At 63.8% G+C, this 57671-nt stretch carries 43 protein-coding genes and 4 tRNA genes (1 of these 47 running past the window's edge); 25 read left to right on the top strand and 22 right to left on the bottom strand.

What is annotated here, in order from left to right:
- Nucleotides 1-244, top strand: the 3' end of a protein-coding gene (locus tag SX243_02440; protein ID MDY7091809.1) for a hypothetical protein. Its footprint begins 1574 nt before the window's first position; the window shows 244 of its 1818 coding nt (coding positions 1575-1818); its start codon lies off the left edge, out of view; its stop codon occupies nucleotides 242-244.
- A 184-nt stretch (nucleotides 245-428) separates the two neighbouring features.
- Here SX243_02440 and SX243_02435 read toward each other — a convergent pair whose 3' ends face one another.
- Nucleotides 429-1442, bottom strand: coding sequence for a hypothetical protein (locus SX243_02435; protein MDY7091808.1), 1014 nt, complete (start codon nucleotides 1440-1442; stop codon nucleotides 429-431).
- A gap of 2028 nt (nucleotides 1443-3470) precedes the next feature.
- On the opposite strand from SX243_02435, the gene mobC reads away from it, so the two are divergent.
- The 5 genes from mobC (at nucleotide 3471) to SX243_02410 (ending at nucleotide 8190) form a co-directional block, all read left to right on the top strand.
- On the top strand, nucleotides 3471-3863 hold the full coding sequence (mobC, locus tag SX243_02430; protein MDY7091807.1) for a plasmid mobilization relaxosome protein MobC: 393 nt from the start codon (nucleotides 3471-3473) through the stop codon (nucleotides 3861-3863).
- On the top strand, nucleotides 3853-4689 hold the full coding sequence (locus tag SX243_02425; protein MDY7091806.1) for a relaxase/mobilization nuclease domain-containing protein: 837 nt from the start codon (nucleotides 3853-3855) through the stop codon (nucleotides 4687-4689). The genes mobC and SX243_02425 overlap by 11 nt, the downstream gene beginning before the upstream one ends.
- 38 nt (nucleotides 4690-4727) lie before the next feature.
- Nucleotides 4728-5300 (top strand): hypothetical protein, encoded by a 573-nt coding sequence (locus SX243_02420; GenBank protein MDY7091805.1) that lies wholly within the window; start codon nucleotides 4728-4730, stop codon nucleotides 5298-5300.
- 502 nt (nucleotides 5301-5802) lie between these two features.
- Nucleotides 5803-6561, top strand: coding sequence for a hypothetical protein (locus SX243_02415; protein MDY7091804.1), 759 nt, complete (start codon nucleotides 5803-5805; stop codon nucleotides 6559-6561).
- A gap of 54 nt (nucleotides 6562-6615) precedes the next feature.
- Complete coding sequence (locus tag SX243_02410) at nucleotides 6616-8190, top strand: hypothetical protein (GenBank protein ID MDY7091803.1); 1575 nt, start codon at nucleotides 6616-6618, stop codon at nucleotides 8188-8190.
- Between the two features lie 31 nt (nucleotides 8191-8221).
- Here the strand turns inward: SX243_02410 and SX243_02405 are convergent, their stop codons facing one another.
- The 7 genes from SX243_02405 to SX243_02375 form a co-directional block, all read right to left on the bottom strand.
- On the bottom strand, nucleotides 8222-9532 hold the full coding sequence (locus SX243_02405; GenBank protein MDY7091802.1) for a type IV secretory system conjugative DNA transfer family protein: 1311 nt from the start codon (nucleotides 9530-9532) through the stop codon (nucleotides 8222-8224).
- Nucleotides 9533-9654: 122 nt separating this feature from the next.
- Entirely contained in the window at nucleotides 9655-10395 is a 741-nt protein-coding gene (locus tag SX243_02400) for a JAB domain-containing protein (protein ID MDY7091801.1), read from the bottom strand.
- A gap of 179 nt (nucleotides 10396-10574) precedes the next feature.
- A complete protein-coding gene (locus SX243_02395) occupies nucleotides 10575-10805 on the bottom strand; it encodes a UPF0175 family protein (GenBank protein MDY7091800.1) in 231 nt (76 codons plus the stop codon).
- Nucleotides 10806-10935: 130 nt separating this feature from the next.
- The gene (locus SX243_02390; GenBank protein MDY7091799.1) at nucleotides 10936-14814 is read right to left on the bottom strand and encodes an Ig-like domain-containing protein; all 3879 of its coding nucleotides are present in this window, start codon (nucleotides 14812-14814) and stop codon (nucleotides 10936-10938) included.
- A 74-nt stretch (nucleotides 14815-14888) separates the two neighbouring features.
- The gene (locus SX243_02385; GenBank protein ID MDY7091798.1) at nucleotides 14889-15761 is read right to left on the bottom strand and encodes a hypothetical protein; all 873 of its coding nucleotides are present in this window, start codon (nucleotides 15759-15761) and stop codon (nucleotides 14889-14891) included.
- Nucleotides 15762-15881: 120 nt separating this feature from the next.
- Nucleotides 15882-20177 (bottom strand): carboxypeptidase regulatory-like domain-containing protein, encoded by a 4296-nt coding sequence (locus tag SX243_02380; protein MDY7091797.1) that lies wholly within the window; start codon nucleotides 20175-20177, stop codon nucleotides 15882-15884.
- 509 nt (nucleotides 20178-20686) lie between these two features.
- Nucleotides 20687-20762: transfer RNA gene (locus SX243_02375), tRNA-Phe, on the bottom strand.
- Nucleotides 20763-20868: 106 nt separating this feature from the next.
- Here SX243_02375 and SX243_02370 point away from each other — a divergent pair.
- The 4 genes from SX243_02370 (at nucleotide 20869) to SX243_02355 (ending at nucleotide 24986) form a co-directional block, all read left to right on the top strand.
- Nucleotides 20869-21678, top strand: coding sequence for a hypothetical protein (locus SX243_02370; protein ID MDY7091796.1), 810 nt, complete (start codon nucleotides 20869-20871; stop codon nucleotides 21676-21678).
- A 145-nt stretch (nucleotides 21679-21823) separates the two neighbouring features.
- The gene (gene purH / locus SX243_02365) at nucleotides 21824-23404 is read left to right on the top strand and encodes a bifunctional phosphoribosylaminoimidazolecarboxamide formyltransferase/IMP cyclohydrolase (protein MDY7091795.1); all 1581 of its coding nucleotides are present in this window, start codon (nucleotides 21824-21826) and stop codon (nucleotides 23402-23404) included.
- A 98-nt stretch (nucleotides 23405-23502) separates the two neighbouring features.
- On the top strand, nucleotides 23503-24177 hold the full coding sequence (locus SX243_02360; GenBank protein ID MDY7091794.1) for an outer membrane lipoprotein carrier protein LolA: 675 nt from the start codon (nucleotides 23503-23505) through the stop codon (nucleotides 24175-24177).
- The gene (locus SX243_02355; GenBank protein ID MDY7091793.1) at nucleotides 24177-24986 is read left to right on the top strand and encodes a carboxypeptidase-like regulatory domain-containing protein; all 810 of its coding nucleotides are present in this window, start codon (nucleotides 24177-24179) and stop codon (nucleotides 24984-24986) included. The genes SX243_02360 and SX243_02355 overlap by 1 nt, the downstream gene beginning before the upstream one ends.
- Nucleotides 24987-25008: 22 nt before the next feature.
- Here SX243_02355 and SX243_02350 read toward each other — a convergent pair whose 3' ends face one another.
- The 4 genes from SX243_02350 to SX243_02335 form a co-directional block, all read right to left on the bottom strand.
- Nucleotides 25009-26079 (bottom strand): hypothetical protein, encoded by a 1071-nt coding sequence (locus SX243_02350; protein ID MDY7091792.1) that lies wholly within the window; start codon nucleotides 26077-26079, stop codon nucleotides 25009-25011.
- Complete coding sequence (gene corA / locus SX243_02345) at nucleotides 26076-27083, bottom strand: magnesium/cobalt transporter CorA (protein MDY7091791.1); 1008 nt, start codon at nucleotides 27081-27083, stop codon at nucleotides 26076-26078. Before corA ends, SX243_02350 begins: the two co-directional genes overlap by 4 nt.
- 204 nt (nucleotides 27084-27287) lie before the next feature.
- Complete coding sequence (locus SX243_02340; GenBank protein ID MDY7091790.1) at nucleotides 27288-28976, bottom strand: AarF/UbiB family protein; 1689 nt, start codon at nucleotides 28974-28976, stop codon at nucleotides 27288-27290.
- Between the two features lie 350 nt (nucleotides 28977-29326).
- Nucleotides 29327-30274, bottom strand: coding sequence for a transposase (locus SX243_02335; protein MDY7091789.1), 948 nt, complete (start codon nucleotides 30272-30274; stop codon nucleotides 29327-29329).
- Nucleotides 30275-30646: 372 nt separating this feature from the next.
- Between SX243_02335 and kdsB the strand changes: the two genes are divergently transcribed.
- The 7 genes from kdsB (at nucleotide 30647) to SX243_02300 (ending at nucleotide 38554) form a co-directional block, all read left to right on the top strand.
- The gene (kdsB, locus tag SX243_02330) at nucleotides 30647-31369 is read left to right on the top strand and encodes a 3-deoxy-manno-octulosonate cytidylyltransferase (GenBank protein MDY7091788.1); all 723 of its coding nucleotides are present in this window, start codon (nucleotides 30647-30649) and stop codon (nucleotides 31367-31369) included.
- Nucleotides 31370-31439: 70 nt separating this feature from the next.
- A complete protein-coding gene (locus tag SX243_02325; GenBank protein MDY7091787.1) occupies nucleotides 31440-33131 on the top strand; it encodes a CTP synthase in 1692 nt (563 codons plus the stop codon).
- Complete coding sequence (gene kdsA, locus SX243_02320; GenBank protein ID MDY7091786.1) at nucleotides 33128-34009, top strand: 3-deoxy-8-phosphooctulonate synthase; 882 nt, start codon at nucleotides 33128-33130, stop codon at nucleotides 34007-34009. Before SX243_02325 ends, kdsA begins: the two co-directional genes overlap by 4 nt.
- Nucleotides 34010-34043: 34 nt before the next feature.
- On the top strand, nucleotides 34044-35051 hold the full coding sequence (locus tag SX243_02315; protein MDY7091785.1) for a KpsF/GutQ family sugar-phosphate isomerase: 1008 nt from the start codon (nucleotides 34044-34046) through the stop codon (nucleotides 35049-35051).
- Between the two features lie 115 nt (nucleotides 35052-35166).
- A complete protein-coding gene (locus SX243_02310; GenBank protein ID MDY7091784.1) occupies nucleotides 35167-35790 on the top strand; it encodes a hypothetical protein in 624 nt (207 codons plus the stop codon).
- Nucleotides 35791-35862: 72 nt separating this feature from the next.
- Complete coding sequence (locus SX243_02305; protein MDY7091783.1) at nucleotides 35863-36432, top strand: HAD hydrolase family protein; 570 nt, start codon at nucleotides 35863-35865, stop codon at nucleotides 36430-36432.
- 100 nt (nucleotides 36433-36532) lie between these two features.
- A complete protein-coding gene (locus tag SX243_02300) occupies nucleotides 36533-38554 on the top strand; it encodes a sulfatase (GenBank protein MDY7091782.1) in 2022 nt (673 codons plus the stop codon).
- A gap of 108 nt (nucleotides 38555-38662) precedes the next feature.
- Here the strand turns inward: SX243_02300 and tatC are convergent, their stop codons facing one another.
- Nucleotides 38663-39406, bottom strand: coding sequence for a twin-arginine translocase subunit TatC (gene tatC, locus SX243_02295; GenBank protein ID MDY7091781.1), 744 nt, complete (start codon nucleotides 39404-39406; stop codon nucleotides 38663-38665).
- 212 nt (nucleotides 39407-39618) lie between these two features.
- Nucleotides 39619-40020, bottom strand: a complete 402-nt coding sequence (locus tag SX243_02290) for a twin-arginine translocase TatA/TatE family subunit (protein ID MDY7091780.1) — start codon at nucleotides 40018-40020, stop codon at nucleotides 39619-39621.
- Nucleotides 40021-40097: 77 nt separating this feature from the next.
- On the opposite strand from SX243_02290, the gene SX243_02285 reads away from it, so the two are divergent.
- Nucleotides 40098-41726, top strand: a complete 1629-nt coding sequence (locus tag SX243_02285; protein ID MDY7091779.1) for a S41 family peptidase — start codon at nucleotides 40098-40100, stop codon at nucleotides 41724-41726.
- A 375-nt stretch (nucleotides 41727-42101) separates the two neighbouring features.
- On the opposite strand, the gene SX243_02280 is transcribed toward SX243_02285, so the two are convergent.
- The 3 genes from SX243_02280 to SX243_02270 form a co-directional block, all read right to left on the bottom strand.
- Nucleotides 42102-43316 (bottom strand): Ig-like domain-containing protein, encoded by a 1215-nt coding sequence (locus tag SX243_02280; GenBank protein ID MDY7091778.1) that lies wholly within the window; start codon nucleotides 43314-43316, stop codon nucleotides 42102-42104.
- Nucleotides 43317-43550: 234 nt separating this feature from the next.
- Nucleotides 43551-44501, bottom strand: coding sequence for a histone deacetylase (locus tag SX243_02275; GenBank protein ID MDY7091777.1), 951 nt, complete (start codon nucleotides 44499-44501; stop codon nucleotides 43551-43553).
- A gap of 48 nt (nucleotides 44502-44549) precedes the next feature.
- Nucleotides 44550-45248, bottom strand: coding sequence for a sigma-70 family RNA polymerase sigma factor (locus SX243_02270; protein ID MDY7091776.1), 699 nt, complete (start codon nucleotides 45246-45248; stop codon nucleotides 44550-44552).
- A gap of 375 nt (nucleotides 45249-45623) precedes the next feature.
- Here SX243_02270 and SX243_02265 point away from each other — a divergent pair, with 375 nt between their 5' ends.
- Nucleotides 45624-47066 carry a sulfatase gene (locus SX243_02265; protein ID MDY7091775.1) on the top strand — a complete coding sequence of 481 codons (1443 nt, stop codon included), beginning with the start codon at nucleotides 45624-45626 and terminating at the stop codon, nucleotides 47064-47066.
- 136 nt (nucleotides 47067-47202) lie between these two features.
- Here SX243_02265 and rpmG read toward each other — a convergent pair whose 3' ends face one another.
- The gene (gene rpmG, locus SX243_02260; protein MDY7091774.1) at nucleotides 47203-47358 is read right to left on the bottom strand and encodes a 50S ribosomal protein L33; all 156 of its coding nucleotides are present in this window, start codon (nucleotides 47356-47358) and stop codon (nucleotides 47203-47205) included.
- Nucleotides 47359-47784: 426 nt separating this feature from the next.
- Here rpmG and SX243_02255 point away from each other — a divergent pair, with 426 nt between their 5' ends.
- Nucleotides 47785-48162, top strand: coding sequence for a hypothetical protein (locus SX243_02255; protein MDY7091773.1), 378 nt, complete (start codon nucleotides 47785-47787; stop codon nucleotides 48160-48162).
- Nucleotides 48163-48267: 105 nt separating this feature from the next.
- Here the strand turns inward: SX243_02255 and SX243_02250 are convergent, their stop codons facing one another.
- The 4 genes from SX243_02250 to SX243_02235 form a co-directional block, all read right to left on the bottom strand.
- The gene (locus SX243_02250) at nucleotides 48268-50277 is read right to left on the bottom strand and encodes a sigma 54-interacting transcriptional regulator (GenBank protein MDY7091772.1); all 2010 of its coding nucleotides are present in this window, start codon (nucleotides 50275-50277) and stop codon (nucleotides 48268-48270) included.
- Nucleotides 50255-52723 carry a serine/threonine-protein kinase gene (locus SX243_02245; protein ID MDY7091771.1) on the bottom strand — a complete coding sequence of 823 codons (2469 nt, stop codon included), beginning with the start codon at nucleotides 52721-52723 and terminating at the stop codon, nucleotides 50255-50257. The genes SX243_02250 and SX243_02245 overlap by 23 nt, the downstream gene beginning before the upstream one ends.
- A gap of 275 nt (nucleotides 52724-52998) precedes the next feature.
- Nucleotides 52999-53075: transfer RNA gene (locus SX243_02240), tRNA-Asp, on the bottom strand.
- Between the two features lie 179 nt (nucleotides 53076-53254).
- Nucleotides 53255-53331: transfer RNA gene (locus SX243_02235), tRNA-Val, on the bottom strand.
- Nucleotides 53332-53610: 279 nt separating this feature from the next.
- Between SX243_02235 and SX243_02230 the strand changes: the two genes are divergently transcribed.
- The 5 genes from SX243_02230 (at nucleotide 53611) to SX243_02210 (ending at nucleotide 57595) form a co-directional block, all read left to right on the top strand.
- Complete coding sequence (locus SX243_02230) at nucleotides 53611-54216, top strand: superoxide dismutase (protein ID MDY7091770.1); 606 nt, start codon at nucleotides 53611-53613, stop codon at nucleotides 54214-54216.
- Between the two features lie 525 nt (nucleotides 54217-54741).
- A complete protein-coding gene (locus tag SX243_02225) occupies nucleotides 54742-55092 on the top strand; it encodes a metalloregulator ArsR/SmtB family transcription factor (GenBank protein ID MDY7091769.1) in 351 nt (116 codons plus the stop codon).
- Between the two features lie 295 nt (nucleotides 55093-55387).
- A tRNA-Met gene (locus SX243_02220) sits at nucleotides 55388-55464 on the top strand.
- Nucleotides 55464-57011 carry a tRNA lysidine(34) synthetase TilS gene (gene tilS / locus SX243_02215; GenBank protein ID MDY7091768.1) on the top strand — a complete coding sequence of 516 codons (1548 nt, stop codon included), beginning with the start codon at nucleotides 55464-55466 and terminating at the stop codon, nucleotides 57009-57011. Before SX243_02220 ends, tilS begins: the two co-directional genes overlap by 1 nt.
- The gene (locus SX243_02210; GenBank protein ID MDY7091767.1) at nucleotides 57008-57595 is read left to right on the top strand and encodes a hypothetical protein; all 588 of its coding nucleotides are present in this window, start codon (nucleotides 57008-57010) and stop codon (nucleotides 57593-57595) included. Before tilS ends, SX243_02210 begins: the two co-directional genes overlap by 4 nt.
- Nucleotides 57596-57671: the final 76 nt, after the last annotated feature.

Here is a 57671-nt window from a genome sequence, read left to right as displayed (position 1 = left end):
CTTGGATTATCTAGCAATCTGCACTGACTGCTCTCAGCCAACCGACTCCGCAGTTCCCCTATCCGAACTCAGTGAGTTACACCGTATCGACGGCCACTACCTCACTCTCCGAAAGGGAGAGGAAGTCACCTTCCAAGTACCCAAGGACTTAGCCCTGCCCGAGGATGGAAAAAGCGGGCACACACTGCTCATATCAGGATACTATATTCCTTATAACCTCATGCCTGACATCAAACCTCAATAGCAGTGACTATACTGCGTCAAAGCGCGTCCAAACGTGCCGCAAAAGCCCACCGACGACCGCAGAGCTTTGGCATCCCTCAAGCGCCCCCATTAGCCAATGGTAGATGAAAATACAAGGATGGGATCTTCCAATTCCTCGCTTACAGTACCTACACAAAGCTCAGCCAAAAACAACACATAGGCTTCTAATCAGAGGAATCAGAGTCAAGTGCCACAATCCTAAGAATCATTACAGTTGGCCCCAGAACGCCATTCAATACAGCCTCGATCCAAGACCTACGGAGGTAAAGAAAAATCTTTACCTTCAAAGGAGGGTCCTCACCTCCTTCTAGACCAGACAGTCGAAGAATTAGCAGCCTCGCCATACCTACCAAGGCCAGTCCAACGAGCAACGTGAGGCTCAAGGGTGGGGTCGAAGTGAGCACTCCAGCCTCAGCTAGTACCGATAAGAGTACGCAGTCGAAGAGTGCAAAGCCAACCCCGACCCCATGGGAAAACAGGCCTACGGAGTCAAAGGGATCCCGTAGCGCGGTGCGGAAGGAGCTGATGAGTGCCGTGCCTGGTAAGCACACCGGCAAGAGTAGAAGGAGTGCTACCGAGACTCGAAGCGCAAACTTGCCAAGGGGTATAAAAACATACTTTGCCAAGAATTTTGAAATTGGGGCCAGAATGGTCTCTACTAGCCATCTAACTGGCGTCAGAAGCCAGATCACGACATCCCTAAGACCGTTCTCCCAAAGCCATATCAGTGGCGTCGCAAGCCACTGCAGCACTGGCCCAACTATGTGCTCAAGTATCCAGACTACAGGAACTAGAATCACTCCGAGAACGACGAACAGGAAGAGTAAAATTCTCAAGGCCAACCAGCCCAAGGCGCCTGCCACAGCAGTCGCGGGCACGGCCAGGAACCCCAGAGCCAAACCCTGGAGAAAAGACGACTTACACCCACTTTTACTCGGAGCAGACAACCACGTAGAGAATACAAGAGCCGCCAGTATCAGTAGAAAGCCCGTGTACCCTACCTCAGTAGCGGCGAGTAGGTCTGGCTCCCAAAGAAAATCTAGCTTTTGAAGCCGCAACGACGGAGGCACCCAATGCTGCAGCAGCGGCCCAAACTGATTCAGTATAAGAACAACACCAAGTAACCCACTAAATGCAATGAGGATCCCCAATTTTGCAAAGCTAAGACCTTGACTCATATTGGATCCCATATGAGCCATTAGAAGTAGGGCTACTAAGAGAGCGGCAATGTTGAGCCAGGTGCCTGAGAACGGCTCTCCATTCACAACCGCTTCTTCGGATCCAAGTTGCTGAGACGGGGGGTCAGAAGGAGAAGTATAAGCACCGTGCACCCAACCAGAAGCTTGACCTTCCACCGTCAGAACTTCTAGCCATTCTCCTTGCGCCCCGGTAACCTCTAGAACACGGCCTGGCTCCAGGGTCTCAATAACTCTGCACCCGTCTACACTTGGACATACGCGCAGGTTGAGACGGCTTGTAGGGACAACGAAATCTGTCTCACTCGCTTGAAGACCTGTCCCATGGATCGAAAAGAGCCCGAGCAGGAAAAGAACCTGAGCCAAGAGGCTTCGACCTGGCACAATCATCACTTCGGTCCTTAGATATGTCCATAATTCCGCTCGCTCGCCGCTACAACCGCAGCCTCGGCGTGCAAGACTCGCCTGAGTTACGGACCCGAGCACTTTCAAAGTGCTGCTAAGACCTTAGCAGTCCTGCGAACAGGACGTAGCAGGCGCAAAATAGGCACGTAGCTCGCTATTTAGACCAATTACGCTATAGTTTCATGGTCTGCGAGCAGGCGCAAGGACTTAATACCTCAGGTGAAGCTACATCTTGGGGGCGACCCGCCTAACAGAGCCATTGAGTTCCCAGCACCAAACAGTCAGGACATCTTCCGTTCGGGCCACCCCAATGATAATCGGCAATATATGGAGCGAACTGCAGTATTGGCCAAAAGGCCGCCTCGTGACGCGTCAATACTTTCAAGAGTCTCATTTCTTGGACGAGGCAAGCCTGAGAGCAGCAACACTGGAGATGAGCCTAGCAACCAGCCTCCTACCAAAGGGATTACTCTAGGAAGGATTTAGATGTTGACGGAACTCCAAGCCCTCTCAGACTGGGTCGGATGGCCTCCTGTCGTAGCACTGCTGCTGCTAGCCGGATCGGCTGTAATCTTTCTTCTAAAACATAGGATAGAAGCCCTTCGGAATCAGCTTGCAGGCTTGGCTAGCAAATCAACTTCAGTGGCAGATCTAGACACGGAAGCATTGATTCAGATCACATCTCCTCGACCAGGCGAAAAGGTACATCGCTCTTTCCGAGTCCACGGGACTTTTCAGCACCTCCCTAAAGACCTCCAGCTTTGGGTATGTACCGTAGAAGGAGACGGCAGTCAGCGAATCTACTGGCCACAGCAGCCCGCGGCGAGCATCAGTCGCCAGACGAAATCTTGGCGAGCTCAAGTGAACTGGCTCGAAGGCAAGCCCGGCGAGACTAAGGAAATCGCAATTTGTATTGTCGGCCCAAACGGGGAGACCTTGTTCGAATACTATGTTCGAGCCGGACTTCAGAGCGAATCGTGGCCTGGGATTTTGCATCTCCCGGGCGATATATCTGAATGCGCGACACAGCAGGTGATCATAGATAGCGAGAGGACGACCTGATCTCTCGGCAAAGAAGAGAGGTTCACCTATAGCGGGCTTTTAGATGACTCCGTAGAAACCAGGCAATAGGTAAGTTGGGGGCACAGCCGCGCGACCGGGCAAGCCAGGAACCGCACATGGTGCGCCCGGCTTCGCGGTGGCCCCTCCGCTTGCAAGGCTCGGGAGGGGGCAAGATTGCAATTCGGCTTCCGGACAGAGTCCGCTGCCAATTGCCCGGCCGCAGGGCGCCCTAATCTTGCGAGGGGGACGGCCCCCTCGACCCCCGGCGCGGTGCAGCCAGAAAGTCTGGATTTTTAACAAATCCTTAATACTTCGGGGCGTAGACTGATCTCTGCGGCTTCGTGCTCCCGGAGAGTCAGCGCCGGCAAGGCAACAGCAGTACTGGCGTGTCGCCCTTGAGCGCTCTGCGCGCAGGCGCGTGACCACGGACGGCCTTTCCTTCGAGGAAGAACCCCCCGAGTTCATGGTCTCGGCTGCCGAATCCACCGGTTTTGCGGTCATCAGGGGATACGGTGCTGGCATTGCCCTTTCACCCCCTTCCCCATGGCCTTGCACGGCACCTACACGCACCGCGTCACCTGCAACCTTTACCCCCACCAGCACGAGCTGCTGCTCACCACCGCCCGGAGCTTCGGCGCAAAGCTCGCGCCCTTCCTACGGGATGCGGCCATCGCCTACTGCCAGCGACGCACGATGCTGCCGGACTCTCTCCAGAAGCACCTGGGGCAGATGATCCAGGAGATTCGTCGCGTCGGCACCAACCTCAACCAGATGGCGGCGCATGCCAACTCCTTCCAGCGGGTCACCCACCAAGACCTGCGCAACGCTGGCAAGCTCGTGCTCACGCTGGAGCGCGTGGTCGGCGTGCTCCAGAAGACCCTCGAGGAACTTCCCAGCGATAGCCAGGCTCATGATCATCAAGTCGATGGCGCGTAAGAGCATCAGCTTCGGCCAGCTGCTGAGCTACATCGACCGGCCCCAAGAAGCCAGCACTCCACTCCTCCACAACTTCGGAGGACACGGTTCACCCGAAGCGATCCGGCGGGAGTTCCTGCACAACGCCCATCTCCTGCCACCGCGCAAGAACGGGAACGTGCTCTACCACGAGGTGCTGAGCTTTGCACCGGGGGATCGAGATCAGCTCGCCCCTGAGGATCTGACAGACCTGACCCGCCGGTACCTGGAGCTGCGGGCTCCGTACGCCCTGGCCTACGGTCGCGCTCACTTCGATGCGGACAACCCGCACGTTCACCTGGTGATCTCCGCCAACAACGTCGGCAGCTCGCAGCGCCTGCGGTTGTCGAGACGAGAGTTCCGCCAGGTACAACAGCAGCTGGAGCAGTACCAGAAGCAGCGCTATCCGCAGCTGAGCCACTCCCTGGCGCAAGGACCCCGTTCGCGAAGCAAGCAACACGAGACGCGGGCAGAACAAGAGCGTCGCCGGCGTGGAGAGCGAGCGCCCAGTCGCAAGCAAGTCCTATGTGAACTGATCCAGCAGGAGCTCAGCCGGTCATGGTCGGGCGCCGAGTGCTACCAGCGCCTCCTTCAGCAGGGCCTCCGCCTCTACCAGCGGGGCAAGACCATCGGCGTCGAGGATCTGCGCAGTGGTCGACGCTATCGGCTGACGACGCTGGGGCTCGCCGAGACCTTTGAGCGCGCGCGTCAGGCCTGGCGGCTTGCGCCGGAGCTTCCCAATTCCTCGCTCGACCGCTCCCGTGCGCCTCCAGCCAAAAAGCCCCAATCTCGCGACCGGGAGCGCTGATTCTCTCCCGTTCTTCTTACCCTCTCACCCTTCCTCACATGTCCCTCGCTTCTCTCGACTCCCACCATCCTCATCTCAGCGCAGCTGCCAACGAAGCTATCGACACAGCCTGCGCCCGCCAGCTCGAACTCATCGAATACCGCCTCCGTCACGATCCCCGCGCCACGCTCGAAGAGTGCCGCGAAGCCCTGGAAGACTGGGCGCTCGACGAGTGCCTGGTCATCGACCTCGACCTCGACGAGCAGCTCACCATTCTGGAGGAATACGGCGACGACTACGGCCTGGACCTCAACGGCCTCACTCTCGACAACCTCCGCACTCGCATCGAGTCCCTCAGCGCCCTGGTGATCAGCTACCTGGGCGAAGCACGTGCCCGGAGCGCCCTCCAAGTAGTTGAAGATCTCCTCGACGATCTCGATCTTCCTTTGAGCGCTCTTCTCCCCGACAACCCGTACTCCAGCTTCGCGCACCACGCCGAACGGGATGAGCCGCCGTGGCAGGTGTATGAGTATCGGCAGGTCGAAGGCGAGCTGGATGTGGATCTGTATGAGTTGACAGTGGCGGGAGTGAGGCTCTGGGTGCGCAAGGAGCTCCACTCTGAAGAGAAATGACGCCTGCTGCGGTACAGAGAGAAACTCTTGAGCCTCGGATCGGAAGCCCTTCAATACGAGCTCCAGACCCACCCGATGCTCAAGATCATCACTCTCTCAAAGCGCCACCCTTGCCACAGTCACCTTTCAGAATCTTTTGTGTTACGATCCCTTCACTAACTAGCGACATCACTGTGCCATCGGCTTCAGCACGAGTGGCGAATATCCACTTATTGGAATATCTAAGCGAGTAGCGCCCAATGCCCAAGCAAGAAGATCGAGCAGCTTCGAAAGCAGAGATTGACCAGCTCACCTTCTTAGCTGGCCTCGCGATGGCCGGACTCCTAGCCAGAGAAGTAGAACCCGGAACCTATTTAGATGGACCGGAGTGCGTAGCGCAACGGGCACTTGCTCAGGCAAAGTCCCTCGCCAAGCTCCTTAACGCCCAGGAAAGAAAATAACCTTGACAATCAGAGAGTCGCTTCCGTACTCTAAGCTCTTCGCTATTTTACCCAAATGAAATATGTCAACATCGGAACTCCCCGAGGCTGTCGCCCCGGGCCCACAGGAGCACAACGCCCTTCCCCTGCTCGCGCACCCTGCACACAATGCGCTAGAGGAACTTGATCGCCTCACCTACCTGCGGGATCAGCTTCAGTTGCTTCTAGAGCAAGTATCAGAACGTCGCCAAGAGGTTCGCAGACTCTTGGAATCCACTCCTGAGCCCGTCCAAGTATGGAGCGACAAACACATTGCTCTGTCTTTGTTCAAGACTGGACTTTTTGATCGTCAGGGCCTTGCTCAGATCTCATGCAAGCTCGAGTTTCACCCTCCTCTAAGCGCCGAAACTCTTTACTGGACAGGCTTCACTGAAGAGCAGCTACTCCACAGCAAGAACTTTGAACTTGTCGGCACCCTACTCGAGAAGCTTGTACCCCATCTCAGTGAAAGTAGAAGTGAAGATGAGCCGGCACTTTCGACCAGTATGCAAGCAGCACTACCAGCGCTCAGATCTATCTATAACGCCATCAAGGAGACGAATAATCTAAGAGAACGGTACTACAAAGGTGAAAAACTGGAGGTTCTCCGTGAACTAGATGCGTCAGAGAAACACCGACTTCTCCTGAATATTCTTGACTTAAAAAGCGAGAAGCTTTTCTGGGCTCGCGAAGAGCTACTCAAACTGCGAAGTAGCCTGAAAGCTCTCGGGGACTTGTCTCCAGAGGATGAGGAACTCTTAAACAGGCTTGTAGGCAAACTGATGTGCTCAAACTCAGAGTAACCTCGAAGACCGCAAAAAAGAACAGAACCCGTTAGGCAGGAGAGCTAAGGAACGATGATCTACGGTGACTTGATTAAGATCCAAGGGAACCAGCTCCTCATAGAGGATTACCTTCTTCGCCCACTCGGCATTGAGACTGGAGGCCAAGTCTACTGCCTGTATTACCCTCCTCGAAGAGACGAAAGCGGCGACATCTTAGAAGACTACAAAACCTTCCCTAACCGACACGACATAATAGTAAGCCCATTCCGCACAGAACTTTGGCCTTACTTAGTAAGGTTCAATGTCAACATGAGCCATCGCCCCGGATCTCTCCAGAGGATTACGGAGATTCTAACAAGCGAAGATGTCGGAATGAACATTCTAACTACGAACGTTGTCCGAAGCGGACATCGCTCTGCGCTCTGGAATATCATCCTAGACTGCCAGAAAGTGCGAGAAACAGCGGACGCTAGCCTCAAAACTGCCGAGAGCCGCTCAAGAGAAGCGGCAGACTACGCCAAAAATCGAATTCTTGTAGCTAACCATGAAGCAAGAAATAAGTTTTTATTTCCACCAGACAGAGACCATCCTGACCTTAAACGAGTCAGCTATCGGCACCTTCGAGACTACTACCGCTACAAGACCTACACTAGAGAAATCCAAGAGTTCGACGAGTGGGGGCACGCGAACAGCCCAGAAGAAAGGGAACGGAGAGCACGAGATAAATTTATCGAGGGTGAATGCGTAGCCCGTGGCATATCAATTACGAAGACATCTCTCTGGAGAGACATCGTACTGAATATCTGCGGCGCCCCTTGCTACAACGAAACGATCTATGCCCTTGCATCAATAGATATTCATAGCCATATTCTTCGAATTTCGATTTTACCCCCGGGGCAGCTCCACAGGTTCCGAGGCGTACAATTCTCCTATACGTTCGTCAACGAACCTGAAGGCGCTCACACCACTCGTGGATTGCTTCACGACATTACAAAATGCTTTGGAGAGATCGACATATGGAGAGTCGGCAACACAACGAAGATTCACTCTGACGAGCAAGAGCATGGATTCATGAACTTCTTCCTCGAGGCTCCTGAGGACTCCAGCCACGAAGAGTCCAGCAAACGTTTCAAAGAGCTCGCAGATTGTCTCGAGCGCGAGCGAAGTAATCCAAAGGTGAGCAAAGAGCAAACCAGAGTAGTCGGCCCTCTTCGAGTCCCCGAATGGGTTTCTAAGTTTCCACCACAGCTGTCATCTGACAGCAACCAACCAAGAGAGGAAATCGGCGCAATGAGGGGTAAATACGAAGGCGACACTTTCCACGCAAAGACGATAATCGTTTACAAAGGCGACAACATTCGAGGAGAAATCACCCTTGAGAAGGTGGAGTTCCTCTTGACTGATATCCAGGACCTAAAGACCTGGATTGGAAGATGGCATGACAGTAAGCCTAGCGAGCAGTCTAGGCAAGCGCTCACCGAGGCTAAGGGGCTCGAAGAGGAGGTCAAGAAGAAGGAGATGGACTGGAATCGAGTACAGCAGATTCTTGCTCTCCTCGGACAGCTCAAGGACACGGCAGGGGATTTTGCCGGACCGATAGCTATCGCCCTGGAACGCTTCAAAGAAATGCTCTCAAGGGCACTCTGACCGGACTGAACTCGAACGAGCCGGCCGTAGTCTAGATTTGTATCGGCCTCTCCTTCCCCGCCAACAACACCGCCTCTCCCCAACGCATCCTCCGCACCTGATCCGCCGTCATCAGCGGCACCGCCACCGTCCGAGCGCGATCACTGATCCCGCCGAAGACGGTGTCGTATTCGGTGCGCTTGCCGAGGGCGCGCTCGACATACTCAGCCGTTTCCAAGTCGAGCCCACCGTAGAAGAGCTTATTGGCGCAGCCGCCGGAGAAGATGGTGCGGGCTTCGTCGGGGCCGTAGATGGCACGGAGTTGGGACAGATCCTGGAGGATCAGGCTGATGGAGCACCGTCGCTTGCGCAGGGTGGTGATGACGCTAGCGAAGTTGTGAACGTAGCCGAGGTTCCCGAACTCATCGAGGAGGAAATAGACCGGCTCTTCCTCAGGTGCGTGCCCGCTGACCAGGCAGCGGTTGAAGCAAGCGGAGTAGAAGAGGTTGAGCAGGGGACCGAAGTAGCGGATCTGGTGCTCTGGCACGATGAGGTAGATAGCCGTGCGCTGCTGCCGAAGCGCCGCCAGGTCGATGGTGTGCTCGCTGGTGAGGGCGCAGATATCCGGATCGCTCCACAGCTCCAGCGCAGCCCGGGCGCTGGAAGTGATCGAGGCGGCCACTTTCGGATCCTGCCCGCGGAAGGCTTGGTACTCGCTCCAGACCCGCTTCTCCATCGCCAGGTACCGGGCCATGAAGCGCTCGAAGTCTTGACCCTCCGCCGCACCACACTGGTTCAAGAGATCCCGTAGATGTCCGAGCGTGTGGCGTCGACGGTCTTCGACGTTGCGGAGAGCGGTGAGCAACACGAAAAGCAGGTTAATCGCCGAGGTCGTCCAGAACGGATCGGAGGAGCGCCCCTGCGTGGCCATACCAAGCTGCGTCGCCAGCTGGCGGAGCTCTTGGGGTGATTGCCAGTACATCAGAGGATTGAAGCGGGCACTCTCCCCGAGCTTCGCCGGCTGGAGCACCTGGATCCCGAACCCGCGGGCTCGCAGCGGCTCCGCAGTGTGCTGGTGGATCTCTCCGGAGGGATCGGTCACCACCACCGAGCCCTCGACCTGCAACACGTTGGGAATCACATACCGCGTGGTCTTCCCTGATCCCGTCGGCGCCACCAGCGCCAGATTCTTGAACGAGTCCTGCCGGCTGAGCCGCTGATTCCGGCCGAGCACCAGCCCATGGTGCCGCGGATGCAGAAACCGCCGGCGCTCCCACCAGCGCATGAAGCGGGCGTCGCCGTGGATGTGCGAGCGGAAGATCCCGAAGAGCCAGCGAAAGGGAGTGCCCAGGAAACTGGCCAAGCGGAGGGGAAGGCGGAAGCGCAGAGCAAAGAGATTAGAGTGAGAGCAGACTACTCCACCATCTCAGCGAAACGAGCATATCCGGCGGCGCTCGCAGCAGTCAGACGGCGATTCAGAGAAGCTCAGACCCGGAACTCATCCAGCGACCGCCCAGCCTCCAGCTCCAGCCGCAACCAACGCGCCATGCTGCCCCGCCCGGCCCAGGTCTCTCCGGTCTCGGGATGGCGGTACTTCGGCTTCGCGGCCTTCGATTTCGGCGGCGGCGACTTGCGCTTGCGCCGAGGTCCCGTGACCCATGCGCGCTTGAGCAAAGACATCCAGCGCCCTCCGCGCCCCAGAATGAGGTGATCGACCAGCTTGAGCCCAACGATATCCGCCGACTGCGCCAGGCGGCGGGTGAAGGCGATGTCGGCGGCGCTGGCGGCGGGATTCCCACTGGGGTGCGTGTGGAAGATCACCACGCTGGCCGCACCCTGCAGTAGCCCTTTGCGGAGGATTGGTCCCGGTTCAACACTGGTACGGTTCTGCGTCCCGCGGAAGATCTCCGTCTCGCTGAGTAGCCGGTGGCGAGCGTCCAAATACAAAGCGCCGAGGACTTCCTGATCTCGGTACCCGTAGCGGAGGTCGAGATAGGTCGTGAGCGCCCGGGGCTTCGAAAGTGGTCTGCGTTTGGGGATGCGCCGTTCGGCAAGGCGTCTGCCCAGCTCAAGGGTCGCCGCCACGACACCAGCTTCAGCGGGCTGGAGATCTGGTCGTTCGTGCACCGCTGAATCGGCCAGAACCAGCTCGGACCAGGCGTCTGGTCCCGCCAGCAGGTGCTCAGCGACCTGCTCCGGCATCTCCGACCGGTGGCCGAGAATCACGCTCAGGAGCTCTATATCGGAAAGTGCCCGCGGGCCTGAAGTCAACAGACGATCCGAGGCTTCGCTTACCGACATCCTGTGCTTCTCCTTCCAGCAGAGTGCGCCGCTCGTCGCGACCCCATGGGCGGCTTGTCGAGCGAGGGGTCGGGGGACTGGCATCGGCGACGAAAGCGCCGTACCTAGGCATTCAGCTCTGAAAGGATATCTACCTCGGCATCCGGCATGATCGGGAACCCATAGGTAGCCATCTTCTCCTCGAAGACGCGCCGTACGTCGCCCGTCAACTGCCGCGCCTGCTCTCCGGAGAGCAGGCCCTTGGTGTAGAGCGATCCGGCGATCAGATAGCGCGTGAACTCCGGATCGTTGAGCACCGGCGGAATGGAAGCCAGCTCGATGGTCAGGGTCGCCATTGGTGGGGCCTCGGAAGATGCAGCCATAACCCTAGCGTAGACAGCCGACAGACACCGCTAAGGAAGACAACAGCCTGTCGAGGCGGAACACCCTGCCTAAGAGAATCCCCGGCTCACTCGCGTCTCCGAGCTATCCATCACCCCCACCGTCCTCGCCAAAGGGATAGAGCGTATCGAGGACTGTCGTCCCACCAGGTACAGGTGCCGCAGGATCCTCGGTCGCCTCGCGATAGGACTGTCCATCGACGACCCCGCTGGCCGCAGCGACGAGGCCGCCATCTAGAGCCGGCAGATCCGGCACCGTGTACTGACCGCTTGCATCTGTCATCGTCACCACAAGGACGCTGTCGGAGGTCACCACGACTTCGAAGTCCGGCAGTGGGGCTCCTTCCTCGTCCAGAACGGTACCCATCGCCGTAGTCAGCGGATCACCGCCGGCCTCGGGCGCGAGGGTCAGCACGCCGGCATCGGTATCGCCGATGGGATTGGGAATGACATTGGGCAGTTTCCCTCGGTAGAGCACACTGCTCAGGGTCGCTTCGGCGGAGAGATAGAAGCGGGTTCCCGGATACACCGGGAAGCGCGAGAAGACGAACTCTCCGGAGCTGTCCGTGATGGTTTCTTGGCGCTGGAAACGATCATGCACCGCCACCTGAGCATCGGGCACAGGATTCCCTGCGTCATCCTCGACCACACCTCGTAGCAGCGTGCCCGGCACTGCGTAGTACAGCGCGAGGACGCCTACGTCCACGACGCCCCCCGCTGCCGGCGAGACCGGCTCCGGCAAGCTCGCCCGCAGCTCTTCCCCATCTTGCAGCGCGACGACCGAGACCGAGAGATCTCCCTGAGCCGCAGGGACCTGCTCCACGAGAAACTCTCCGCTGCTATCGCTCATTCCGCTGACGGTCGTGCCCTCATTCGTTCGCGCAGAGACGGTGGCGCTAGCGAAGGGCTCATCTGCGAGCCCCACGACCACGCCCGTCACTGCCGTCAACGGATCGGCGACCACTGTGACCTCGTTGACCGTCGACATCGTCTCCTGCCCAGCGGTGTCGTAGGCCACTACCCAGAGCTCCAACACCGCTCCGGGCCCCGGCGTCGCGAGCGTCGCTCGGTAGTCCGGCCCGGAAAAGTCGGAGCCAACCAGGGCGCCATCCTGGTAGAAGTCCACGCGGTCGATCCCCACGGCATCACTGGCTCCTGCGAGGACATCGATCAAGGAGAAGGCGATGACTTCAGCCCCTTCCGCCGGCTCCAGTACCTGGGCCTGTGGCGGATCGTCCGGCACGACAACGAGCGAGACCGGACCCGCAGGCGCGGAGGGACCAACGTCGTCGTAGGCAAGAGCAGTGAGTTGGTAGGTACCAGGGGCGGATCCGAGATTCAGAAAGGTCTGGTAGGAGGGGCCACGATCATCGGTTCCAACCAGCGCTCCATCGACATAGAACTCCACCCGATCCACCTCGACATCGTCCGTCGCCTGGACGACCGTGGAGATCACCTCGCCCCCCTGCACCCCCAAACCGTCCTGAGGCGCCAGAATCGTGGCAACGGGTGCGCTGTTGGGCTCAATGCCGAGCTCGACTGAAGCAACCGGCGACACATTGCCCCCAGCGTCCCGGGCTTGCGCTGTCACAGTGACAGAGGCCACGCCGGCCGGAACCGGAATACGGGCGCTATACGGCGGCGCGAAGTCCTCCCGCACCGGCTGACCGTCCAGCGAGAACGTCACGGACTGCACGAAGATGTCATCGCTGGCATCCGCTGCGACCTGGACCCACTGCCGCTCCGGCACCAACGTTCCCTCGGCGGGAGCCGTCAAGGTCACCGTTGGCGGAACGCCTTCGGCGTCGAAGGGAATCAGGTAGCGACCGATATGAAGCCCTCCTGAACCGGTGGAGCCTTCATTGCCGACCAGGTACACCAACCCTCCCCCGACCGCCAGATCGACTCCGTTGTCGTCTCGCCCACTGGGCGGCCCGGAAAAGTCCACCAGGCCGGTCCACAGCGGCGCCGTCTCCCCCAAGCGGAAGACCGGCACGCCATTGACGAAGAAGTAGTCCGCAGCGAGCGCTAGCGTGCCATCCCAAGCGACAGCGGTCAGACCGAACTGATTGTTCGTGCTCCCTACGAGGGCGGGATTGGCCGGGTCGGCCAGATCGATCACGCGGAGCCCACCCGGCTTTTCGCCTGGCAGTCCGTACCGGCCACCGTCAGCCACCAGGACCTGCTCGCCCGCGAGCGCCAGCCCCACCGCACTGGAGCGACTATTCGAGCGGGTATGCGTTGAGCCGACCACCTCGGGTGCCGCTTCGTTCGCCAGATCGACCACCTGAACGCCGGCAGAGCCCGTCGCGGCAATCGCGTACTGCCCTGCAAAGAGCACATCCTCGACTTGCCCGGGCAGGCCGACCATTCCGAGAAGCACTGGGGTCACGGGGTCGCTGATATCGATAAGGGCAAGGGCTCCCGGGTCTCCCTGGAAGCCACTCCCGCCGACGAGCACTCGATGCCCCCGAACGGCCACCGACTCTGCGCTCATGTCCGGTGGCAAGAGGAAGGCAATCTGCACTGGAGCGGCCGGCACGGTCACATCGATCACGGCCAGTCCGTCCGCTGCGACATAGGCCATGCCGTCCTGCACCGCGACATCGGAAACCGCGCGGTACTCCCGGAAGGGCGGCGGGGAGGAGACATAGATGCGAGCAGCCTCGAAGGGAAGCTCAGGGTCGCTGACATCGACGATCTTGAGTCCCGGGCGCCCCATGGCAGCGTAGGCGTGAGTCCCGTCCAGGGCCACCGCCCGCGGCGTTCCACCGAGCGCCAGGAAGGAAAGAGCAATGGGCGCGAAGCTCTCCACCGTGACATCTGCCTGAGCGCTGAACCCGCTACAGGTCGCGGTGACGGTGGTGACGCCGTCCTCCCCGGCAAAAACACGCCCGGGCTCCGCCCCGAAATTGGCCACGAGCAGATCGTCCGAGGTGTAGGAGGTGCCGTAAAAGTCCGAGGTGATGTCGAGCTGGTTGCCGTCGATGAGCTGTCCGGTCACCGTCAGCTGCCGGGAGGCTTCGCCGAGAATCGTGTTGTAGATGATGGTGAAGCTGTCCGGCAGCACCGTGATGGACTCCAACGCCGCAGCGAGGTTGAAGCTCAGCCGGTCCAGCGGGTCACTCCCCGTCGCCACCTCGAGGCCGTCCGAGAGGCCGTCGCCGTCAGTATCGAAGAGGAGGGGATTGGTGCCCCAGGTCCCGACCTCGGCGCCGTCGAGCAGCTGGTCATCGTCCGTATCGCTATCGAAGGGATCGAGCCCTTGCTGGTACTCCTCCAGGGTGGAGAACCCATCCTGGTCATGGTCGAGCAACGCATCGTCGGGATTGTTGGGATCGAGCCCGTTAGCGAGCTCGAAATCATCCGGCAGCCCATCGCCATCGCTGTCCCCTGAGAGCACGACAGATAGCCGCAAGAGCCCCAGCGCTCCCTCGTTGACCGCGCTCACGAGGACCGTACCGCTGGCTGCCGCGGTGACGAGTCCATCGGGATCCACGCTTGCCACCGTCGCCATGCTGGAGCGATAGGTGGTCCCAGCGGACGCTGTACTCACGTCCACATCGCTGCCACCCGGATAGGTAGCGGTCGCGTTGAGCTGCACGGTCTGTCCAGCGGTGGTCAAGGAAGTGGTCGGTGCACTGAGCACGAGGCGCTCCGGCACCGGCTCGCTCACATCAAAGCGAATCTCCGCCACCTCGATCACCCCATCCGTTGGCACCTCGATGAACTCGGATTGGCCGGTGGAAACAACGCCATCTCGAATACAGGTCGCCCGCAGCCGCACCTTGCCCAGATTCGCCGGCACATTCGGCAAGACCCACGTCCCGTCCGCTTCCACCGGAGCCGTCCGGTTCAGAGCGCTGATGAGGCAGGAGGAGTCGAGTTCTGCACTTGCCCTTGCGGTCGCACAGAGCGCTATCAAGCCGGCAAGCACGATCCCAGTCCATCTCAGCACTGTCATTCCTCACTCCCTTCCCAAGTCCTTGCACTGGTGGTCGGAGACTGCAAGAGCCCGCTCTTGTCTTCTCAAAGCGCTCAGGAGTCAGTCTCTTCAGACGCTTCCGAGGCCAAAGGAATCGGCCTGGCGCACGGGTCCATTGGGATTCCGCGCTCTTGGTAGTAGCTCAGTGGATAGATACGCTCCCGGATCAGAGCCATAGGATCAACGCCGATCTCGACCAAGGCTTCATACTGATACCCTAGATCTTTCAGTCTCCGGATCGCTTGACTGCGAGCACTCGATTTCCAATTGGAATCGGCGACAATAGACCGCAGTTCCTTCTCACCGAGCTCAGGATCAAGTTGCAGAAGGCCTTCGACGGCCCAGCGTTGGAGTTCGTTTGCTGACTGAGAATTAAGCTCGCCCAGATCCGCCGAGCGCATCTCAGAAAGCGCCATCAGAAAGGCGTCCTTCGGATCTTCATATTCCAGCAAGAGTGCTACCTTCCGACCACATAACTCGATTTCTTCTTGGTCTCGCACATCGAGCCGAGGCCCCAGGGCACTCCGCAGGCTGTCTTCCGCTCTCGCCGATCCCCGATCACAAAGCTCCCTCGCTGCCCACTCCCTTGTTAGATCCATGGGAATGTCAGCAAACCGCGCACTCACAAGATCAACGAGGCGGCTTTCCTGAGCTTTAGGGCGATCAAGCTTCTCTACACTAATTCTTGAGGCTTGCTGGAAGGAGTCCGGGACAACCGCATCAAAATCTGGATCGGAGAGGCCCCGAGTCGCAAGCATCATGAAGTATCCTTCCTTCTCGAAATCAGACCTCTCCAGAAAAAGGTCGCCGAGAAGCGCCACAGCGAGAGCTCGATGGCGTGGATCAAGAGAAGGGTCATCAATAGCAGCCTTCAGAGCCATCAGCCCTTGTTCATACTGCCCACCGCATTTCGCAAGACGGGACACACTACGCAGCTCGTCAGCTATCGGATCAGGGCGTATTCTTGAGGCCTCAGAAGGGGCCGAGACCAAACACACGAGAAGTACTGCAAGAAAAGTACACGCCAAATATCTCACTAGACCTCCTCAGGGGCTGTGCTGAATGGAGAACTGAACAGCATCCATCTCCCACACATAGAATGCCTCGATCTGATCATCCACGATTGCATCACCGAGGAAGGTTAAGTCCTCGACGACAAGCCCTGCTCCGTTACCTGCTTCGTAGTCGCAGCCATTCCTTGGCAAGGATGTATCGACTAGAAAGTCACAAGGGCACAATCCGGCCGGCACGACCTCTACAAGCCAATCCTGATCGTCATCGTTGTTCGGACGCCCATCAAAATCGTCAGGCGCTGCCAAATCGAGAGTCGTCAGATAGTCGTGGTAGGAATGTCGCGCCTCATGAATCAAAGTTACCGCTAAATCCTCTCTCGCTTCGTCGCTACAGCGCGAGAGCGACTGAGTACCTGGCACTCTCATATTTGTAGCCGCCAGAGGATTAAACACAACCACTGAGGTCGGTGTGTGAGTGAGCTGAGTTTGCCCTACGGCGGACAGATTTTCGTCGACTTCATAGTGACTGATCGTTTCCAAAGCAGGATTGACTGCCAGGTTGGAAGAGAAATCCACAAACAAATCTCGAAGCCGATGCTCAAGCCAATCATATACTGCACCCTGCGAACGGGGATCTACTGGCCCTGTATCTACCCATTGCTCAACCTCCAGCTCCTGCCCGCCATAGAGGGGCATGTCAGGTACTGTTAGTAGGGCCGAGGTCGGAGCGCGTCCGCTCTGATGATTGACTTGGGATCTCGCAAGAAAGGTAGCGGTTCCGCCAGCGGTAATCTGTACTGCCGCAGGCAGCTCTCCTGCGAACTTGTCGTAGACTGTTCCAACCCGTGGACGAGGTCGCTCCTCAATACTTACCATTCCTTGGAAATCTTCCACTACCTCACCGGTATCAGCATTAACAGCCGTTACCCGAATCGTCGCATCTTCGGTGTATTTCCCATCTGTACTGATCTCGATATCTCCCTCCTGCTCCAGACGAATAGCAAGCGGAAAGACCTCTACATCGAGCGTCTTGCTCGCCGTCTCGAACGGGCAAGATCCACATGTAATCGTCGCTGTGGGCTTGAACGTACCCACTCTGGAGTAGCTATGCAGCGTCAGTGAATCCCGATAGTAGCCACCGTCACCTGTTTGCCAGGTATAGCGAAGGTCCGGGCAGCCATGGTCGGACGGACTAGGCTGGGAGACAAACTCGACCTCGCGCGTGCTGGTTCCTACGAGAGGAAGTTCTAGAGGACCAGGTCCCCCGTCTACGGAGGCGAGAACAGAATCGATGTTGATGTGTGTCCCGATACAAGGCCCCGTGTCACAGCGGTCATTGAAAGTACAAGGGTTCCCATCATCACAGAGGCACGCTCCCTCGACCTCGAATGCAGTCTCGCCCAAGACGGGTGCTGGCTCCGTACCTTCCTCGAGATCACACCCCGGAACACACCGACTCCCATCACACACCTTGCACTGCGGGCAGTCGTGGGGCGTACCGGTAGGCGCTGGATTGCCACCGCAATGCCAGCCGGCCTTGAGGATCCCCACCCCGGGATCCGCTACCACCATCGTCCCATCTTCGCTCACCGTCCCGGGGCCGATGCTGACAAAGGAGCCGAGGTCGTGGTCGAAGGAGTAGAGCTCCGTCACCGTACCCGGTGCCAGCGCATCCACGTTCGGCATGGAGAGGCTTGCCGGGGGATCGAAGAGGGCGCCCGCAGGTTGGATCGTGAGCAGGAAGGTTGGCTGCTGACCGAAGTTCGGCACTTTCGGCACCTTATCGCCATGCACGAGGGTGACGCTGACCGTACCCTCCTGTGTACCGTCCGGGAAGGTGACGGATCCTGGGTCGACGGTCAGGGAGAATCCGGGAAGCTCGGGCAGCGTCAAGGTTCCGCCCTCGGTCGCTGAGACCTGAAGCCCTCGCTCCGTATCCAAGGGCAAGAGGAAGATGGGCATGCCCAGAGTGTTTTCCCGACCAGGAATGGTCGTGATCTCGAACTCCAGATGTGGCCAGGTGCCCGGCCGCGTCGCCGTGCTGCCATCCGCTTCAAGGTGGAACGTGCCCACCGGAACCCCTGCAAGACTGAAGAGGCCGTCCTCGTTGGCCTGCGTGCTATGACTGGTCCCAGCCAAGCTAAGGGTGACACCGGGAACCGGTTCGCTCGCATTGTCCAGGACGATTCCGGAGATTCGGGTTAGAGCCGGATTCCCCGCAGCGAATGTCGAGGCGACGAAGGTAGCGGGGCTCGCGGTGGGATTGCCGGGGAGCGCGACCTCGATCACCACATTGGCCACCCCCTCTTCCGCTCCGAGGCGGACCTGGGCTGCTGCCCGTCCATCTGCGTCCGTGAGCATCGAGAGTGTCGGCGTCGCTGTCTCTTCGAAAACCGCCTGACCTTGCGCTACCTGATATTCAACCTCTATACCCGGCAAGCGGTTGAATCCAGCATCTGTGACCACCACGGACATGGGATCCGGCAGCAGTTGAAGCGCGGCACCACGCTGCTGGCCGCCGGCGTCGACATGGAGGTAGGCCGGTGGGCCGGGTAACGCCGTCGCAAGGAACTCAGCACTGCCCACATAACCCGCAGCTTCTGCGATCACCCGTTGATTCCCGACGCCGGCCCGCGTTCCCAGCTGATAGGGCGTCGCAGCTTCGCCGTTCGCATCCGTGAGCACGGAGGTGGTTCGCGAGCCCGCTCCCACGCTGCCATTGCCCTGCGCCACGCGGAAGACGACCACAGCACCTTCAACTGGCTGGTCAGCCGGGTCGAGGACTCGGACCACCAGGGGAGCGCCCACGGGCGTTTCGATGACGGCGCTTTGCAGATTTCCAGAAAGCCTCTCGATACGCGCGCCCACGAGTGGCTCATAGTGAACGGTCACAGTCTCGCTGGTGAGATTCCCCGCAACGTCCTCAGCGGTGACCGTGATGTCGTTATCCCCTGGGGAGAGGACGAGATCCGGGAGTAAGAACGACCGGTTCGCCACCTGCGCAGGCTGCCCGTTGACCCAGACGTTCACATCGACCGCATCGACGGTTCCGGGCACCACATCGTTGACCAGGCCCACCACAGGAATCGCCGCTTGGTGCACCGTGCTGCCATCAGCGGGCGAGGTGACCGCGATGCGAGGTGCGCTCAGATCCCGGAAGACCTTCGTCTTGGAGGTCGCCTGAGCGCCCGAAGCACTGGTGGCGACTGCGGCAATCAAGGTACCTCCGGGGTTGAGCGGGATCGTCGCCTGGAAGGTGCCGCCACCTGTCGTCGCCACAACGCCATTCACGCGGACGCTCGCGTTGGGATCGGAGACGGTGCCCAGGACTTCTACTGCTGCTACACCGACCCGCGTACCGTAAGTGGGGCTCGTGATGGTGACGGTAGGAATCGTCAGCCGCTCGACCTGAAGCGTCTCGGACGTCGTATTGCCGGCCTCATCTATAACCTCGACCAGGACAGCATTCATACCCTCAGAAAGGGGCACGGTCGCAGCAAAGGAGCGCAGGTCCAGAGGCGTAGGAACACCGCCGACCGAGAGCGTGACCTCATGCGCCTCGTCAAACGCTTGCCCCGTGACCAGGACCTGGTCCACGTTCACCACCGCTCCACTTTGCGGCGACTCGATGGCGAGGGTCGGGGCAGTGGAGTCGCGCGTGGCGAACCTCGAAACGACCGCCTCATTGCCGGCTCGATCAAAAGCCCGCACCACGACCAGATTCAACCCTTCGCCAAGGGGCACCTCCCCAGAGAAGGTGTCGCCCTCGATCCTGCCTCGGATCGACTGCACGAGGCGCTCTTGCTGAGGAGGGTCGTCGGTGAGGGGAATTGGCTCTGCACTGACCAAGACATCGGCGACTTCATCGGCGTCCGATACCGTGCCGGTGACCAGGAGCGTCGGTGTCGCGAAAAGCGCATTCTCCTCGGGGGGCGTTATGAGGGTGATTACCGGAGGGCTGATGTCCCGAATAATCGTCACCGAGCGGGCGGCATCCGTCCGGTGTCCGGCTTGATCCCAGATCGATGCGGAGATCGAGTGACTCCCTGCACCGAGATAGAAGCTTTCACAGCTCGCTGTACCGGCTTGAATTGCGCAGCTACTCGTAATCGGAATTCCATCGACATGGACGGCCAAGCTGTTCAGAGCGACTCCGGAGTCATCGTCAGAATAAACGAGCTCGATGGGGACGATGTGCTCGTTAAAGAGGACGGGAGCTACTGGAGCTGTGATGGTGAGGCTTGGTGGGGTGTTGTCCGGCGTATCAAACACCGCCTGAGACCAGGCAAAATAATCGCCGCTCTCAAAGCCGTCCGCGAAGATCGGCACGCGCCCCTCAACCTCACGACTCTCGGCTTGCTCGGCCGCCGCTCGTAGTGGGTTACTTGCCAGCAACGCTCCAGGGAAAACTGCCCCCCAGAGAACCGCCATTCCACCGAGAAAGCCAACCCACCTGGCCACTACGACCCCTCCCTCTCTTCCAGCCATCGGACACACCTCCCAACTCTCTCTAGCTCTACGGGCCATGATGGCCATTCGTTGGCTTGGACGCCCTATCGACACTTGAGGCTCCGTGCCCCGGCTCGTTCAGGCTACTTCGGAACCTTAAAAAATGAGGCGCTCCTAAAGGCAGAATCAGACAACTACAGGACGACCTCACAGTAGCTGCATTTCCGTTTCCTGTTCTTGGAGTCCAAGGGACAAGAATCGACAAACCCAAGAGGCTCGAGCACCCCGGCTTGCTCGCAAGGCTCGTCCGGTGGTCAGGCAAACCAAAAAAGGCCCTCCAAGGAGGACCTCTATATCCGACGCAAACTGTTGATTCTGGGAGATTGAAATGGTGCCCAGGGGCGGAATCGAACCACCGACACCGCGATTTTCAGTCGCGTGCTCTACCAACTGAGCTACCTAGGCAACCGTCAGAGGCGAGAGTGTATGCAGAACGGCGAGGGACGTCAAGAGGTGCGGGTGCTGTTTGCCGGGAGGGCGGTAGGAGGCCGATTGGCTGTAGAATGCGGGCATGAGCGAAAAGAACGCGGTGGGGAGGCGTCATTCGGGCTGGATGGTGGTGGTGCTGTGGGCGCTTGGAGCGACCGTGGCGCTGCCGGCGGCGGCGTGGACGCCGGGGAGTCAGGTGACCATCGCCGAGACTGCGGCGGGGTTGGCGCCGCCGGATTTGGTGCGGCAGATCGCCAAGCATCAGGGGGAGTACCGCAAGGGCGTGCTGGCGGCGTTCCAGGACGGTCAGGCGGAGCGCCACCGCATCGATGAACGAGGCGGCCAGCTGGACGAGGTGATCCTCTACGAGGTCGGCGGAGCGGTGGCGGCGATCCGGGCCCATCGGCCCATGGAAGAGATCGTCTACCGGTTGGGGGTGGTCTCCCACTACTTGGCGGACGCCAACTTCCCACTCAACACTTCCGCCGCCGATCCCGGCGAGGGCACTTATTTTGCCGACTTCGCTCGCTATCTGGAGAGCGCCCAGCCGCGGGTGCGCACGGTCTTTTACGGGCTGCGGCCGGCGGTGCAGCGCTCGGATGATTTGAGGCCCATGCTGGAGGAGACCCTGAGCCGCAGCCGCAGGCTCTATCCGCGGGTGGGGGACGAGTATCAGCGTATCGGCGAGATCGACGGCCGGCGCTATTTCGACGATCGTTCCACCGCCTTCGCCATCGCCGCCCTCTCCTACAGCCACGCCATCACCGACGTCGCCGAGGTGCTGCGCTGGATCTGGGTGCAGGCCGGGGGCGCGGACTCGCGGGTGGGGTTGCCGGTGCGCGGTGAGCGGCTGGTGGTGATCCCGAAGATCGCCGCCAAGACGGCTCGCTGAGCCATTCTCGCTCTGCGCCGCAGAGCTCTCGGCCGGGATTCCGGGACTTCACCATCGCAGATCGACTATATTGACGGCTTTGAGGACGGCCCCCGGGGACGGACCTGGGTGACGTTTCGATTCGACATCTATTGAGGAGGCCACCATGCTCCCCATTCGCCGCGCTCTGATCTCCGTTTCCGACAAATCCGGCCTCGCCGCCTTCGCCCGCGGTCTCCACGAGCTGGGAATCGAGATTCTGTCCACCGGCGGCACCGCCGCATTCCTCGAGGAGAAGGAGATTCCGGTGGTCCGGGTCTCGGAGGCCACCGGCTTCCCGGAGATCCTCGACGGCCGGGTCAAGACGCTGCACCCGCGCATCCACGGCGGCATCCTGGCGGACCGCGCCCGCGCCGCGCACCTGGGCCAGCTCAAGGAGCACGGCATCATCCCCATCGACCTGGTGGCGGTGAACCTCTATCCCTTCGAGCGCACCGCCGCCGCGGACGATGCCACTTACGAGGAAGTGGTGGAGATGATCGACATCGGTGGGCCGGGGATGATCCGGGCGGCAGCGAAGAATCACAGCGGAGTCGCCGTGGTGGTGCGGCCGGAGGATTACGCCGAGGTGTTGGCGGCCTTGCAGGAGAGCCAGGGCGCGGTGCCGGAAGCCATGCGCCGGCGGTTGGCTCTGGAAGCCTTCCGCCACACGGCGCACTACGACCGCGCCATCGGAGAGTGGCTGGGAGAGCAGCTGGCGGATGGGGAGGACGAGGCGGATGCCGCGAAAGCCGCCCAGGAGGCCAGCTTCCCCGAGCAGCTGGAGGTCGGCCTGGAGCGGGAGATGGTTCCCCGCTATGGCGAGAATCCGCACCAGCGGGCTGCCGTCTATCGCCACCGCGACGGCGCTGGGCTCTTCGGCGGCATGGAGCAGCTGCAGGGCAAGGAGCTGTCCTGGAACAATCTGCTGGACGCCGACGCGGCCCGCAAGATGGTGTCCCAATTCAGCCAGCCGGCGGTGGTCATCGTCAAGCACAACAATCCCTGTGGCGTCGGCTGGGGACACCAGCTGAAGGTCGCCTACGAGCGCGCCCTGGCCACCGACCCGGTCTCCGCCTTCGGCTCCATCATCGCCCTCAACCGGCCGGTCAATGATGCCGTGGCGGAGCTGATGAACAAGCTCTTCGTGGAGGTGGTGATCGCCCCCGGATTCAAGAAGGACGCCCTCGCTCGGATGGCGAAGAAGAAGGCCCGGCGCCTGATCAAGGCACCGCTCTTCGAGCCCGGCGCCGAGCTGGACCTGCGTTCCGTGGCCGGCGGCATGCTGGCTCAGGAGGTGGACGCCCGGGAGGACGACGCCGAGACCTGGACCTATCCCACCCAGCGCCAGCCCACGGAGGAGGAGCGCCAAGCCCTGGAGCTGGCCTGGAAGGTCTGCCGCTACGTCAAGTCCAACGCCATCGTTCTCGCCAACCAGCATCAGACGGTGGGCATCGGCGCCGGCCAGATGAGCCGTGTCGACTCCTGCGAGCTGGCGGTGAAGAAGGCCCAGTTGCCGACGGCAGGCTGCGCCGCCGCCTCCGACGCCTTCTTTCCCTTCCGGGACGGCCTGGACGCCCTGGCGCAGGCGGGGGTGACGGCGGTGATCCAGCCCGGGGGCAGCAAGCGAGACGGCGAGGTCATCGCCGCCGCCGACGAGCACGGCATTGCGCTGGTCCACACCGGAACGCGGCACTTCCGGCATTGATCCCGCCGGTCTTTCCGGCAGTGGGCTCGAGGCGAGCGTCTCCTCCCATCGAGAGCCCTGGGATAGACTGCGGCTCTATGGGTAGATCACGCCAAGCCTTGCAACGATTGCGCTCTTCCTCCCAGCCCCGCCCTCACCGCTTCGCTCCTCTCGGCCTCGCCGTACTCCTGCTGTGGGGCCTCTGGGGAAGCCCTGCAGCTGCGGAAGGCAGCGACCCCTGGGAGACCCTGGAGCAAGTGCGGGCCGCCAGCGAAACCGCTGGCATCCTCAGCGCCGACTTCGATCAGAGCTATGTGCCGGCGGGGTTCGATACCGCCGAAGAGCGGAGCGGCCGGATGTTCATGGAGCTCCCGGACTGCCTGCGAGTAGAGTACTCCGAGCCGTATCCGGAAAGCTATTTGATTTGCGGCGGGGTGGTTCATGCTTGGAATCCGGAGGACGGCAGCGGCCGGCGCTACCTGGTGGATCCGGAGGACGAGCCCGGACTGGACCTGCTGCTACTCTCCACCGGTGAGCTGCGGCGGCGCTACCAGGCCACCGTGGAGGAAGGCGCCGATGGCGCGCTGGAGATCCTCCTCGAGCCCCATGTGACCACCGAGCGCCTGCGGGAGGCGGCCTTCATGGTGCGCCCCCAGACTCATCGCATCGTCGGCATCCGCTACCGCGACGCCGACGGCGGCACCACCACCTTCGAGCTGGAGAATTACCAGGAGGTGGAGGGCCGCGACGTCTTCACCGCTCCCCGCGACATCGAGTGGCAGGGAGAGAGCTGATGCCCCTACCGAAGGACCGCAAAAGGACCGACCCGCCCATGCCCAATCCCTGGCTCGCCCCTCGCCCCGCGTCTTCCGACCACCGCTCCGCTGCTCCCTCGGGCTGCCCGCCGCAGCCAGCAATGGTCCCCCACAGCTCGGCCCGCCACAGCTCGGCGCGCCTCCTGCGCTGCTTGCTTCTGTCCGCCGGTGCGGTGTGCCTGGGATTGGTTCTGCTCTGGGCCGCCCCGGCCGAGGCCGACGCCTATCAGAAGGGCGAACCGGTGCAATTCACCGGCCTGGTCACCGACGGCGAGGGAGTTCCCATCGCCGATGTGCAGGTGGTCCTGGAAGCCAGCCGCAACAAATTCAATTACCGCAAGCTGCGGCGCACCCGGGTCGACGATTTCCGCGTCAGCAGCACCACCAACAGCAGCGGTGAATACCGCATCCGCTGGCCGTGGAACGAGTACTACAACGGCTTCGAGCTATTGGTGACGATTCCGGTGCGGCGCCACGACGGTGAGCATCTGCGGGTGCTGCTGCGCAAGGACATCTCCGACCAGACTCTCACCGGCAGCCCGGTGGTCACTCCCCTGGTGATCGACGACACCAGCTTCCTCGAGACCTTCCGCCGCTTCCTGGCGGCCCTGGACAGCGACGACGAGAAGCGCGTCTACCAGGAGCAGGGACGGCCGGACAAGGTCGAGGAACCGCGGGCCGGCGAGGGCGCCTGGTGGTATTTCGACCGTGGCAAGGTCTATCGCTTCGAGAACGGGCGACTGACCAAGGTGGATAGCTTCGATCCCATCAGGCCCATCGACGGCTGAGCCCGCTCTCAGGACCCTGCTCTCAAGAAGACGAGTCGCGCAGGATCCGGCGCACCCGCTGATGCAGCGGCGTCGGTGACGGCGGTGTGTGGATCCCCAGGAGGGTGGACGGAGGCAGCTCCGCCGGGCTGAGCAAGGCGCTGCGGGTGGCCGGAGGCAGCTCGAGGACCGACGCCGCCACCACTCCGTCCAGCCCGAGGATTTCCGCCCGCCGCCAGCGTCGGGGCCGGGCGTCGACCCAACGCGAAGCGCCCAGCGCCACCATCACCGCCACCGCAGGTTCGTCTTGCGCCGGTACCACCAGCCCGATCCGGCCACTGCCGGGCTCCAGCTCGAGGCTCAGGTACCCCACCACCGGCTCTTCCCAGCGGCTCTGGGCGCGCACCGGGCTCTCCCTCTGAAGACTCGCGACCCAAGGCTTCGGAAGCATCGAACCTTGCTTCAACAACGCCGTCACCGGCCGCTCCGGCCCCAGCTTCGGAACCCCCCAGCGGCCGATGGGGGGGCGGCCCCAGACCCGCACCGGCTCCGCCTCCTGAGGGCTCGTCCAGCCTCCCAGCAGCCCCGGCTGCCACTCCCGGCTGACCCGCCAGGCACCGTCGGTGACCACCACCGGCCGAAGCTCCCCGTCCTCCCCGCCGGCTTCCAGAGACGCCAGCAGGCCGCCGCCGCCGAAGCTGCTGCGCAATTCCACCAACAGCCGATTGCCCCCCGGGAGCAAGAGCTTCTCGATGCGGTAGACGTCCAGCGGGGCCTGCTGGTGAAAGACGTTGCTGCCCACCGGCCGGCCGTTGATCCAGACGCGGTACTCCTCTTCCGCCTGAATCAGCAGCCGGGCCTGCTCGGGCCGGGCGTCGAGCTGAAAGTCGCGGAAGGCGAAGTACACCGCCGGCTCGGTGTTGGCCGGATCGAGGCTCGGCGCCCAGATCCACTGCGCGTCACCGGTGGCGGGCGAGCCGCCGAAGAGCCAGCGCCCACCGGTGATCAGCAAAGCCACCACCACCAACCCCAGCGTCAGCCGCACTGCGCCGCGCAGAAAGCGTCCTTCCCTGCGGGAGGTCCCTGCTCCGGCGGCTGCCTCCTTCGGGGTCAATCGTCACTCCCGATCCAGCCCTTGGCGCGGAAGTAGAAGATCAGCAGGATCACCACCACCAGCATCACCCCCAGAAGGGTCGGGTAGCCCCAATACCAGCTGAGCTCCGGCATATTCCAGGGAGAGACCTCGGGGTCGAAGTTCATGCCGTAGAGGCCGGCGAGAAAGCCCAGGGGGATGAAGATGGTGGAGATGATGGTGAGCACCTTCATCACCTCGTTCATGCGGTGGCTGACCATGGAAAGGTGCAAATCCATCAGGTTGGACCCCATCTCCCGCAGACTCTCCGCCATATCCATCAGCCGCAGGGCGTGGTCATAGGCATCGCGCAGGAAGACCTGGGTGCGTTCAGTGAACAGACTGGTGCTGCGCTGGAGGACGTTGAGGGCATCCCGCAGGGGCCAGATCGACCGGCGCAGGCTCATCAGCTCTCGACGCACTGCGTGGAGCTCGCCGATGATGTCGGTGTGGGGATCCTCGATGATGGTCTCTTCCAGGGCCTCCAGGCGATCCCCGATATTCTCCATCACCGGAAAAAAACCATCCACGACGGCGTCCACCAAGGCGTAGGCCAGATAGTCGGCGCCGGCGCTGCGCAGCCGGCTGCGGCCCAGACGAATGCGCTCGCGCACCGGCTCGAAGCTGTCCCCGGCCCGCTCCTGGAAGCTGATGACATACCCGTGGCCGACGAAGAGACTGACCTGCTCCAGCTCCACCGCCTCTCCTTGGGGAGTCGTGGGCAGGTGGGCCATGTGGAGGACGATGAAATGGTGGTCGTCGTATTCCTCCGCCTTGGGGCGCTGACCGACGTTGACCACGTCCTCCAGGGCCAGGCGGTGAAGTCCCAGCAGATCTTCGAGATCCACCAGCACCTGCTCGGTGCCCAGGCCCACCACATCGACCCAGGTGACGGTGTGCTGCCCCAGGTAGGGCTTGAGGGAGGGAATATCGGCGACGGTCTCCTCCACCACCTCCTCCTGCCCGTAGGCCACTACGGAGATCATCGAGGGCAAGGCATCCGGGGCAACGTCGATGAGCCCCGGGGCAGAGCCCGGCTTGGGCTGGCGGTGCCTGTGGCCTAACTTGGGCAAGCGTAGCCGGCGGCGCAGCTTCCCGAATGTTCGCTGTGGACTCATCTCATTCCTCTGGAGCACTCTCCTCCGGGTCACTCATTGTACTGGTCCCGGAGCTCCCGCGGTGCTGCCGCCTCACATGCGCCCATGGCGCAGGATCGACGCCAACAGCCAGAACCCCATCACCCCCGCCACCACGAAGCCGGCGAGACCGATGAGGGGAATGCCGTTCCACAACGGCGGCACCCCGGCCAACACCATCAGCGAAGAGCCGATGATCAACGCCGCCAGCACGATGGCGAAGGCCAGCACGTTGCTCACCCGGTCGAGGGTGGCGTTGAGGGGGGTGAGGCCCAGCAACTCGAAGCCCACCTTCGCCCGGCCGCGGCGGATCTGCACCAGGGTCTTGCGCAGCTCACCGGGAACCTCCCGCAGCAGCGCCAGGGATTCACCACCGGCGTCCACCAGGTCGAGGGCCAGGCGCTTCGGATGCAAGCGCTCGAGCTGGATGCGGTGCAGGAAAGGCACCGCGTGCTGGGCGATCTGGAACTCCGGGTCGAGCCGGCGGCACAGCCCTTCGATATTGGCCAGAGCCTTGATCATCATGAAGAGGTCCGCCGGGATCCCCAGGCGATGGCGCGCCGCCAGCTCCAAGAGCTGCTGCAGCACGTCCCCCAGCTTGAGGGTCTTGAGGGGCTGAAAGAAGTGGCGATCCGCAAATTCGGAGAGCTCCCGCTCCAGCGCCGCCGTGTCCACTTCCCCCTGCTGCCGGCAGAGCTCCATCAAGCCGTCCCGCATGCGCTGGCTGTCCCGGCGCACGATGCCCAGCATCAGCTCCGCAAAGCTCTCTCGGGTCGAGCGATTGATCCGGCCCATCATGCCGAAATCGAGGTAGCACAGAGTTCCGTCGTCGAGCACCAGAAGATTGCCCGGGTGAGGATCCCCATGGAAGAAGCCGAAGTCGAAGATCTGACGCATGGTGAGCTCCGCGGCGGTGGTGGCCAGGCGCTTCGGATCCCGCTCCAGCCGCCGCAGCGCCTCCAGGTCCGAGGCCTTGGTGCCCTCCACGTACTCCATGGTGAGCACCGCCTCGGTGGTCAACGGCCGCAACACCGCCGGCACCCGCACTTTCGACTGGCCGCGGAACTGCCAGGCAAAATGCTCCTGATTCGCCGCCTCCATGCGGTAGTCGAGCTCGCGCTCCAACGACACCGCCAGCTCCTCCACCACCTTGGACGGCTGGTGCACGTCCCAACCTTCAATGCGGTGCTCCACCAGCTGGGCCAGGTTGAGCATGATCTCCAGGTCCACCCCCACCGTGGCCGCCACCCCTGGGCGGCGCACCTTCACCACCACCTCCTGCCCCTCCACCGTCACCGCCCGATGCACCTGGCCGATGGACGCCGCCGCCAACGGCTGCACCTCGAAACTGGCGAAATACTGCTCCAGCGGCGCCTCCAGCTCCTCCTCCACGATCTCCCGAACCTGCTCGAAGTCGAACGGCGCCACCTCGTCCTGCAGCTTCGCCAGCTGCTCCAGGATGTCCACCGGCAGCAGATCCGGCCGCGTCGACAGCAGCTGCCCCGCTTTTACGAAAGTGGGTCCCAACTCCTCCAAAACCCGCCGAAAGCGCTCCGCCCGATTCAACGCCTGCTGCTCCGGCGGCCCCTTGAACCGCCGCAACCCGCCATCCAAGTACTGCTCGATCTTCAGACTCTTGAGGGTGTCGTAATACCCGTGTTTGAGCAGCACTCCTAGAATCTGCCGATACCGCTGGGCGTGGCGATATGTCCGTCCAAGAGTGCTGGATTTGCGCTGAATCAAGAAAAACCTCCCCTGCGCCGCCATCGGGCGGCGATCCCGACTATCCTACGCGACCTCATCGTCCCAAAAGGCCACCCACCTTCTGGTCCTCCTCAGATCAAGGCACCCACTTGTTGGAAACTCGCCGGAATTATCCGCCTTCCCCACCCCCTCCAGTCCCAGCAAGACCAAGATCTGCCCCAAACCTAACCCGCACCGCCTCATTGACAGGGCAAACTACCGCCGCAGAGCTCCTACGACCGCCCGCTGGGGCCTTCCAAGGCGCACCTCTCCCGGGCCACCGGATGGATGGCCTAAAATTTCTTTTTGCTTCGGTGGTGAGAATTCTCAGGCTCGGTTCAGCCAGCCCGTCAGCCAGTGAGTGCCGCCGCTGGACCTCGCACGAAGGGCAGGGCCGGTGGAAAAGTCCCGACCGGGAACTGCACTCTTCGATTCCCAGCCCGCAGCTTCGCCGAGGCCGTCGCGAAGGCTTCGACGACCTGGCGATAGGCGTCTTCAAACACTTCCTGCACCGCCTCCGAAGCCGCGATGATCAAGCGCCCCGGCCCCTTCTTTGGCTTCTTGGGTGCGCCATGAGGGTCCTGCGCCAGCACCCTCCGGCGCCCCACGGGCCGAGTGCCGTCGCGCCGGTGTCGGGCTCGGGTTCCCTCCTCGATCTCCTTGACCAGAGCCCTCACTCGAGCCTGGTACTCCTCCCAGGATAGATCCGCCCAGCAGGGTAGCTGGCTGAGGTGAAGAATCTCTTCCTCCTCGTAGTCCCGAGGGTCGGGAGGAGAAGCCGGGCGGTTGTGACGGGCGCGGCAAAGAGCGGTGCGATTGACCCAGATGCCCCGGTGCATCGGGCCTTCCAGAATCATCGACGCTGGATGAAGGCCGGGCCAATGGAGAGGACTGGCGACCAGATCTTCTTTGCAGCCGTGAGCCAAGAGGTAGCGGAGAACCTGGGCCTGGGAGGCTTCGTCGTCCGCCACCACCGAGTAGGAATACTGACGGTGCCAAAACTTGCCCGACCAATCGTGAAGACGGCCGGCCTCCCGGGCCAAATTGCCCGCAAAGTAGTTCATGAACTCGGCCATGGCCTCGGCATCCGGGACCCGAAGCAGCAGATGGACGTGGTTGCCGAAGATCAGGACGACTACGACCTCTACTCCAGCCCGCTTCGCGGCGCGGGCGACGATGGCCTTGGCCAGCTGGTTCAGTTGACCGGTCGGGGTGAGCAGGAAGCGGGCCTGGAAGCACCGGTGAGTGACCAAGACCAGAGCTCCGCCAAAGGGAATGAATCGGATCGTCTGTTTCATCTAGAACTCCTTTCACTCCTCCAAGAGGGCAAAAGGGGCCGGGATCGCTCACCTTTTTTCAAATCATGGGCAAGAAAGGCGAGATGCGCTTCGAAATCGCCTGATCCGGTCGAGGCAGCGTCGGAGTGGGACCCAAGTGTTGATGGGTTGAGGAGAACGGGGCACCCAAGTGTTGAAATCCACTGCTGGCTCTCCCAACGAGCCCCTCAACCCCCGGTTGACAGCCTTTCCCCCGGGACCGTATCGTTGGATGTGCACCTCCAAAACCAGGGCGCTCGACCACCGTCGCCCCCTCGACCCTCGACTTCCGACGCCCCCCACGGCGACCGCTCCGGGGAGCGCACCGCCTCGGCTCCCGCCGTCGTCGCCGCCATTCCCGCCCGCTGGGGCTCCACGCGCCTTCCCGGCAAGCCTCTGCGATCCATCGCCGGCCGCACCATGGTCGAGCACGTCTACCGCCGCGTGCAGCAGGCAGCGAGCATTCAGCGGGTCGTGGTGCTCACCGACCACGAGGACATCCGGCGCGCCGTAGTGGAGTTCGGCGGCGAGGCGCAGATGACCCCCGAGGACTGTGCCAGCGGCACCGACCGCATCGCATGGGCCGCCCGCGGCTGGGCCGAGGCGGTGGTGGTCAACGTTCAGGGGGACGAGCCCCTCATCGACCCCGACGCCGTCGATCGTCTCGCCCGTCACCTGCAGCAGCATCCCGACGACGACTTGGTCACCCTCGCTGCCCCGGCCGCTCCGGAAGAGGTCGACGACCCCAACGCCGTCAAGGTGGTCCTCGACCGCTCCGACTACGCTCTCTACTTCAGCCGCGCTGCGATACCCTATGATCGGGACGGCGCTGGAGACCTGGCTTCTCGTCCCGTGCTCAAACACCTCGGCATCTATGGATATCAGCGTGCGGCCCTGCTGCGCCTCGCCGACCTGGAGCCCACCCCGCTGGAGATCTGCGAGAAACTCGAACAGCTGCGTGCGCTAGAGAACGGCATGCGACTCAAAGTCCTGCGGGTGGCCAGCGCCGCCCCCGGGGTCGACACCGAACACGACCTGGCCCGCGTCGAGCAGCTGCTGGCCCAGTCACCCAACTAGCGAACCAGTCACCCAACTAGCGAACCAGTCCCCCCAACGAGCGAACCGGTCAGGAGGAGTAGGAAGGAACATGGCAACCAAGTACATTTTCGTCACCGGCGGCGTGGTGTCGTCCCTGGGCAAAGGGGTGGCCGCAGCCTCCGTCGGAGCGATCCTCGAGGCTCGCGGCTTCTCCGTCACTGCCATGAAGCTCGACCCCTACGTCAACGTCGACCCGGGCACCATGTCCCCCTATCAGCATGGTGAGGTCTACGTCACCGACGACGGCGCCGAAACCGACCTGGATCTAGGCCACTACGAACGCTTCATCAACACCACCACCAGCAAGCTCCACAACTTCACCACCGGCAAGATCTACCAGCAGGTGATCATGAAGGAGCGCCGGGGGGACTATCTGGGCAAGACCGTCCAGGTCATTCCCCACGTCACCGACGAGATCAAAGAGGCCATGCGAGGCGTCGCCGACGACCACGACGTGGTCATCGTCGAGATCGGCGGCACCGTAGGCGACATCGAGTCCCTTCCCTTCGTCGAGGCCATCCGCCAATTCCGCATGGAGTTGGGGCGCACCAACGCGGTCAACATCCACCTCACCCTGGTGCCCTACATCGCCGCTGCCGACGAGCTCAAGACCAAGCCCACTCAGCACTCGGTGCGCGAGCTGCGGGAGATCGGCATTTCCGCCGACGTGCTCCTGTGCCGGGTGGATCGCGCCCTGCCCAGCGAGATGAAGAGCAAGATCGCCCAGTTCTGCAATGTCGAGCCCCGCCAGGTCATCGCCGCCCGCGACGTCGGCACCATCTACGAGGTGCCGCTGATGTTCTGCCGCGAGGGTCTCGACGACCTGCTCCTCGAGCAGCTCAACCTCCCCGCCTACCCGCGGGATCTCTCCCGCTGGGAGAATCTCGTCAGCCGCATCAAGAATCCCCATCACCGGGTGCGCATCGGCATCGTGGGCAAATACGTCGACTTCGCCGACGCCTACAAGAGTCTCAACGAAGCTCTCAATCACGGCGGCATCGCCAACGATTGCGCGGTGGAGCTGGTGTACATCAACTCCGCCGACTTCGAGAGCGGCAACTGGCCCCGGGAGGTCCACGAGGTGGACGGGCTGTTGGTGCCCATCGGCTTCGGCATCCGAGGCAGCGAGGGCAAGATCACCGCCGTGCGGTACGCCCGCGAGCACGGCGTCCCCCTCTTCGGCATCTGCCTGGGCATGCAGTGTATCGTCATCGAATTCGCCCGCAACGTCTGCGGTCTCTCCGAGGCCACTTCCTCCGAATTCGACGAGGGCGCCGACCACACCGTGGTCTACAAGCTGCGGGACCTCCTGGGCATCGAGGAGATGGGCGGCACCATGCGCCTGGGCGCCTACCCCTGCCAGCTCCAGAAGGGCACCATCGCCCACGGCATTTACGGCCAGGACGAGATCAGCGAGCGCCATCGCCACCGCTACGAGGTCAACCAGAAATACCTCTCGACCCTGGTGGACAACGGCCTGGTGGTCTCCGGCCTGAGCCCGGACGGCAAATTCGTCGAGATGGTGGAGCTCCCCTCCCACCCGTGGTTCATCGGCTGCCAATTCCATCCGGAATACAAGAGCAAGCCGACGGCTCCCCATCCGCTCTTCGTCTCCTTCATCGCCGCCGCCCTCGAGCACTACAAGCGGCGCCAGCACGAGGATCACGAGCAGGAGGGAGCCAAGACCTCCTCCCCCGAGGCTCAGCAAGCGCAGATGACCGCCGAGCTGGAGACTCGATGAGCACAGCGTCGAGCCTCCCGATCCTGGAGCTCGCCCCGGGGGTCACCATCGGCGGCGAGCAGCTGCCGGTGATCAGCGGCCCCTGCGTCATCGAAAACGAAGACCACACCCTGCGCACCGCCGGCCTGGTTCGGGCCATGGCCCAGCGCCTGGGCCTGGCGGTGGTATTCAAGGCCTCCTTCGACAAGGCCAACCGCAGCTCCCTCGAGAGCTTTCGCGGTCCGGGACTGGAGGAGGGCCTGCGGGTGCTGGCGAAGGTCAAGGAGGAGACCGGCCTGCCGGTCCTCACCGACGTCCACGACGCCTCTCAATGCGCCCCCGCGGCGGAAGTCTGCGACGTGCTCCAGATCCCTGCCTTCCTCTGCCGCCAGACCGACCTAGTCCTCGCCGCCGCCGGCACCGGCCGCGCCGTCAACATCAAGAAGGGCCAGTTCGTCGCCCCGGAGGACATGGCCAAGGCGGTGGAGAAGGCTCGCAGCACCGGCAACCAGCGGATCACCGTCACGGAGCGCGGTTATAGCTTCGGCTACAACAACCTGGTAGTGGACATGCGCAGCTTCTCCATGTTGCACCGGGAGGGCATCCCGGTGATCTACGACGTCACCCACTCGCTGCAGCTTCCCGGCGGCGGCGCCGAAACCGGCGGTGCCAAGGTCTACGCCGAGCCTCTGGCCCGAGCGGCCGTCGCCGCCGGTGCCGACGGCGTCTTCCTGGAGGTCCATCCCGATCCCGACAACGCCCTCTCCGACAGCACCACCCAACTGCTCCCGGAGCGGGCCGAAAAGCTTCTCGCCTCCCTCCTGGCGGTGCGCGGCGCGCTGGAGCCCTGGAAAGAGGGCTCTGAGCAACGCCAGACCACCGGCATCGCCCTCTCCTGAGAACCGAGCTGTTCCCCGCAGGAACCCACCACCGATGACCGATCTGGACAACCCGAAACCAGCAAGCCCAGAAGCCAAATCCCGCTCCCCCAGGGAGGTCGCCCGGCAGGTGCTGGAGATCGAGGCCGGGGCCATCCTCGGCCTGCTCCCCCACCTCGACGGCAACTTCGACCGCGCCGTGGCGATGATCCGGGAGGCCCCCGGGCGCGTCGTGTGCAGCGGCATGGGGAAGAGCGGATTGGTGATGAAGAAGGTCGCCGCCACCCTCGCCTCCACCGGCACCCCATCCCTCTTTCTCCACCCCGCGGAGGCCATCCACGGTGACCTGGGGATGATCGTCCCCGGCGACGTCGTCCTCGCCGCCTCTTACTCCGGCACCACCGAGGAGCTGCTGCGACTGGTACAAACCCTCAAGCGTCTGGGAGTCCCCCTCATCGCCATCACCGGCAGCGCCGGCAGCCCGTTGGCCCTCGCCGCCGACCTGCACCTGCCGGTTCCCATCGACCGCGAGGCCTGCCCCTTGAACCTCGCTCCCACCGCCTCCACCACCGCCACCCTCGCCCTCGCCGACGCCCTGGCCATGGCGCTGCTGGAGGCCCGGGGCTTCACCCCGGAGGACTTCGCCCGACTGCATCCCGGTGGGCGACTGGGCAAACGCCTGCTCAAGGTACACGACCTGATGCACGCCGGCGACGCCCTCCCCCGGGTCACCGAGAGCACGCCCATGCGCGAGGCCATTTACGAGATGAGCCGCAAAGGCTTGGGCATCACCGCCGTCACCGACGAGGGCGGGCGGTTGCTGGGCTGCATCTCCGACGGCGATCTACGCCGCCGCCTCGAAACCGACGGCGAGCTTCTCCACCGCACCGCCGGTGATTGTCTTCATCCCTCCCCCCTGACCATCCAGCCCGACGAGCTGGCACCGGCGGCCCTCAAGGAGATGGAGGACCACCGCATCACCTCCCTCTTCGTCGTCGGTGAAGACCATCAGCTCCTGGGCCTCGTCCACCTGCACCAGCTCTGGGGGCTGGAGCTTTTCTGAGTCCCCGTCCTCAATCCCTGTCACCCGTCCCGGCCGCTTCTCTGGTCCTGACACCTCATCGTCGATGGAGCACGGTATGATGCCGTCGTCGCATCGATCATTCGATGGAGGTTCCATGAGCTCTGATTCCAATCCCCTACAATCCTTTCTCTCGAACATCCTTTCGTCCCTACGATCCGGAGGCAACGACGAGCTACGCCACAGCGATCATCGCTCCGGCACCGTGCGCCGGCAGACCCGCGGCGGTCACGAAGAATTGGTGGCGGATCTCGAAGCGCAGCAGGACCTCTACGCCCGCCGCGGCGGCAACAGCATCGAAGTGCACCAGCACCAAAGCGCCTCCGCCACCGTCCGGCGGCGCAAGACCGGCAGAGGCGGCAGGCTCCCCCACGGCTCGGACCGCCGCTTGCCCGGCGACATCGACGACGAGAGCGGCGAGGCCCTGGACCACTTCGGTGGCGAGGAGCTGGGCATGCCCTTCGACGGTGAGGTGGTCTCCTACCAGCGCACGGTGCACCGCACAGTGAAAATCCGCGGCAACTTCCGCGGCAGCGGCCTGCGCGAGCTCGAGGATGAGCTGCGCCCCGACCGCGAGCTACCCCAATCCCAGCAGCGGGAGCTGGCGGTGCCGAAGAAATTCTGGCTACCGGCGGCCCAGCCGGAAGCTGAGCACACCACCCCGACCCAAGAATCCGACGCCTCTGCCAAGACCGGCGTCAAACATGGCGACGACGACTGAGCCTCCCCCGGGCCTGTCCCGAGCACCACTGCGTCCTCTCCACACCCAACGTTCTCGCCACACCCAACGTCCATGCCCCATCAACCCACCGCCGCCACCCCACGAGCCCTCGACGACGAAACCTTCCGTCAACGAGCCCGAGGGCTCGCCTGGCTGCTCACCGACGTCGACGGCGTGCTCACCGATGGCCGCATGGTCTACGGCCCCGAGGGGGAGGAGACCAAGCGCTTCCACGCCCGCGACGGCCTGGCCCTCAAGCTCGCGCGGCGCTGCGGGATTCAGGTGGGATTGCTCTCCGCCCGGGGCAACCGGGCGGTGGAGGTGCGCGCCGGCGAGCTCGGCCTCGACCGCGTTCTCCTGGGCCAGGGAAACAAAGTCGCCGCCCTGGAGAGCCTGCTGGAGGAGACGGGAGTTCCCCTCGAAGCCGTGGCCTTCATTGGAGACGACCTGCCGGATCTTGGAGTTCTGGGCCGGGTGGGCCTGGCCCTCTGCCCCGCCGACGCCGCCACCGAGGTCCGCCAGCTGGCCCACCGTGTGCTCCACCGCCCCGGCGGCCAAGGCTGCGTGCGGGAAGCGGTGGAAGCCGTCCTCCAGGCCCGGGGCCAGTGGCAGGAAGCCATCGCGCCCTTTTACCAGGATTGATTCGCCGGGACACCTCGGGGGGTCCTGCTAAGATCCGCCGCCAGACATGCCGGACACCTCGGCACCCGAGTCACCCCTCAGGAGCTACCGAGCCATCACCATGAATCACCGAGCTTGCATCCCCAATTCCGCGGCAGCCGTCGCCTGGTCCATCGTCCTGGCCGGAGCCCTGATGCTCCTGCTCGCCTGTGGCGGCCCTCCCGGCGAGAACGGACCGTCGGCAGCCGAAACTCCGAGATCCGGCGAGGCACCTCAGACCGACGGCAGCGAGGCCTGGCATCGCCACGACCTCTGGCTCGACGATCCCTCCATCGCCTACCAGCCGGAAGAGCTGGGGCAGCAGAAAGCCTGGTCCCGACAGGTCGTCTATCTGGGAGCCAACGAGGTCCGCGAGCTCGACAAGGTAACGGCATTCCAACGCCAACAGATTCCGCGCCTGGCCGCCTCCGAGGTGCGCGCCCTGCAGCAGGTCGCCGGCAGCCGCCTGGTCTTCACCGTCGAGGTGGGAGATCAGCCCTACTTCTCCTTCATCCCCCTGGTCGACCGCCGCCACCCCTGGGCCACCCTCTACCGCGTCTCCGCCCGGGCCCTCGGTGAGCCTTCCCAAGGCGGGGCGGAGGAGCAAGTTCTGCACGAAGAATGGGTGCGGGTGCGAGCGCTGCCGGCCCAGGCGGCGGTGACCGTCAGCCTCGAAGCCTTCGCCGGCCAGACCATCGAGCTGCTGCTGGACGCCGAGATGGAAGAGCCCGTGGCCCAACGGCCGCGGCCCCGCCGGGCTCAGTGGGTCAGCCCCGCGGTCTACTATCGGGCGCCACTCTCCAAGGATTCCAAGGCCGGCGAGGCTCGCCAAAACGCCTCCGCCCAACGCCCCAACATCCTGCTCATCGGCGCCGATACGCTGCGTGCCGACCACCTGGGAGCCTATGGTGCCAGCCCCAGCCTGACCCCCGGCCTCGACCGGCTGGCGAAGGAGAGCGACGTCTGGCTCAACGCCACCTCCTGCTTCAACGTCACCAACCCCAGCTTCATCTCGCTGATGACCGGCCTCTACGGCAAGAACCACGGCATCTACGACCTCACGACCCCGCTGCCGGACAGCTACACCACCCTAGCCGAGGTCTTCTCCGACGCCGGCTACGACACCCTCGCCGTCATCGCTGCCCGCCACCTGCGCCACCGCAATTCGGGGCTCGGCCAGGGCTTCGACGAGGTCACCGTCTCCGGCCTCCACTTCGCCGCCGAGCTGGTGGCGGATATGGGCATGGATTGGATCGCCGAGCACACCGAGAACGGCGACGCCCCGTTCTTCGCCTGGCTGCACATGTTCGATCCCCACACCCCTCACACGCCGCCGGCCCCCTTTGGCCTGGGCTTCCACCCGGACCGCTCCTACGGCCTCGCGCCGGTGGACCGGTGGCTGCTCCACCGCACCCCCGGCTGGCCCAGCTATACCTACATGCCCCTGGGGGGCAGCAGCGAGCTCTACGCCGGCGAAGTGAGCTATCTGGACCGCCAGGTGGACCGGCTGATGGACTTTCTCCGCTCCCGCGGCCTGCTGGAGAACACCCTCGTGGTCTTCATCGCGGACCACGGCGAAAACCTCGCCGACCACGGCGTGCGCTATGGCCACCACGGACTCTTCGAGACCACCGTCCACGTGCCGCTGATGGTGCGCTGGCCAGGAGCCGAAGGCACCGGACGGCGCTTCGAGGAGTTGGTACAGAACGTCGACGTCTTCCCCACCCTCCTCGCCGCCGCCGGCCTGGAGGCTCCGGAGAGCGACGGCACCGATCTGCGCGCCATCGCCGACGGCGAGGAGCGTAGCCACCGGGCCGTGTTCAGCGAGCACTCCCACGCCCTGGGCACCCGCATCCGCACCCGCGACCATTCCTACATGGTCAGTATGGGCAACAACTTCTACGAGGACGGCCGTTATCTCTTCGACCTACGGACAGATCCCGGTGAGGAGAACAACCTGGCGGGCACCGGTCTGGCGGTAGAGGACGAGCTCCACCGGGCTCTCCAAGGCTGGCTCCAAACCCGCCGAGAGACCGACACGGCCCTCCCCGCGGACCTCACCGAAGAGGACATCGAGCGCCTGCGCGCCCTGGGGTATCTCTGAAGAGGCCCGAAAGAGGCACAGGATAGTGGCCCAGTTTGAATGGAGCGAGGACTCCGAGGCGCCGAGGCCTGAGCGAGTTCAAACTGGGACACTAGCCGACCAGGAGAATCAATCCCCGGAAGGCTCCTCCGCCTCCTCCTGGCGTTTGCGCCGGGAGCGCTCCACCATCCACGCCGCCCCCGTGCCCAGCAGGTAGAGCAGGATGGTGGGCACCGCGAAGAGGCAGAGGTTGACGATGTCCGGGGTCGGCGTGATCACCGCCGCGGCGATGAAGATGATCAGCACCGCCCAGCGGAAATGGCGCATCAGGAAGCTCGAAGTCACCAGCCCCAGCATCGAGAGCAGGAAGATCAACACCGGCAGCTCGAACATCAGCCCCAGGCCCAGAATCACCGTCATCAAGAAGCGCAGGTACTGACTCGCGGCGATCACCGCCTGGAACTCTTCGCCCATGCCGAGGAGGAACTCCACCGCGAAGGGGAAGGCTACGAAGTACGCGAAAGCACCGCCAGCGAGGAAGAAGAAGGTGCTGACCAGAATGAAGGGAACGGCGTAGCGCTTCTCCTTCTGGTACAGCCCCGGCGACACGAAGCCCCAGAGCTGGGTGAGGAAATAAGGCGAGGCGAGGAATATCGCCGCCAGGGCCGCCGTTTTGAAATAGAGCAAAAACGGCTCGCTGACCGAGAAGAAGCTGAGCTTCTGATCACCGGGCAAATAGGGTTCGATGGGGGCCTTGAGGAAGTTGAAGATCTCGCGGTGAAACGTCCAACACACCATGAACGCCAGAGCGAAGGCGATCAACGAGCGGAAAATCCTCCCCCGCAGCTCCTCCAGGTGCTCCACCAACGACATCGCCGGCAGCTCCTCGTCGCCATTGCCGCCGTCGGGAGGGACAGCGGGAAGCTGAGAGTCCTCCAGCTTGGATTTGGCCGACAGGGACCGGCCTGGAGCAGACCGGTCTTGGGCAGATCGGTCCGGTCGAGATGGGTCCGGGGGCTTGGGCGGATCGGATGTCATCGGTGCGAGGAAATCAATGGGATGAGCTCTCAGGCGTGGCGGGCCGCTCAGCTTTCGTCGGCGTCGGGAGCCCTGTCGGGGGAGCTAGAGCCCTCGCCGTCGGTCCGGGAGGAGTCGGCAGGCGTCACCGAGCCGCGGGCGACCCGCCCCTCTCTCGGCTCTCGTGGCTCCCGCAGATCCGGCAAGTTCTCGTCCGGAGCGTTCCGGACCCGAGGCTCCGCCGGCGAGTCGCCTTCCCGCAGCGAACGGCGAGACAAAGCCGGCCGCTCCTCGTCGTCGTCCAGGCTCAGCTCCGCGTTGAACGTGCGCTTGAGATCGTTGGAAGCGCGCCGGAACTCGCCCAGCCCCTTGCCCAGGGTGCGCCCCAGCTCCGGCAACCGTTTGGGGCCGAAGATGAGCAGGGCCAAGACGATGATGAACGCGACTTCCGGAAATCCAAGACCAAACATGAGTTCTCCCGCGAAGCATCTTCCGGCGGTAGAACAGGAAAGTCAAGCTGACCAATCCCGATGTTAGGATGCCCACCATGATGAAAGCCTGGCGCAATTTTTCCATCCTCGTCTTCGTCCTCAGCCTCGTCGTGGGCGGCCTCTACGCTACCCACCTCCAGGCCCTCACCGCCGAGACCCGGGACTCCATGAGGCTCTACACCGAGCTTCTCACCAAGGCCCACGAGAACTACGGCGGGGACGTCACCTATCGGGATCTGGTCTACGCCTCCATCGCCGGCATGACCCGCACTCTCGATCCCCACACGAACTTCCTGCCCCCCCGCGCCTACGAGGGCATGCGGGAGCGCCAGCGCTCCAGCTTCTACGGCCTGGGCATCCTCATCGGTCTGCGCAGCAGCCGGGTGACCGTGATCACCCCCATCGAAGGCGGTCCGGCGTCGCGGCTGGGCATCCGCGCCGGCGACATCATCGACACCATCGACGGTGAATCCACCGAGTCCCTATCCCTGGACGAAGCGGTCTCCCTGCTCAAAGGTCCCAAGGGCACCGAGGTGACCATCACCGTGCTGCGGGCCGGCCTCTCCGACCCGCTGGAGATGACCGTCACCCGCGCCGAGATTCCGCTGACCACCGTGCGCCACTCCTACATGCTCACCCCCGAGGTGGGCTACATGCGGATCACCGACTTCAACCGCGGCACCGGCAAAGAGGTGGCGGAAGCGCTGACCGGGCTGAAAGAACAAGGGATGCAGCGCCTGCTCCTCGATCTGCGCAACAACGGCGGCGGCCTCCTCGACCAGGCCATCGAGGTCGGCGACCTCTTCGTGCCCGACGGCGGCAAGATCGTCGAGACCCGCGGGCGCACCCGCAACTCGCACCAGACCTTCTTCGCCGAGGGCGAGCACCCGTCCCTCGACATCCCGGTGGTGGTGCTGGTCAACAGCGGTACCGCTTCCGCCGCCGAGATCCTCGCCGGCGCCATCCAGGACCACGATATGGGCATCATCGCCGGCACCCCCACCTGGGGCAAGGGCCTGGTGCAGACCGTCTACACCCTCTCCTACGGCGCCGGCGTCGCCCTCACCACGGCCCGCTACTACACCCCCTCGGGACGCCTGATCCAGCGCGACTACAGCTCGCCCTACGACTACTACGCCTACAACCCCAACACCGATACCGACGAGGACGGTAACCTGATCCTCTCCCAGCCGCCGGAGGGTGAAGAGGCCTTCCTCACCGACCTGGGCCGCCAGGTCTACGGCGGCGGCGGGATCACCCCGGACATCCTGGTGGAGCTGGACGAGGTCTCCCCCTTCCTCCAATTCCTCCACACCCGCAACGCCTTCTTCGACTTCGCCGTGGAGTACAGCAACACCCACGACATCCCCGACCGCAGCTGGACCCCGTCACCGAAGATGATCCGGGACTTCGAGACCTGGATCGAAGGCAAAGAGTGGGGCGGTGAACAAGAGCTGGAGGAGAACCTCGCGGACCCGGAAACCGCCGACTACATCCTGCGGCAGATCCACGCCGAGGTCTTCAACTCCGAGTTTGGCCAGGACGCCTGGCACGAGGTTCTCTCCCGCGGTGATCGCCAGATCCAGCGCGGCCTGCAGCTCTTCGGCAAAGCCGGTGACCTCCTCGCCAGCCGCCAAGACCTGCAAGAAGAAATCGACCGCCGCGCCGCCCTCGAGCGCGACTGAGCCCGGCTTCAACGATCCGGCCGGACCCCACCGCCGCCAGCAAATCACTCCTGGTTCCCCTGCCGGGCCAGAAGGCGGGCCAGAAGGTGGTACCCACTTGTTGATCCGCTAGCTTCTAGCCGAAAGAGATTCCTGGTTCCGCTGCTCCAGCGGCGGAACCCACCACGCCTGGAGCGAGAGCCCAAACGCTCCTGCCCCCCTCTCCAGCGGGGCCTCGCCAACCTCTATCAGTGCCTGATCAGAAGGTGGTACCCACTTGTTGGCCCCAGACGCAAACAACCGGTCCGCCGTAGCGAACCGGTTGTTTCTTCGAGGCCTCGAGGGCCCCGTAGCCTTCCCTAGCGGGGAAGAGCTGTCTTCAGAAGCTCCCCGTCTTTAGAAACCCATGTTGTCGACGCGGAAGTTCCGCTCGCCGATCAGCACCTTGAAGCCCGGAGGATCGTTGATGTCCACCACGAAGACCTGCACATTGTGCGGGCCGTCCGCGAATTGGGACGTGTCGAGGGTGAACGACCAGCCCGGCGCCGGGCTGTCCGGGTAGTTCGGGAAGGGGTAGCGGGCGCTGACGCCCGGCCGGATGGCGCCGTAGAAGGCGTCGCCGACCTTCTCGCCGTCCACCCAGATCTCGACCCGCTCGACCCCGGCGGCATCCAGGGCCCAGCCGTTGAAGACGACGGTGTCGTTGACGATCTGGCCGTTCCTGGGCATGAAGATCTGACCGAAAGCGGCCTCGTCCGGCTCGTCGGCACGGCAGCTGAAGAAGACCGGGATCTCGGCGATATTGGCTACCTGCCCGGAGATGTCCCCGGCCCGGATGGTCAGTACGTGGAAGCCCCGGACGAAGCCGAAGTCGATCAACGCGCCGATGTTGAGGGCGAAGCGGAAGCCCGCCCGCGGGGAGTCCTTGTAGCCGGGGAAAGCCCGCTCCACGTCCTGGCGCACCAGACCGGCGCAGTTGTAGAGGAAGCCACTGGCCTCGTCGAAGAAGCAGTCGGTGCGGGTGTTGGCCAGGATCGAACCGTCGACCAGGAGCTCCAGATAGCCGATGCCCTCGTCACCAATCTCCACTCCGGCGTCCAGCGCCCAACCGTCCACCACCGACAGCGTGCTGAAGTTGTTGCAGTCGCCGAAGAGGTCGGCATTGCGCGGCGGGAAGCCGATGCTGCCGAAGGGCGCCAGATTGAGCACCGTGTTGGTGAACTGCAGCTGCTTGGCGGGCAGGAAGGTGATCTCCCCCGTCAGGCTGCGACAGCGCGGCTGCACCGTGTACAGGCCGTTGTGGTAGCGGGTGGTGTCGAGATTGAACCCGAAACCCGCCGCCGCCGAATCCGGGAACGACGGATAGCGGTTCTCGACGCCGGTGCGCCGGCGCCCGTAGTCCGCCCGGCCGACGATCCGGCCATCAACGAAGATGTCTACCGAGGCGACGCCATCGTCGTCCAGACACCAACCGTGGATCGGAAGATTGCCGCCGCCACCGTTACCACCACCGGCGATACCGCCGAAGGAGCCGAAGGGGGCAGCCGCCAACGCCGGGCTGGCTATCCACAGCAGCCCAACGGCGAGTCCCAAAAGAGTGATGCGCTTCATGTCCTGCACCTCCAACCGCGTTCTTGACGGCTACCGTTGATCCTCGAAAAAGCTAGAAGAATCCGTCACATCGACAGCGCTGGTTCAAGTCTTACATGAACTTTTCGCGGCAGTGTACCGCCCGTTATACTCAAAAGTCAATGAATGGCCGCTCGCCCGTGGAGCCCACTGGTCCATGGAGCCCACTCGCCCGTGGAACATTCTCGGGCTGCGCTTCCATCCCGACTCTCGCCCTCACGACTGGGCGCCATTCTCCTCCCGCCCTGCACAGCCGTCCAGGTAGCCTGCCACCAGGGACGGCAAAGCCTCCAAATCGTAGCCGCCTTCCAGCACCGAGACCATACGGCCACCACAGACTTCGTCCGCCAGCTCCGCCAGCTGAAGCCCCAGACGGCGGAAGGCGTCTCGACTCACCGCCAGGCCTCCCAGCGGATCGCCTTTCCAGGCATCGAAACCGGCGGAGAGCAGCAGCGCTTCCGGCCGGTACTCCCGCAGCGCCGGAAGGATGATCTCCTGCACCGCCGCTTCCAGCTCGTCGTCACCACTGCCGGCGGCCAGCGGCGCATTCACCGTCGTTCCCTCTCCAGCCCCCCGGCCACGCTCCGAAGCCGCGCCGGTACCGGGGTAGAAGGGAAATTGGTGCGTGCTGGCGTAAAGCACGTCGCCCCGCTCTTCGAATAGGTGCTGGGTGCCGTTGCCGTGGTGGACGTCGAAATCGAAGATGGCGACGCGCTCCATCCCGTGGCGACGGCGCAAGTACTCCGCTGCCACGGCGACGTTGTTCAGATAGCAGAAACCCATGGCCAAGGCATGCTCCGCATGGTGCCCCGGCGGACGCACGGCGGCAAAGGTCCCGCCGCCCTCGGCCAGTTGATGATCCACCGCCGACAACAAGGTCTCTACCGCTCCCCAGGCCGCGTCCCAGGTACCGGCAGACAGGGGATTGTCGGCGGAATCCAGCAGTCCATCGCCCCGCGCGACACAGCGCTGAAAGCGGTCGACATAGGCCGGATCGTGGATTGCCCGCACCATCTCGTCGGCAGCTTCGTGGTGGGCTTCGCGCACCATCGGGTGTCCACGCTGCTCCAACTCGTCGAGGATCCCCTGAAGACGCCGCGGCACCTCCGGGAACCCTGCCGGCGAGGAATGCTCGAGGCAACGAGGGTCGGTGAAGACTCGAATCATGGGGTGGCATCATAGACGATCCCCAGACGAACTGCGAGTCCCACCGCCTCATGCGGGCCCCCGGCCGGCAAGGCGAAATCCCCGGCGCCCCAGCTTTCGGCGCAGCCGGCTGATCACCGTATCGACGGCGCTAGGACTCAAGCTCTCCCCAAGACGCCGGGCGATTTCCTGACTGGAGCATCCCTCCAACAACGCCAACCGCAGGATCGCGCGATTGCGTCGCGGCCGCAGTACGTGGGTGGTCAGGCGCCGACAGCAGCGGGCCAGCTGAGTCAGCCGCTCCCGAGCCAGCAGCCGCGCCTCCGGATCTTCCGTGGAGTCCAGAGCTACCTCGGACAGCGGCGTGGACAACCGCACCCGCCGCTCTCCATGAGCGCCGCCACGACGCTTGAGCGCCGAACGCCGCCGCAGGTGATCCAACACCAGCCGCCGACAGGTGGTGCGCAGGTAGGCGTGAGCCTGGCCGGCGTAAACTCCGCGGAACTCCCGCAGACGGCGGCCTTCATCTGCCAGCAGGCGACAGTAGAGATCTTGAGTCAGCTCCTCCACCTCTCCTCGGCCGGGAATCCTGCCCCGCTCGACCAGCAGCGCGGAGCGGATCCAGCCGCGCACCAGGGGATCGAAGACGCGCACCAGCTCGCCCCAGGCGCAGGATTGCTGGGGAGAGCGCGGTTTTTGGGCAGAGCGATGCCACAGCCGTTCGTAGCCGCAGCGGCGCAGGAGCTCACAGGTAGGGTCGGAAATCATCGTCCACTCCTCTCGTCGAGGGAGTGGAGGTGCGGATCGGCAGGAGCCGTGGACTACGGCGGAAGGCGCGAGCCCCAGAAGCTCTGGGCGGCAAGGGGAACGGACGGTAAGCTCTCAGAAGATACCATAAGTGACGTCTATGCCGCTTCGATGAAATCCGCCGGGGATCCCGAGCCGGCGAGCAGCCCGCCCCATACTCCTGCCAAATTGCTAGAATCCCTCTTCCCGAAGCCGTTGTTCGCTCCAGGGCAGCCGGCACGATCCACCCGCTCTCACACCTCCGGAAGGCCTTCGATGAATCTCTTCGCACCCTCCCACCATCGCTCTTCATCTCCGGGCACCTCATCTTGGCGCTCTACTCTGAAGTCGTTCCGGATGCTGGTAACGATGCTGGCGCTGCCGGGAATGCTGCTCGCGATGGCGGCCTGCGGATCTCCCTCAGGCTCTTCCGACACCGAGAGCCCCTCCGGCGAGGCCGGTGGAACAGAAACCGCCACGGCGACGACGCCCGCCGAACTGGCCGGGGCGGCGGAGGGGTGGAACGTGCTCCTGCTGTCGGTGGACACCCTGCGCGCCGACCGCCTCAACGCCTATGGCTACGGCGAACGCACCACCAGCCCGGCCCTCGACGAGCTCTTCGCCGGCGGCGTGCGCTTCCAGCAGGCCTCCGCTCCCCGGTCCATCACCTGGCCGTCCCTCGCCTCGGTGCTCACCGGCCTCTACCCCAGCGGCCACGGGGTCTTCGAGAACGGCTACGAGCTGCCCGAAGACTTGCCCACCTTGCCCCTGCGCCTCGACGCCGCCGGCTACCAAACCGCGGCCTTCCTGAGCAATATGTGCCGCGCCGGCCATCGCGGCTGGGATGCCTTGCGCTGCAGCCAGGGCCGGGACGGTCGCACCCTGCAGTGGGCGCTGGAGTGGAGCGACACCCTCGACCGAGAGCAGCCGTTCTTCCTCTGGGTGCATTATTTCGGTGCCCATTCGCCGTATTACAACGGCGGTGACCTGGCAGCCCGAGAGCTCGACCCCGACTATCAGGGGGACCTGATCCCCAAAAAGTGGCGCCTGGACCGGGTGATGGAAGAAAAGGAAGAGCTGGACGCGGCGGACCGCCGGCACCTGGACGCCATCTACGACGCGGCGGTCATCGGCAGCGACGGCCTCTCCGGCCGGCTGCTGGCGGGGCTGCGGGAGCGCGGCCTGCTGGAGCGTACCCTCGTCGTCTTTCTTTCAGACCACGGCGAGGATCTTTACCAGCACAACGGCTACCTCTACCACGCGTGCTCGGTGTATCAGTCTTCGCTCCACGTGCCCCTGGGCTTCGTGGCTCCGGGCTTGATCCCGGCGGATTCGGCGGTGAGCCAGCCGGTGGAGCTGACGGACGTGGCGCCGACGATCCTGGATCTGCTGGGACTGCCGCCCATCGAGGAGGCCCACGGCCTGTCCCTGCGCCCCTACCTGGAGCGCCCCCAGCGCGGCGGCGCCGGCAAGCCCGCCTACACCGAATACGGCGACACCCGGATCCACACCGTCCTCAGCGGAGATTGGAAGCTGGTGGTCAATCCCGACAAGCTCACCCCCTTCTGTTTCGGCGGCGGGCCGGCGGACCTCTACCCCATCGAGGCGCTGGAGCTCTACAACCTGGCCGAGGATCCCTTCGAGCAGGAGAATCTTTCCACCCAGCACCCGGCCCGGGTCGCCGAGCTCCAAACCCTCATCCGCCAGCGCTTCGCCGGCCTCGCCCAGCGCACCGAGCGCCAGGACATCCCCGAGGAGCTGAAGGAAGAGCTACGCAGCCTCGGGTACGTGGCCAACTGAACGGCTCCCCTTCCCCCCGCAACCATCCGCCCCCACGAAAAAACGGCGGCTGTTCCTCTCGGGAACGCCGCCGTTTTTCTTGAACCGCCCGGGTTCGGATCGTGGGCGATTCGAATCGCTGAAAGGCTTGCCGCCCTCAGCGCATCTTCTCTTCTTTGAATTCCACGTGCTTGCGGACTCTCGGGTCGTACTTCTTCAGCACCAGCTTCTCGGTGGAGTTCCGCTTGTTCTTGGTGGTGGTGTAGAAGTAGCCGGTGCCGGCGGTGGAAACGAGCTTGATCTTGTCGCGCATGGCTGCTTATCTCCTAGGTCTGGCCTGATCGTCGCTGTTGGGGAGCAGCTCGGCGACCCACGGCCCCGAACTCGCAGATCGTAGAAGCTACCCCACTCCCCAGTCATCCGTCAAGCCCGCCTCCGGCGGCCGCGGTGCTCCCCCAGCTGCCCGATTCCGCGCACAGCCCCGTGCGGAATCGCGCGGCGAAAGCTCTCCTCTCCACGCCCAACCGCCCCTCGGGACCGACCTCGCCCACAGCAGAAGCAGCGCAAAGCACTGATTAGAAGAGGCTTACTAGGACTACTCGCACTCCCGGCGCAAGCTGGCATCACCCTTGCCATTTAGGAAAGCAACTCGACCTTGAATCGGCTCCCGCCGGTTCCCATCAACGCCCCCGGCCGCTGCCGATCACGGCCAAGGTCCGGGCAAAGCAAAGGAGAAACCATGTTTTCCACCTCCCTTCCCACCCGCGTCCTCCTCAGCGCCGTCGCTCTCGTGCTCTGTTTGGCGGCGGTGCCCGCCACCGCCGACTGCTGGGACGATGCCGCCGATCTCTACGACAGCTGCATCGACATGCAGTTCATCTTCCACGGGCAGCTCTACACCGCCTCCGAGGAAGCCTGTGCGGAGCTCTCCGGCGAGCACATCAACGCCTGCCTCGTGAGCATGGGCAAGACCAACCCCGAGTACATCGAGTGCGGGCTCCAGTACACCTACTACTGCGTTGGCTACATCGGCCCGGTGGACGCCTTCACCCATGCGCCGGACAAGCACTTCTGCTCGGAGTACATGTTCGTGACCCGGCAGCTGAACTGCTACTGATCCACCGGCGAAGCTGAACGCCTCTTCCTCTGCCACCCGCGGCCGAGCCTTCAACATTCTTGGAGGCTTGGCCGCGGGTTGTTTGGGGCTATTGGTTTTTTGGGACTATTCGCCGCCCTCGGCCTCCAGCCCATGCTTGGACAGCCGCCGATAGAGCGCCGTGCGGCTGATTCCCAGCAGCTCCGCGGCGCGGGTCTGGTTGCCGTCGCAGCGCTCCAAAGCCTGGACGATGGCCCGCCGCTCCAGGGCATCGAGGTCGAGTTCCTCCGGCAACCCGCCGGCGACCTCCCTGACCCCACCGGCTCCGGACTCCGCCAGATCCTCCGCCAACGCCCCCTGCACCATGGCGCCGTCGAGCACCTGGGCGTGGGCCGCTTGCAGCACCAGCCGCCGCACCACGTGCTGAAGCTGGCGCACGTTGCCCGGCCAGGAATGCTCCACCAGCCGTTCCAGAGCTTCCCGCGTCAGACCTCGAACACCCTGCCCCGCCTCCTCCACCGCTCGGCGCAGGAAGTGCTCCACCAATGCGGGAATGTCTTCTCGCCGTTCCGCCAGCGGCGGCACCCGCAGTACGCAGCCGGCGAGGCGATAGTAGAGGTCGCGGCGAAAGCTGCCCTCCTCCAGCCGCTCCGCCAGACGGATATTGGTGGCCGCGACCACCCGCACGTCGACGTTCACCGGCCGCCCGCCCACCGGCGTCACCTCCTGCTCCTGCAGCGCCCGCAGGAGCTTTGCCTGGAGCTCCGGCGACATCTCGCCCACCTCGTCCAAGAAGAGGGTTCCTCCCTCCGCCTGCTGGAAGCGTCCCCGCCGCTCACTCACCCCCGTCGCCACGGCCTTGCCGATGCCGAAGAGCTCCGCCTCCAGGAGCTCCGACGGGATGGCGGCACAGTTGAGAGCGACGAACGGGCCCTTGCGGCGGCGAGAAGAGAGGTGCGCTGTGCGGGCAATCCCTTCCTTGCCAACCCCTGTCTCCCCCACCACCAGGATCGGCAGATCCGATGGCGCCACCGCTGCGAGCTCGAAGAAGAGCCGCTCCGCCGCCGGCGAGGAACCCCGCAGATAGCCTTCGGGAACGACCAGTCTCGAGCTCCCGGCAGGACGCGCATTGACCGAGAACTCTCTTGAGTCCATCTCTGGAAGGCTCCGCCGGGCCCAAGCCAGGAGCAAGTCCCACCAGGCCAGATGCGGGCTGAGGACAAAGGTAGAGCTGGAGCCAGCGCTGGGATCGCCGCCGCCCCACAACAAGGCCGCCACCCGACGCTGCTCGGCGGAAGATCGTGCTTCGACGGCGCCCAGGATCCAAACTCCACCGGACGCCGCGGAGATTCGTCTGGCGTCTGCAGTACCGGGCTCACCCCCTTGCTCGCCCACGGCCTCCAAGGCTTCCCGCGGCGGCCGGCCGGAGGCGGCGAGGATCGCCGGCGGCGTCCCCGGTGCCATGTCCAGCAGCGCCGCGCCGGCGGCCCCGAGCCTGGTTGCCAGCGCTGCCAGGGCCGGCGCCAGCGAGCCACCGGAACGCAGCGGCAAATGAGACGTGAACGCGGCGAGAGCCACCAGGCCCTCCCCCTCCCGCCCCCAGGAGACCGCCGGCTCCGCCTCTCCCATGAAAGGGGTCTCGAAAGCCGCCGAGCTTTCTCGTCGCTGCCTGGCCCCCTCGCCGAGAGAGCCGCCGCCCAGGTCCGCGGCCGGCCCGGAATCCAAAGCCAGCCCGGAGTCCAAAGCCAGCCCGGAGTCCAGAGCCAGCCCGAAGTCCAGAGCCAGCAAGTCCGCGGGCAGGGGATCCAGGGTCAGCTCCACCGGGCCGAAGCGCACAGCCTCCCCGGCCCCCAGCTCGGCGCTATCCACTCGAAGATCTCCGACGAAGGTGCCATTCTTGCTGGCCAGGTCCTCCACCGTCACCCGGTCGCCGTCCACCAAGAGCAGCGCATGGCGCTTCGAGACGCCGGGCTCCGCCAGGACCACCCCCCGGCCGGGCCGCGAGCCGACGCGGTTGATTCCCGAGCCCAGCAGGAAGGTCCGCTCTTCGCCGCCCACCACGCCGCGCAGGGTCCAGCGGCGGGCTCCCTGGGCCGTCACCCGTCCACCTCGATCATGGGCCCTCCCGACCGGCAAGCCATTGCTCTCCTCTCGCCACCTGCGGCGCCGCCCGGTCTCCGAGGGAGCGAAGAGTCTCCAAGGCCTGGCGCACCAAATCCAGTCCCCGGGGCACGTCCTCCCCCGCTTCGTAGAGAGCCCGTCCGAGGGCGAACTGCATCAAGGCCTTGTCGAACGGATCGGCCTCGGAAGCATTCATCGCCGCCATAGCGGTCTCGAGGGGAGCGACCCCGTCTTCGGCCCGCCCCATGGTCACCAGAAGGTCACCCAGCTCGCCGCGGAGCTTGGTCAGACGAGCATCCTGGAGCTGGGCTCTCTCACCGATGGCGAGGGCCCGCTCCAGGATCTCCAGGGACTCCTCGTAGCGCCCTTGGCGCTTGCGGATCTGGCTGAGCAGCGCCAGCGAGAGGACGCGATCCGGGCTCAGCTCCAACCCTGCCTCCAGCTGCCGGGCAAGGCTGGTTTCCAGAGCCTCGGCGGCGCGCTCCGGCTCGCCCGCCCCGAGATAGGCGATGGCGATGTTGTGATACGCCTGATACGGAGAATGAAGCGTGCCTTCCGGATGCTCCAAGAATGCCTGGAAGTGCTCTATCGCCGCAGCTCGCTCCCCTTTCATATTGGCCACCATGCCCAGGGCAAACTCCAAGCCCGCCTCGAGATCAGGGCGGGATCGGCGCTCCACCGCCGCCCGCGCCAGCCGGCTCCAATGTTCCACCCCTTCGAGATCTCCGGCGAATCGCCGGTTGATCACCAGGAAGATCAAGGCGTTGGCCAGGACCTCGTCATGGCGACTCTCCAGAGCCAGCTCCACCGCCTCCAACATCATCTCCCGGGCACCCGTGAGGTCGCCGCCAAAGACTTTGCTCCGAGACAGCTCCAGACGAGCTTCCGCCGCCAGAGGCTCATAGCCCAGCTGGTCGATCTCCGCCAGCACCTCCGGCGTCCGGTCGATGACCTCCTCCAGCTGTCCGGCTTGGGCGCGCGCGCGCAGCTCCGCGACCTCTTCCCGCAAGACCTCCACCCGCTGCTGAATCGCAGGATCCGCCGGCGGCGCCTTCAACGCCATCAGAGCCCCCAGATCGCTGCACCCTTCCAGGGCCGGCAGACGCAGCACCGCCGGCACACGCCCCAGATCCGGAGCCTCCAGATCTCCCAAGACATCCACCGCGGCCCGCACTTCGAGCAGCCGGTGATCCAGGCAGGCCACCTGGAGGTCGAGCATCGCCTCCGACTGCTCCCCCCGCAGGCGCGTCGCTTCACAAGCCTGGATCCGCGAAGTCCGCCAGCGCTCGGTGTAGTCGCCCAGAGAGCGCTGCACGAAATTCCAAGCGGACTCCGCCATCGGAGAGCCGGAAGCCAGCAGGGAGCTCTGCAATTCGCTCTGCGCCGACTCTCCCCAAACCGCCGCCAGCTTGGCATCCGCGCCCTGGCACAGCTGCCCGGGATCTGCGAATCGATACGAGCTCCAGGCCACGGCCCCCAAGATCATGAGGAATCCCGCCGCCAGCGCCGCCCATCGCCAGCGCCGCGCCGGATCCCGACGCAACGCCGACAGCAAATCTGCCAAAGACGCAAAACGCTGGCCCGGCTCCTCAGCCAGCCCGCGCTGCAACACTCGATGGAGCCAACGAGGAACCCGGGCGCCGGAGGCTCTCTCGTCCCCCTCCTGCCCGGAGCGGTCCGGCCTCTCTACAGAAAAAGCAGCCCGGCCATAGAGAGCCTCGTAGAGACAGGCGCAGAAGGAGAATTGATCGGATCGGTGATCCGCGGCCTCGCCGCGGCGCTGCTCCGGCGACATGTAGGCCGGGGTTCCGACGGCGCCGTGCTGCTGGGTCACCGGCGCCGCCAGCAGCCTGGCGCTGCCCTCGGAGGTCCCCGCCGAATCCTCCGACAACGAATCTTCGACGGCTCGGTCCACCAGCCGGGCGAGACCAAAATCCACCAGCACGCCGCGGCCGTCCTCCGTCACCATGACGTTGGAAGGCTTGACGTCGCGGTGAACCAAGCCGGCCTGGTGAACGGCGTAGAGCCCCTCGCCGAAGTCGAGGAAGAGCCGCACCACTTCGCGCCAGGATCGGCGCTTCTCCGCCAGCCACTGGGCCAAGGTCCGCCCCTCGATGAGCTCCATCGCCAGGAAGAACTGGTCCCCTACGGCACTGGCGTCGTAGACCCGCACCAGATTCGGGTGCGCCAGCTGGGCGATGGCCTTGGCCTCCCGCACCAGCCGAGCGCGCGCTACTTCCGACTGCAGGAGATCACCGCGCAGGACCTTGATCGCCACCTTGCGGTCGAGCTCCGGGTCGAAGGCCGAGAACACGACTCCCATGCCGCCCTGTCCCAAGGATTCCAGGAGAAGGTAGCGGCCGAGGGAGAGACCGCGAACCTCTTCCGGCGAGGGCTCCTTTCCGTCCTTTCCAGGCCGAGGAGGGAGAGGGCCTAGGGATTCTGTGACGTCATGGCTCATGGATTCGCAGTAGACCGATCCCACAGGGACGCCGTCCGCTGGCCGTCAGGAGCAGCAACGGAGCCCGGGAGGAAAGGCGGTGTCTTGAACAGATTCTACGAGCAGCGTCGCGAAAAGATTTGGCGATCCTTGCAAGATCTACCGTCACCGTCCGAAGACTTTGCTTCTGCGGAAGCCGTACGAAACTGACGAGCGTGGAGACCGAGAAGACCGGAACGGCCTGACGGGATGAAAATCGGTCTGAGAGAAAGGCAGGTTGGGAAGGAAGAGATAAATGGCGGGGCCGACGGGACTCGAACCCGCGACCTCCGGCGTGACAGGCCGGCATTCTAACCAGCTGAACTACGACCCCGCGTCTCTTCCAGCGGCGGCAGAGGTTATCAGAAGGTCTCGGCGAGATGCCACAATTTTCTCGTGGCCGGCCGATTTTTCCTTTTCCACCCCTCGCTGACGAAATCTCAACGCCTCGAAAGCCGTTGAAGCCCGTCGCCAGGAGGCTTGGTGGCCTCAAAGCTCGGTGGGAGGTTGCCCTGGTGGGAGGTGTGGGATTCGAACCCGCGACCCCCTGCGTGTAAAGCAGGTGCTCTAACCAGCTGAGCTAACCTCCCCGCCGCCAGAGCCGCCAATGGTAACCGCCGTCTTAGAACAAGTCAATGACACCGTCCGGGAGTGTCGTGTCCTGGTCTGAGTCCTGGGAATCCTCCGAGACGGCGATCGCCAGCGAGGGCCGGCACGGATTCCGACCAGGAGGCGGCCGGCTGCGACGTGGCGCTCTTTCGGTGGCATGAAGTTTTCATGCAAGAATGGTGAAGCAGCCCGGCTGGCCTAACCGCTCCGGCTGCTTCGGACACACCAAAGCAACCTCATAGGAAGGAGCCTTCATACCCATGTTCACCCTCCCAGACCTTCCCTACGCCCACGACGCCCTCGAGCCCCACATCGACGCGCGCACCATGGAGATTCACCACGGCAAGCACCACCAGGGCTACGTCAACAAACTCAACAAAGCCCTGGAAGGTCACGCCGAGCTGGCCGGCAAGAGCGTCGAAGACCTCATCGCCAACCTCTCCAGCGTGCCTGAGTCCATCCGCACCGCGGTGCGCAACAATGGTGGCGGCCACCTCAACCACAGCCTCTTCTGGCCCACCATGAGCCCCAACGGCGGTGGTGCCCCCGGCGGTGACCTGGCGTCGGCCATCGAGCGCGACCTCGGCGGCTTCGACAAATTCAAAGAGACCTTCGCTGGCGCCGCCGGTGGCCGTTTTGGCTCCGGCTGGGCCTGGCTGGTGGTGGACGGCGGCAAGCTCGCCGTCACCTCCACCGCCAACCAGGACAACCCCCTGACCGATGGCAAGACTCCCATCCTCGGCCTCGACGTCTGGGAGCACGCCTACTACCTGCACTACCAGAATCGCCGGCCGGATTACGTCAGCGCCTGGTGGAACGTGGTCAACTGGGATCAGGTGGCCAAGAACTTCGCCAACGCCGGCTGATTTCGTTCAGCACGGGCTGCTAGCCAACCTGCCGGGCCCAACGGGCTCGAAATGAAAAGGGCTCCCACCACGGGAGCCCTTTTTTTGTTGCCTCTCTCGAGGGCCCTCTGCCACCGGGTGGCCATCATCTACGCCTCCTACCCCCCGAGTCACATCCCACAGCCCAGCCAAGGCCATCCCAGGCTCTACCCGCAGGAAAGTTCCTCCGAGAGCTTCCTCCGCTCACTCACTGCACACCAGAAGCCCGCAATCCCCTTGATTTCATGGACAAATCCGCCCCGACGCCGGCATCCAGCCTCGGGGTAAAGTTTGAATATACAGAAGTTTGCACGACTCCGCTCAACGAATGAGCACCAATGACAACCGAGCTGAGCGCATGTTCAAGGTATTTTCAATAGAGTCTCTCTATGATTACAACGATCCGAGATGGATTGAGCAGCATCGAGACGCAGATCAAGCAGCAAATGAAGAGCGAATCGAGCAGCCGTTGACTGCACGACCACCGAAGCCAAGGAGGAGACACCCATGACCGCCATCAGCACCGCAGAAGCTCACAGCATCCAGACACCGCCGGCTCCGACCCCCGCCCCGCGGAAGCACCTGACCAAGGTCTTCAAGGCTCTGTCCGACGGCACGCGACAGGAGATTCTGCGCCTACTGGAGAGCAACCAGCGGACCGTTGGCGAGATCGTCGGCAACTTCAACCTCTCCCAGCCGACCATTTCCCGCCACCTCTCCGTGCTCAAGGAAGCGGACCTGGTGGTGGATCAGCGTCAGGGGCAGAACGTCATCTACCGGCTCAACGACGAGGCCCTGTCCACGTCCATGCGCAGCTTCTTCGGCCAGTTCCGCAGCTGCCAGCACTCCTTGCGCTGAGCCTGACGGCCACGCGGCGACGACCAGGCGCCGGGGATCCAGGGGAGCTAGGTCTTCAACAGTAGGATCTCCAAACCGAAGGGCCCTCAGCCGCCGACACCAAGCATCCGACCGCCGGAGCATCGGGATAGCACCCTCCTCTTTCCCGCAGCTCCGGCGTCTTTGCATTTCCCAACTAGCCTTCCCCTGACGACAGCGCTATACTCCAGGATCCGTCTGGGGGAAGCCCTCCGGGCGAGAGTCGTGGATTCTCTTCCACGGGGTCCGCGCTTCGTCACGGCCCATCAAACAACAAGGCGGTGTAGCTCAGGTGGTTAGAGCAAACGGCTCATAACCGTTGTGTCGGGGGTTCAAGTCCCTTCACCGCCACCATTCCGGTATCCACCATCGCAATCCGGAGTAGCGACCTCCGGAGCCGGCTCCTCCGCCAGCTCCGCCTCCACACGCCGGCCCTCTGCGGCCAGCGCATCCTCGTCGCATTCTCCGGCGGCCCCGATTCCACGGCCCTCCTCGCCCTCCTCTCCGAGCTCGCTGCGGAACGCCCGAATCTCCCGGACGACCAAGCCACCCCGAAGCTGCAGCTCTTCGCGGCCCATTACGATCATCGCCTTGACCCCGACTCCCGGCACCGCGCCCGGCGGGCTCAGGAGCTGAGCGAGGAGCTCGGCGTCCCCTTCTGCCTCGGCCACCGCGCGAACGACGAAACCGCCGACGCTGGGGAAAGCCCGGAGGCCGCGGCGCGGCGGCTGCGCTACCGCTTCCTCGAAGCTCAGCGGCGCGCCCTCGATGCCCGCTTCCTGCTCACCGCCCACCACCGTGACGACCAGGCGGAAACCCTCCTCCTGCGCATGCTCCACGGCACCGGCATCGAAGGACTGGCGGGAATCCGGCACCGTCGGGGCACTCTGCTGCGGCCACTGCTGGGCCAAGATCGCCACGACCTGCGGTCGTACCTTGCCGCCCGCGGGCTCGAGCCGATTCTCGACCCCACCAATCAGGACCTCCGCGTGCCACGCAACGCTCTACGCCACAGTGTCCTGCCCCACCTGGCGCGCCGATCGCCGAACCTGGTGCCGCGATTGGCCCGCCTCGCCGACGCCGCCCAGGGCGCCCGCCGCCGTCTCGACCCTCTTCTCCAACAGGCTCTCGAGCCCCACCAGGCCTTTCGCGGAGTGGCGGTGCGCCGACAGCGACTGCAGGCCCTGCCGCCGGAGCTCCTCGCCCCCGCCCTGGCCCTGCTCCACCGCCGGGCCGGCAGCCCGTATCCCGCCCGCGCCGCCGCTCTTCAAGAGCTCCGGCGCCAGCTCGCGGCGGGGCGGCAGGTGGGTTGTGATTGCGGGGGCGGCTGGCGTTGGGAGCAGCAAGGAGAATGGCTCTCTCTTCGACATGCCCCACCTCCAACACCACCTTTCTCTTATACTCTGGAAGTTCCGGCCGAAGCAGCGGTCCCATCGGCCGCCCCTTCGCAGGTCGGCCCCACGCACGCTGAGCCCGAGCAGGCCGAGCTCCAAGAGACCGTTCACGAACGGGTCCTTCCGGAGCTGGCGGTGCGCATTCGGCTGTGTCGAGGGTCCGCGGCCGCGGAGGCGGAGAGCCCGGCGCCGACGGGCCCAGAAGCTGGGGATTTATCCCTCGGCGCCCCGCAGACCGCGCGAGCAAGGCTGGTACTCGTACCGGGGGATCGGCTCACGATCCGCAATCGCCGCCCCGGCGACCGCGTCCAGCCCGCCGGATCGAGCACCCGCAAGCGGCTGAAGGAGGTGCTCATCGATCGCCGAGTCCCGCGCTCGCAACGCGATCAACTCCCCCTCCTATGCATTGGCGGAAATATTGCATGGGTTGTCGGGGTTACCGTCGACGAGCGTTTCCGCAAGCGGGACGGCGGAAACCCATGGATTTTCGAGGTGGAGCCCGCATGAACACGCGCAAAGATTCGAGCAGCCGGTCCGACGGATCGGATCGGCAGTCCGCGGAGACCCAGCCTCCTGGAACCCAGGCTGTAGAAAGGCTGTATGGCGCTGACGCCATCCGGGACCGCATCGGCGCCACCGGGCGTCACCTCCTGAGCCTCGACGCCGACGACCCGCTGGTCGTCTCTCTGCTCAGCGGCTCGGTGCAATTCCTCATCGACCTGCTGCGCAGCATCGGCAACGACCTACGCTACGAGTTCATCCACGTGGACAGCACCGAAGGCGAAGGAGACGGCATCAAAGAGCTGCACTACCCGATCCCGTTCCAGGTGCAGGGCGCGGACATCCTCTTGCTGCGCGACGTCACCGCCACCGGCGTGATCGAGAATTATCTAGTGGAACAGCTCGAGCAACAGGGGGCCCAGCGGGTGCGTACGATCTCGCTGGTCAACGTCCCCGCACGACGCACCACCGAGTTCGAAGCCGAATACAGTCTGTTTACCGCCCCCCCGGAGGTCCAGAGGCTGGTAGGCTACGGTATGAAATATCGAGGGCGCTACGGAAACCTGCCTTACATCGGGCAGCTCTCCTGATCGCCCGGGTGCCGCTGGCGGCGCCCCATCAGACAAGGAAATCGACCATTGAATTCTGCCACGCTCAAAACTCTCT

The sequence above is a fragment of the Acidobacteriota bacterium genome, from assembly GCA_034211275.1.
Classification (GTDB): Bacteria; Acidobacteriota; Thermoanaerobaculia; order Multivoradales; family JAHZIX01; genus JAGQSE01.
Note: the sequence above shows the minus strand (reverse complement) of the source record. Positions and strands in the feature narration are given on the sequence as shown.

Bases quoted from the DNA above. Each gene is read 5' to 3' on its own strand.
- SX243_02435 (MDY7091808.1), bottom strand. From the start codon at position 1,442: ATGAGTCAAGGTCTTAGCTTTGCAAAATTGGGGATCCTCATTGCATTT.
- mobC (MDY7091807.1), top strand. From the start codon at position 3,471: ATGGCCTTGCACGGCACCTACACGCACCGCGTCACCTGCAACCTTTAC.
- SX243_02425 (MDY7091806.1), top strand. From the start codon at position 3,853: ATGGCGCGTAAGAGCATCAGCTTCGGCCAGCTGCTGAGCTACATCGAC.
- SX243_02420 (MDY7091805.1), top strand. From the start codon at position 4,728: ATGTCCCTCGCTTCTCTCGACTCCCACCATCCTCATCTCAGCGCAGCT.
- SX243_02415 (MDY7091804.1), top strand. From the start codon at position 5,803: ATGTCAACATCGGAACTCCCCGAGGCTGTCGCCCCGGGCCCACAGGAG.
- SX243_02410 (MDY7091803.1), top strand. From the start codon at position 6,616: ATGATCTACGGTGACTTGATTAAGATCCAAGGGAACCAGCTCCTCATA.
- SX243_02395 (MDY7091800.1), bottom strand. From the start codon at position 10,805: ATGGCGACCCTGACCATCGAGCTGGCTTCCATTCCGCCGGTGCTCAAC.
- SX243_02390 (MDY7091799.1), bottom strand. From the start codon at position 14,814: ATGACAGTGCTGAGATGGACTGGGATCGTGCTTGCCGGCTTGATAGCG.
- SX243_02370 (MDY7091796.1), top strand. From the start codon at position 20,869: ATGAGCGAAAAGAACGCGGTGGGGAGGCGTCATTCGGGCTGGATGGTG.
- purH (MDY7091795.1), top strand. From the start codon at position 21,824: ATGCTCCCCATTCGCCGCGCTCTGATCTCCGTTTCCGACAAATCCGGC.
- SX243_02355 (MDY7091793.1), top strand. From the start codon at position 24,177: ATGCCCCTACCGAAGGACCGCAAAAGGACCGACCCGCCCATGCCCAAT.
- corA (MDY7091791.1), bottom strand. From the start codon at position 27,083: ATGATCTCCGTAGTGGCCTACGGGCAGGAGGAGGTGGTGGAGGAGACC.
- SX243_02335 (MDY7091789.1), bottom strand. From the start codon at position 30,274: ATGAAACAGACGATCCGATTCATTCCCTTTGGCGGAGCTCTGGTCTTG.
- SX243_02325 (MDY7091787.1), top strand. From the start codon at position 31,440: ATGGCAACCAAGTACATTTTCGTCACCGGCGGCGTGGTGTCGTCCCTG.
- kdsA (MDY7091786.1), top strand. From the start codon at position 33,128: ATGAGCACAGCGTCGAGCCTCCCGATCCTGGAGCTCGCCCCGGGGGTC.
- SX243_02315 (MDY7091785.1), top strand. From the start codon at position 34,044: ATGACCGATCTGGACAACCCGAAACCAGCAAGCCCAGAAGCCAAATCC.
- SX243_02310 (MDY7091784.1), top strand. From the start codon at position 35,167: ATGAGCTCTGATTCCAATCCCCTACAATCCTTTCTCTCGAACATCCTT.
- SX243_02305 (MDY7091783.1), top strand. From the start codon at position 35,863: ATGCCCCATCAACCCACCGCCGCCACCCCACGAGCCCTCGACGACGAA.
- SX243_02300 (MDY7091782.1), top strand. From the start codon at position 36,533: ATGAATCACCGAGCTTGCATCCCCAATTCCGCGGCAGCCGTCGCCTGG.
- tatC (MDY7091781.1), bottom strand. From the start codon at position 39,406: ATGTCGTTGGTGGAGCACCTGGAGGAGCTGCGGGGGAGGATTTTCCGC.
- SX243_02290 (MDY7091780.1), bottom strand. From the start codon at position 40,020: ATGTTTGGTCTTGGATTTCCGGAAGTCGCGTTCATCATCGTCTTGGCC.
- SX243_02285 (MDY7091779.1), top strand. From the start codon at position 40,098: ATGATGAAAGCCTGGCGCAATTTTTCCATCCTCGTCTTCGTCCTCAGC.
- SX243_02280 (MDY7091778.1), bottom strand. From the start codon at position 43,316: ATGAAGCGCATCACTCTTTTGGGACTCGCCGTTGGGCTGCTGTGGATA.
- SX243_02275 (MDY7091777.1), bottom strand. From the start codon at position 44,501: ATGATTCGAGTCTTCACCGACCCTCGTTGCCTCGAGCATTCCTCGCCG.
- SX243_02270 (MDY7091776.1), bottom strand. From the start codon at position 45,248: ATGATTTCCGACCCTACCTGTGAGCTCCTGCGCCGCTGCGGCTACGAA.
- SX243_02265 (MDY7091775.1), top strand. From the start codon at position 45,624: ATGCTGGTAACGATGCTGGCGCTGCCGGGAATGCTGCTCGCGATGGCG.
- rpmG (MDY7091774.1), bottom strand. From the start codon at position 47,358: ATGCGCGACAAGATCAAGCTCGTTTCCACCGCCGGCACCGGCTACTTC.
- SX243_02255 (MDY7091773.1), top strand. From the start codon at position 47,785: ATGTTTTCCACCTCCCTTCCCACCCGCGTCCTCCTCAGCGCCGTCGCT.
- SX243_02245 (MDY7091771.1), bottom strand. From the start codon at position 52,723: ATGAGCCATGACGTCACAGAATCCCTAGGCCCTCTCCCTCCTCGGCCT.
- SX243_02230 (MDY7091770.1), top strand. From the start codon at position 53,611: ATGTTCACCCTCCCAGACCTTCCCTACGCCCACGACGCCCTCGAGCCC.
- SX243_02225 (MDY7091769.1), top strand. From the start codon at position 54,742: ATGACCGCCATCAGCACCGCAGAAGCTCACAGCATCCAGACACCGCCG.
- SX243_02210 (MDY7091767.1), top strand. From the start codon at position 57,008: ATGAACACGCGCAAAGATTCGAGCAGCCGGTCCGACGGATCGGATCGG.